The organism is Chelatococcus reniformis, assembly GCF_014640075.1.
Lineage (GTDB): Bacteria > Pseudomonadota > Alphaproteobacteria > Rhizobiales > Beijerinckiaceae > Camelimonas > Camelimonas reniformis.
Genome location: NZ_BMGG01000003.1, coordinates 180,435 through 236,706, shown reverse-complemented (window position 1 = coordinate 236,706; position 56,272 = coordinate 180,435). Strand labels below are relative to the sequence as shown.

At 68.5% G+C, this 56,272-nt stretch carries 51 protein-coding genes (2 of these 51 only partly in view); 23 read left to right on the top strand and 28 right to left on the bottom strand.

The genetic code is table 11. From position 1 onward, the window contains the following. From IEW34_RS09235 to IEW34_RS09225, 3 genes are all read left to right on the top strand, one after another. On the top strand, positions 1-696 hold the 3' portion of the coding sequence (locus IEW34_RS09235; protein WP_188608881.1) for a serine hydrolase domain-containing protein. The gene continues 540 nt to the left of window position 1, outside the view; the window shows 696 of its 1,236 coding nt (coding positions 541-1,236); the start codon falls outside the window, past its left edge; its stop codon occupies positions 694-696. A 248-nt stretch (positions 697-944) separates the two neighbouring features. Further along, complete coding sequence (locus IEW34_RS09230) at positions 945-1,682, top strand: adenylate/guanylate cyclase domain-containing protein (RefSeq protein ID WP_244641887.1); 738 nt, start codon at positions 945-947, stop codon at positions 1,680-1,682. A gap of 246 nt (positions 1,683-1,928) precedes the next feature. Further along, positions 1,929-3,005, top strand: a complete 1,077-nt coding sequence (locus IEW34_RS09225) for an alkene reductase (protein WP_188608880.1) — start codon at positions 1,929-1,931, stop codon at positions 3,003-3,005. Between the two features lie 29 nt (positions 3,006-3,034). Here IEW34_RS09225 and IEW34_RS09220 read toward each other — a convergent pair whose 3' ends face one another. The 7 genes from IEW34_RS09220 to rpsU all read right to left on the bottom strand — a co-directional run bounded on the left by IEW34_RS09220 (position 3,035) and on the right by rpsU (position 8,508). Next, complete coding sequence (locus tag IEW34_RS09220) at positions 3,035-3,487, bottom strand: DUF1801 domain-containing protein (protein WP_188608879.1); 453 nt, start codon at positions 3,485-3,487, stop codon at positions 3,035-3,037. Then, entirely contained in the window at positions 3,484-4,344 is an 861-nt protein-coding gene (locus IEW34_RS09215) for an AraC family transcriptional regulator (RefSeq protein WP_188608878.1), read from the bottom strand. The genes IEW34_RS09220 and IEW34_RS09215 overlap by 4 nt, the downstream gene beginning before the upstream one ends. A gap of 241 nt (positions 4,345-4,585) precedes the next feature. Next, positions 4,586-5,797, bottom strand: coding sequence for an ABC transporter substrate-binding protein (locus IEW34_RS09210; protein WP_188608877.1), 1,212 nt, complete (start codon positions 5,795-5,797; stop codon positions 4,586-4,588). 203 nt (positions 5,798-6,000) lie between these two features. Further along, positions 6,001-6,972 carry a methyltransferase gene (locus IEW34_RS09205; protein WP_444542159.1) on the bottom strand — a complete coding sequence of 324 codons (972 nt, stop codon included), beginning with the start codon at positions 6,970-6,972 and terminating at the stop codon, positions 6,001-6,003. Positions 6,973-7,283: 311 nt separating this feature from the next. Continuing rightward, the gene (locus IEW34_RS09200; RefSeq protein WP_188608876.1) at positions 7,284-7,466 is read right to left on the bottom strand and encodes a hypothetical protein; all 183 of its coding nucleotides are present in this window, start codon (positions 7,464-7,466) and stop codon (positions 7,284-7,286) included. 125 nt (positions 7,467-7,591) lie between these two features. Further along, positions 7,592-7,801, bottom strand: a complete 210-nt coding sequence (locus IEW34_RS09195; protein WP_188608875.1) for a cold-shock protein — start codon at positions 7,799-7,801, stop codon at positions 7,592-7,594. A 413-nt stretch (positions 7,802-8,214) separates the two neighbouring features. Then, entirely contained in the window at positions 8,215-8,508 is a 294-nt protein-coding gene (gene rpsU, locus IEW34_RS09190; protein ID WP_188608874.1) for a 30S ribosomal protein S21, read from the bottom strand. A gap of 878 nt (positions 8,509-9,386) precedes the next feature. Here rpsU and IEW34_RS09185 point away from each other — a divergent pair. From IEW34_RS09185 to IEW34_RS09170, 4 genes are all read left to right on the top strand, one after another. Next, positions 9,387-10,475: an ABC transporter ATP-binding protein gene (locus tag IEW34_RS09185; RefSeq protein WP_188608873.1), complete on the top strand. Its 1,089-nt coding sequence runs from the start codon at positions 9,387-9,389 to the stop codon at positions 10,473-10,475. A gap of 76 nt (positions 10,476-10,551) precedes the next feature. Further along, positions 10,552-11,865, top strand: coding sequence for an ABC transporter substrate-binding protein (locus IEW34_RS09180; RefSeq protein WP_188608872.1), 1,314 nt, complete (start codon positions 10,552-10,554; stop codon positions 11,863-11,865). A gap of 162 nt (positions 11,866-12,027) precedes the next feature. Next, entirely contained in the window at positions 12,028-12,957 is a 930-nt protein-coding gene (locus tag IEW34_RS09175; protein WP_188609229.1) for a carbohydrate ABC transporter permease, read from the top strand. Between the two features lie 43 nt (positions 12,958-13,000). Then, a complete protein-coding gene (locus IEW34_RS09170) occupies positions 13,001-13,888 on the top strand; it encodes a carbohydrate ABC transporter permease (protein WP_188608871.1) in 888 nt (295 codons plus the stop codon). 145 nt (positions 13,889-14,033) lie between these two features. Here the strand turns inward: IEW34_RS09170 and IEW34_RS09165 are convergent, their stop codons facing one another. From IEW34_RS09165 to IEW34_RS09150, 4 genes are all read right to left on the bottom strand, one after another. Then, positions 14,034-14,555 carry a DUF1993 domain-containing protein gene (locus tag IEW34_RS09165; protein ID WP_188608870.1) on the bottom strand — a complete coding sequence of 174 codons (522 nt, stop codon included), beginning with the start codon at positions 14,553-14,555 and terminating at the stop codon, positions 14,034-14,036. Between the two features lie 69 nt (positions 14,556-14,624). Next, the gene (locus IEW34_RS09160) at positions 14,625-15,038 is read right to left on the bottom strand and encodes a hypothetical protein (protein ID WP_188608869.1); all 414 of its coding nucleotides are present in this window, start codon (positions 15,036-15,038) and stop codon (positions 14,625-14,627) included. Positions 15,039-15,042: 4 nt separating this feature from the next. Then, complete coding sequence (locus IEW34_RS09155) at positions 15,043-15,966, bottom strand: alpha/beta fold hydrolase (RefSeq protein WP_188608868.1); 924 nt, start codon at positions 15,964-15,966, stop codon at positions 15,043-15,045. A 2-nt stretch (positions 15,967-15,968) separates the two neighbouring features. Then, positions 15,969-16,592, bottom strand: a complete 624-nt coding sequence (locus IEW34_RS09150) for a TetR/AcrR family transcriptional regulator (RefSeq protein ID WP_188608867.1) — start codon at positions 16,590-16,592, stop codon at positions 15,969-15,971. A gap of 91 nt (positions 16,593-16,683) precedes the next feature. Here IEW34_RS09150 and IEW34_RS09145 point away from each other — a divergent pair, with 91 nt between their 5' ends. Next, positions 16,684-17,652, top strand: a complete 969-nt coding sequence (locus IEW34_RS09145) for a DMT family transporter (RefSeq protein ID WP_188608866.1) — start codon at positions 16,684-16,686, stop codon at positions 17,650-17,652. A 187-nt stretch (positions 17,653-17,839) separates the two neighbouring features. Here IEW34_RS09145 and IEW34_RS09140 read toward each other — a convergent pair whose 3' ends face one another. The 3 genes from IEW34_RS09140 to panE form a co-directional block, all read right to left on the bottom strand. Beyond that, positions 17,840-19,093 carry an aminopeptidase gene (locus IEW34_RS09140; protein ID WP_188608865.1) on the bottom strand — a complete coding sequence of 418 codons (1,254 nt, stop codon included), beginning with the start codon at positions 19,091-19,093 and terminating at the stop codon, positions 17,840-17,842. Between the two features lie 103 nt (positions 19,094-19,196). Beyond that, positions 19,197-19,499 carry a hypothetical protein gene (locus tag IEW34_RS09135; protein WP_188608864.1) on the bottom strand — a complete coding sequence of 101 codons (303 nt, stop codon included), beginning with the start codon at positions 19,497-19,499 and terminating at the stop codon, positions 19,197-19,199. Positions 19,500-19,926: 427 nt separating this feature from the next. Beyond that, a complete protein-coding gene (panE, locus tag IEW34_RS09130) occupies positions 19,927-20,847 on the bottom strand; it encodes a 2-dehydropantoate 2-reductase (protein ID WP_188608863.1) in 921 nt (306 codons plus the stop codon). 197 nt (positions 20,848-21,044) lie between these two features. Between panE and IEW34_RS09125 the strand changes: the two genes are divergently transcribed. Further along, positions 21,045-22,139 (top strand): helix-turn-helix transcriptional regulator, encoded by a 1,095-nt coding sequence (locus tag IEW34_RS09125; RefSeq protein ID WP_188608862.1) that lies wholly within the window; start codon positions 21,045-21,047, stop codon positions 22,137-22,139. A 733-nt stretch (positions 22,140-22,872) separates the two neighbouring features. On the opposite strand, the gene IEW34_RS09120 is transcribed toward IEW34_RS09125, so the two are convergent. Then, positions 22,873-23,466, bottom strand: a complete 594-nt coding sequence (locus tag IEW34_RS09120; RefSeq protein WP_188608861.1) for a TetR/AcrR family transcriptional regulator — start codon at positions 23,464-23,466, stop codon at positions 22,873-22,875. A 71-nt stretch (positions 23,467-23,537) separates the two neighbouring features. Here IEW34_RS09120 and IEW34_RS09115 point away from each other — a divergent pair, with 71 nt between their 5' ends. Next, positions 23,538-23,969, top strand: coding sequence for a VOC family protein (locus IEW34_RS09115; protein WP_188608860.1), 432 nt, complete (start codon positions 23,538-23,540; stop codon positions 23,967-23,969). A 111-nt stretch (positions 23,970-24,080) separates the two neighbouring features. On the opposite strand, the gene IEW34_RS09110 is transcribed toward IEW34_RS09115, so the two are convergent. Beyond that, a complete protein-coding gene (locus tag IEW34_RS09110; protein WP_188608859.1) occupies positions 24,081-24,758 on the bottom strand; it encodes a TetR/AcrR family transcriptional regulator in 678 nt (225 codons plus the stop codon). A 142-nt stretch (positions 24,759-24,900) separates the two neighbouring features. Between IEW34_RS09110 and IEW34_RS09105 the strand changes: the two genes are divergently transcribed. The 4 genes from IEW34_RS09105 (at position 24,901) to IEW34_RS09090 (ending at position 30,950) form a co-directional block, all read left to right on the top strand. Next, positions 24,901-26,130, top strand: a complete 1,230-nt coding sequence (locus IEW34_RS09105) for an efflux RND transporter periplasmic adaptor subunit (protein WP_188608858.1) — start codon at positions 24,901-24,903, stop codon at positions 26,128-26,130. After that, positions 26,130-29,294 carry an efflux RND transporter permease subunit gene (locus tag IEW34_RS09100; RefSeq protein WP_188608857.1) on the top strand — a complete coding sequence of 1,055 codons (3,165 nt, stop codon included), beginning with the start codon at positions 26,130-26,132 and terminating at the stop codon, positions 29,292-29,294. Before IEW34_RS09105 ends, IEW34_RS09100 begins: the two co-directional genes overlap by 1 nt. A gap of 211 nt (positions 29,295-29,505) precedes the next feature. Then, entirely contained in the window at positions 29,506-30,360 is an 855-nt protein-coding gene (locus IEW34_RS09095) for an oxidoreductase (protein WP_188608856.1), read from the top strand. 86 nt (positions 30,361-30,446) lie between these two features. Beyond that, a complete protein-coding gene (locus IEW34_RS09090) occupies positions 30,447-30,950 on the top strand; it encodes a DUF1993 domain-containing protein (protein WP_188608855.1) in 504 nt (167 codons plus the stop codon). A gap of 88 nt (positions 30,951-31,038) precedes the next feature. On the opposite strand, the gene IEW34_RS09085 is transcribed toward IEW34_RS09090, so the two are convergent. Together IEW34_RS09085 and IEW34_RS09080 are read right to left on the bottom strand one after the other, a co-directional pair. Next, entirely contained in the window at positions 31,039-32,151 is a 1,113-nt protein-coding gene (locus IEW34_RS09085; RefSeq protein ID WP_188608854.1) for an MDR family NADP-dependent oxidoreductase, read from the bottom strand. 150 nt (positions 32,152-32,301) lie between these two features. Further along, complete coding sequence (locus tag IEW34_RS09080; RefSeq protein WP_188608853.1) at positions 32,302-33,276, bottom strand: LysR family transcriptional regulator; 975 nt, start codon at positions 33,274-33,276, stop codon at positions 32,302-32,304. A 105-nt stretch (positions 33,277-33,381) separates the two neighbouring features. Between IEW34_RS09080 and IEW34_RS09075 the strand changes: the two genes are divergently transcribed. Genes IEW34_RS09075 through IEW34_RS09055 form a run of 5 tightly spaced genes read left to right on the top strand, consistent with a single transcriptional unit; the run spans position 33,382 to position 39,936 of the window. Then, positions 33,382-34,875 carry an FAD-linked oxidase C-terminal domain-containing protein gene (locus IEW34_RS09075; protein ID WP_188608852.1) on the top strand — a complete coding sequence of 498 codons (1,494 nt, stop codon included), beginning with the start codon at positions 33,382-33,384 and terminating at the stop codon, positions 34,873-34,875. After that, complete coding sequence (gene glcE, locus IEW34_RS09070; RefSeq protein WP_188608851.1) at positions 34,875-36,065, top strand: glycolate oxidase subunit GlcE; 1,191 nt, start codon at positions 34,875-34,877, stop codon at positions 36,063-36,065. Before IEW34_RS09075 ends, glcE begins: the two co-directional genes overlap by 1 nt. Beyond that, the gene (glcF, locus tag IEW34_RS09065) at positions 36,055-37,365 is read left to right on the top strand and encodes a glycolate oxidase subunit GlcF (RefSeq protein ID WP_188608850.1); all 1,311 of its coding nucleotides are present in this window, start codon (positions 36,055-36,057) and stop codon (positions 37,363-37,365) included. The genes glcE and glcF overlap by 11 nt, the downstream gene beginning before the upstream one ends. Before the next feature lie 2 nt (positions 37,366-37,367). Beyond that, a complete protein-coding gene (locus IEW34_RS09060; protein WP_188608849.1) occupies positions 37,368-39,476 on the top strand; it encodes a malate synthase G in 2,109 nt (702 codons plus the stop codon). Between the two features lie 31 nt (positions 39,477-39,507). After that, positions 39,508-39,936: a GlcG/HbpS family heme-binding protein gene (locus IEW34_RS09055; RefSeq protein WP_188608848.1), complete on the top strand. Its 429-nt coding sequence runs from the start codon at positions 39,508-39,510 to the stop codon at positions 39,934-39,936. Between the two features lie 152 nt (positions 39,937-40,088). Here the strand turns inward: IEW34_RS09055 and IEW34_RS09050 are convergent, their stop codons facing one another. From IEW34_RS09050 to IEW34_RS09040, 3 genes are all read right to left on the bottom strand, one after another. Next, positions 40,089-41,990 (bottom strand): alkyl/aryl-sulfatase, encoded by a 1,902-nt coding sequence (locus tag IEW34_RS09050; protein WP_188608847.1) that lies wholly within the window; start codon positions 41,988-41,990, stop codon positions 40,089-40,091. Between the two features lie 8 nt (positions 41,991-41,998). After that, entirely contained in the window at positions 41,999-43,294 is a 1,296-nt protein-coding gene (locus IEW34_RS09045) for an MFS transporter (RefSeq protein ID WP_188608846.1), read from the bottom strand. A 128-nt stretch (positions 43,295-43,422) separates the two neighbouring features. Further along, positions 43,423-45,696 (bottom strand): arylsulfatase, encoded by a 2,274-nt coding sequence (locus IEW34_RS09040; RefSeq protein WP_188608845.1) that lies wholly within the window; start codon positions 45,694-45,696, stop codon positions 43,423-43,425. 88 nt (positions 45,697-45,784) lie between these two features. Here IEW34_RS09040 and IEW34_RS09035 point away from each other — a divergent pair, with 88 nt between their 5' ends. Then, positions 45,785-46,489, top strand: a complete 705-nt coding sequence (locus tag IEW34_RS09035; protein WP_188608844.1) for a TetR/AcrR family transcriptional regulator — start codon at positions 45,785-45,787, stop codon at positions 46,487-46,489. Positions 46,490-46,514: 25 nt separating this feature from the next. On the opposite strand, the gene IEW34_RS09030 is transcribed toward IEW34_RS09035, so the two are convergent. The 4 genes from IEW34_RS09030 to IEW34_RS09015 form a co-directional block, all read right to left on the bottom strand. Next, positions 46,515-47,288 (bottom strand): SGNH/GDSL hydrolase family protein, encoded by a 774-nt coding sequence (locus IEW34_RS09030; RefSeq protein WP_188608843.1) that lies wholly within the window; start codon positions 47,286-47,288, stop codon positions 46,515-46,517. Positions 47,289-47,305: 17 nt separating this feature from the next. Then, the gene (gene lpxD, locus IEW34_RS09025; RefSeq protein ID WP_188608842.1) at positions 47,306-48,346 is read right to left on the bottom strand and encodes a UDP-3-O-(3-hydroxymyristoyl)glucosamine N-acyltransferase; all 1,041 of its coding nucleotides are present in this window, start codon (positions 48,344-48,346) and stop codon (positions 47,306-47,308) included. A gap of 694 nt (positions 48,347-49,040) precedes the next feature. Further along, on the bottom strand, positions 49,041-50,366 hold the full coding sequence (locus tag IEW34_RS09020) for an ATP-binding protein (protein ID WP_188608841.1): 1,326 nt from the start codon (positions 50,364-50,366) through the stop codon (positions 49,041-49,043). Beyond that, positions 50,363-51,070: a response regulator gene (locus IEW34_RS09015; protein ID WP_188608840.1), complete on the bottom strand. Its 708-nt coding sequence runs from the start codon at positions 51,068-51,070 to the stop codon at positions 50,363-50,365. The genes IEW34_RS09020 and IEW34_RS09015 overlap by 4 nt, the downstream gene beginning before the upstream one ends. A 284-nt stretch (positions 51,071-51,354) precedes the next feature. Between IEW34_RS09015 and IEW34_RS09010 the strand changes: the two genes are divergently transcribed. Further along, on the top strand, positions 51,355-52,455 hold the full coding sequence (locus tag IEW34_RS09010; RefSeq protein ID WP_188608839.1) for a calcium:cation antiporter: 1,101 nt from the start codon (positions 51,355-51,357) through the stop codon (positions 52,453-52,455). Positions 52,456-52,486: 31 nt separating this feature from the next. Here IEW34_RS09010 and IEW34_RS09005 read toward each other — a convergent pair whose 3' ends face one another. Both IEW34_RS09005 and IEW34_RS09000 read right to left on the bottom strand, forming a co-directional pair. Beyond that, on the bottom strand, positions 52,487-54,070 hold the full coding sequence (locus tag IEW34_RS09005) for a serine hydrolase (protein ID WP_210324475.1): 1,584 nt from the start codon (positions 54,068-54,070) through the stop codon (positions 52,487-52,489). Positions 54,071-54,168: 98 nt separating this feature from the next. After that, the gene (locus tag IEW34_RS09000; protein WP_188608838.1) at positions 54,169-54,669 is read right to left on the bottom strand and encodes a GNAT family N-acetyltransferase; all 501 of its coding nucleotides are present in this window, start codon (positions 54,667-54,669) and stop codon (positions 54,169-54,171) included. A gap of 124 nt (positions 54,670-54,793) precedes the next feature. Here IEW34_RS09000 and IEW34_RS08995 point away from each other — a divergent pair, with 124 nt between their 5' ends. Further along, on the top strand, positions 54,794-55,063 hold the full coding sequence (locus IEW34_RS08995) for a hypothetical protein (protein WP_308424373.1): 270 nt from the start codon (positions 54,794-54,796) through the stop codon (positions 55,061-55,063). Between the two features lie 12 nt (positions 55,064-55,075). Here the strand turns inward: IEW34_RS08995 and IEW34_RS08990 are convergent, their stop codons facing one another. Beyond that, positions 55,076-55,996 (bottom strand): DUF6662 family protein, encoded by a 921-nt coding sequence (locus tag IEW34_RS08990; protein WP_188608837.1) that lies wholly within the window; start codon positions 55,994-55,996, stop codon positions 55,076-55,078. A gap of 208 nt (positions 55,997-56,204) precedes the next feature. Between IEW34_RS08990 and IEW34_RS08985 the strand changes: the two genes are divergently transcribed. After that, positions 56,205-56,272, top strand: partial view of an ABC transporter substrate-binding protein gene (locus tag IEW34_RS08985; protein WP_188608836.1) — the 5' end (the start) only. It continues 1,141 nt past the right edge of the window; the window shows 68 of its 1,209 coding nt (coding positions 1-68); it begins with the start codon at positions 56,205-56,207; its stop codon lies off the right edge, out of view.

The following is a 56,272-nucleotide window of genomic DNA, read 5'->3' as shown; positions in this document are numbered from 1 at the left end:
TCGACCGGCCGGCGTCTCGGCCGCTTCTTCGCCGAGGAGGTGGCGGGGCCGCTCGGCCTCGACTTCTGGATCGGCCTGCCCGAGGAGGTCGAGGGGCGGGTGGCGCCGATCATCCCTTATCCCGAGGACGACAAGACGCGCAATTCGCGCCTCGCACAGGCGGTGCGTGCCGACCCCATGGGCCCGACCGGTCGGTTCCTGCTCAACGGCGGCGGCTTCAATCCCAACTCGCGCGACGGCCATGCGGCGGAGATCGGCTCCGCCAACGGCATCACCAACGGGCGGGGGCTGGCCGGCCTCTATGCGCCCCTGGCCAACGGCGGCAGCTGGCGTGGCGCGCGGCTCACCGCGGCCGATACGCTGACGCGCATGGCGCGGGTCTCGGTCGCCACCCATGAGGATGCGACGCTCATGATCCCGACGCGGTTCTCGCTCGGCTTCATGAAGTCGATGGACAACCGCGCGCTGGACAACGCCGACGATTGCTCGGTGATCCTGGCCGAGCCCGCCTTCGGCCACGTCGGCGCCGGCGGCTCGCTCGGCTTTGCCGATCCCGAGGCGCGGATGAGCTTCGGCTACACCATGAGCCGCATGGGCTCCGGCATCCTGCTCAACGACCGCGGTCAGAGCCTGGTCGACGCCGCCTACCGCGCCCTAGGCTATGGCTCCAACGCCGGCGGCGCCTGGGCGGCGTAGCGGCGCGGCCGCAGCCGGCGGCGCAGAGCGAGAGCGCCACCATCGGGCGGCATCGCCCGATGGCGGCGTGCGTCGATCCGACCTCGAGGAGGTGCGAGGCTGCGCCCGCAGATCATGGATCTGCGGGCGCAGTACGCTGCACGTCTCCGTGGTAGACTTCCCTGTCCACGGTGGGTGGTCGCGCCGTCCTCCGTTGGGAATTTGGGGCGCGATCACACGAAGCGCTCCACGAGACAGGGAGGCGCTGCATGTCGTATCCCCAAGCCATGATCTGCAAGGGCTGCTGGCAGCAGATGCATCTGCCGATCCCCTTGCGCGGACCGGCCTCGCTGCCCTTCCGCGCCTTCGGCATCCGCCCGAGCCGCATGAACCCCAACACCTGCACGATCTGCGAGCTGATGTTCACGCGTGTGATGAAGGCCCGCAAGATTCCGGTCGACGTGTCCGTCTTGTTCGCCGACCTGCGCGACTACACGGCGCTGTCGCAGTCGCTTCCGACCGACACGGTCTCGGTGTTGCTGGATGTGTTCTACGACGAATGCGCCGACGCCATCTGGGAATTCGACGGGCTCCTCAACAAGACGATCGGCGATGCGGTGATGGCGATCTTCAACTTTCCCATCCAGCATTCCGACCATGCGGAGCGCGCCGTGGCGGCTGCGCGGGAGATCCGGCGGCGGTGCCACGCGCGCCCCGAGTTCCACGTGGCCAAGCGAGCGGGCGTCGGCGAGCAGGAGCTTGGCGTCGGCATCGGCATCGACTCCGGCCAGGCCAGCTTCGGCGAGTTCGGTCGTTCCCATCGCGATCTGACGGCGATCGGAATGGTCGTCAACACGGCGGCGCGGGCGCAGTCCGTCGCCGAGCCGGGCCAGATTCTCGTCAGCCGCAGCGTCTGCGACCGGGCAGGTCTCCAGAAGGGGGAGGGAAGCGGAAGGCCATACCAGTTGAAGGGGTTCGACAAGCCGGTCGAGCTTTTTGCCGTCTGAGACGTTGGCCGGGGCGAGTCTGTGCGCCGAATGCCTCGACGTGCCCCTATGGGATCGTGGCGCCGTTGACGCTGCGGGGAGAGCGCATGTGGCGGCAGCCGGAGAAGCGTCTGCCCGTCGGCCGCTCGGAAGCAACCGATTTCAAAGTGTCAAAAAGGCATGGAGTGGACGCGCGATCGACGGTAATCCTCTAATTTCGGTTCCGCTCTACCGACGCCGGTCGGTATCCCACTTCAGGACGTCTGCATGCCCACCCTGTTCGATCCGATCCAGCTCGGCGCCATTCGCGCCCCCAACCGCATCCTGATGGCGCCGCTGACCCGCGCCCGCAACAGCCGGGGCTTCGTGCCGACGCCGGTCATGGCCGAGTACTACGGCCAGCGCGCCTCCGCCGGGCTGATCATCTCCGAAGCCACCGGCATCAGCCCGCAGGGGCTGGGCTGGCCCTACGGCCCTGGCATCTGGAGCGCCGAGCAGGTTGCCGGCTGGCGGTCCGTCACGGAGGCGGTGCATCACGCCGGTGGCCGCATCGTCTGCCAGCTCTGGCACATGGGCCGGCTGGTCCATCCGAGCTTTCTCGGTGGTGCCCAGCCGGTGTCGGCCTCGGCCACCACGGCGCCGCACAAGGCCCACACCTACGAGGGCCGGCACCCCTATGCCGAGGCGCGGTCGTTGCGCACCGACGAGATCCCCGGCCTTGTGGCCGACTATGCCAAGGCGGCCCGCCATGCGCGGGAGGCCGGGTTCGAAGGCGTGCAGATCCACGCCGCCAACGGCTACCTCATCGACCAGTTTCTGCGCGACAACTCCAACCTGCGTGACGACGCCTACGGCGGTCCGGTGGAGAACCGCATCCGCCTGCTGCGCGAGGTGACCCAGGCGGTGGCGGACGCGATCGGCGCCGACCGCACCAGCGTGCGTCTGTCGCCCAACGGCGACAGCCAGGGCGCCAACGACAGCAACCCCGAGGCGCTGTTCCCGGCCGCCGCGGCAGCGCTGTCGGCCATCGGCATCGCCTTCCTCGAGCTGCGCGAGCCCGGCTTCGACGGCACCTTCGGTAAAGCCGAGCGGCCGCCGGTGGCGCCGGCCATCCGCCAGGCCTTCGCCGGACAGCTGGTGCTCAACTCCGACTATGATGCGGCCAAGGCGCAGGCCGCGCTGGATGAGGGCGAGGCCGACGCCATTTCGTTCGGCCGCCCCTTCATCTCCAACCCCGACCTGCCGAACCGCCTCGCCAAGGGGATCCCGCTCACCCCCGACGTGGCGTCCAACTGGTACACCCAGGGGCCGGAGGGCTACGTCGACTACGCGGTGGCCTCGTAGCCGCAGGCGGGTCGCGGACGGCGCGGAGCCTACGACCCGGGCGCATCCGCGCCCGGGCGAGCACGCCCGGCGCGCCCGTCCCGTCGATGATAGGTCAGCGCCATCCGAAGGCAGAGCGACAGCGCCGAGGTGGGCAGGGGGGCTGAACCGTCGAGCAGGATCGCCCGATTGCCGGCGAAGGCCAGCGCATCGGCAAAGTGCGCGCGAAAGCTGCCGACGAGTGTCGTGCGGCAATTGAACAGCACGGCGCCGCGTGGGTCGTCGCCGACGCGCCCGAGGCGGACGGTGCTGCCGCTGCGGCTCGCCATGGTGAGGTAGGCCGGCTCGCCCCACTTCAGCGTTTCGGCGAGTGGTCCGACACCCGGCGTCACCGCGGCGGTCGCAAAGATCAGCTCCCGCGCCTCCATCAACCGCATCCGCACCGCCGGCGGCCAACGGCCGAAGGCCGCGGCGACCGCAGGCGGGGGCGGGGGCGGGCTCACGCGTCCGTCGCCAGCGGCAGGTGGATGTCCGTCAGCAGCTCGGTCGGCGGCACCTGGGACGGCGCATTGAGATAGGCCTCGAAGACGGGAGCATCGGCTGCCTCCTTGCCCGACTGCGGCAGCCAGACGCCGAACAGCCAGCGATACGCTTCCTTCATGGCGGCGTAGGGGCCCTTGTGGCGCAGCCTTGCATAACGTCCCCCGGCGATGACGAAGCGCTCCAGCGGCGGCGCCAGTGCGATGTCCGCACCGATCGGCGTGCAGGCCTTGGCGCGCAAAGCTTCGGCGGGGACGAGATCGGGGTCGTCGAAGTAGACGGCCAGCATCGGCTGGTCCGGCACCAGCAGGCCGCCGGCGCCGAGCATGCTGAACAGTTGCCCCATGGCGCGGTCGACCTGGGTATAGGGGCCGTCATGCGCCACCGCCGCGCAGGGCTGCGGCGCCAACACCTCCACGGTGACCGGGAAGCCGGCGGCATCGTCCGCCCGGCTGGCCGCGCTGAATAGGGCATGGCTGCCGCGAGCGCGATAGTCCGCGGGGGGCAGCCCGTAGGCCTCCCGGAAGGCGCGGGCGAAGGCGTCGGACGAGCCGTAGCGGGCCCGCTCGGCGATATCGCCGATGGCCATCCGGGAATTGGCCAGGCGGTCGGCGGCGCGCGTCAGCCGCAGGCGGCGCACCGTGGCGGCCACGGTCTCGCCGCGCATGGCCGTGTAGATTCGATGCCAGTGGTAAGCCGACAGGCAGGCGACGTCGGCGAGCCGGTCGACGCGGATTTCGTCTTCGAGGTGCGCGTGAATGAAGTCGACCACCCGGCCGATGCGGACTTCGTAGCTGGCCCGCGTCTGCGCTCGTTCCATGGCTCCCCGTCCCATCGATCGCCAACGGGAGCAATCTTGGCACGGCTCGACCCGACAAATCCTGCGCAATGCGCGGCCTGCGGGATCCGGAGACTCCGTGGCCCGGGTGGCCCAGGCCACGGCGGTTAGAGCATTTCTGTGCTTCTTCGAATCGCCGAAATGCTCTATCTGTTTGATTTATCTAATTTTCTCCACGCGAAGCGGCGTCCACTTCGCTCGGAAACGCTCCAGGGGATGCGTCCTACTGCGACACGGGCTTGGCCGATGCGTCCCAGTCTGAGCCGTTGAAGGTGGCGATGAACAGCTCCGAGAAGGTGTTGTAGTCGGTGGGCGTGATCGCATAGGTCAGGCCGGGCAGCAGGGCCGGCGCCGATACGCCCTTCAGGTTGGTCGCCTGCTTCAGCAGGTTCTCGCGCGTTAGCTCGTCGCCGCACTTCTCCAGGATGCGCGCCATCAGCACGCCCAGCGAGTAGCCCTGAAAGGCGATGTCGTTGTCGGCATCGACGTTGGGCATGGCGGTTTCGCGCAGCGCCTGGAAGGCCTTCACGTCCGGGTCGTTGGCCCAATGCAGGCTGCCGACGTGCTTGATGTAGAGCGTACTGACCACGCCCTTCGCCGTCTCCGGTCCCGCCGCGTTGATGATCGAGCGGCCGGTGGAGGTGCTGACGAGGAGGTGCAGCGGCGCCCAGCCGAGCTCATGCACCTTCTTGAGCGACTGCGACGTCGCTTTGCCGGTGCTGACGTTGTAGAGAACGTCAGCGCCCGACTGTTTCAGCTTGATGATCTGGGAATCGATGGTCGGGTCGGTCAGATCATAGGGCGCCTCGGCGACGATCATGGTGGCGGCCTTGTCGCCCAGCACCTCCCGGAACGCCTTGATGTACTCGCGGCCGAACTCGTCGTTCTGGTACAGGATGGCGATCTTGCCGTCCGGCTTGGTCTCGAGGAGCCAGCGGCCGAGGATGCGACCCTCGGTGTTGTAAAGCGGCAGGCTCGCTGTCGTCCATGGAAACTCTTTCGGATTGTTCCAGCGCGGAGCTCCGGTATTGAGCAGCAGCTGCGGCACCTTCTTGCTGTTCAGATACTTCTGCACCGCCGACTGCGGCGCGGTGCCGAGCGAGCCGAACAGGCCCAGCACTTCGTCCTGCTCGACCAGCCGGCGCGTCGCCTCGACGGCCTTGGGAGCGCTGTAGGCATCGTCGAGCGAAATGAAGTTGATCTTGCGGCCGTTGACGCCGCCCTTGGCGTTCAGCTGCTCGAAATAGGCGGTCTGCGCCCGCCCGATGACGCTGTAGGGCGAGCCGGCGCCGCTATAGGGTATGGTCTGGCCCAGACGGATCTCGGTGTCGCTGGCGCCCGGATCGTAGCGCTTGCCGGCGGCACGGGCGCGCGACACGAACGGGGCCGCCAGTGCCAAGCCGGCCGCGGCCGTGAGGAGGTCACGCCTGTTCATATGTCCTGGTCTCCTTGGAAGTGTTTGATCGTTGCGACGTGTTTGCCTTGAAGCGGCCCGTACGGCAGGGTTGCACCCGCGCGCTGGGGCAAGCAGCGGTTTTTGGCGGCAATCGTGCGGCGCGTCAAACGTCGAGTGGCCCGGCCGGCCAAGCCGAGCCGGGGGTGGGCCCGTCCCGGAACGAGCCCTGCCAATCCCGCCGATCAGGCGCCGCTCGCCTCCAGGAGGGAGATCGGCACCGGCGTCGCGATCAGGCGTTCCAGGCGGAGCCCAGCGGCGGCGAGCAGCGCCGCATATTGCGCCTCCGTCCGCTCGAGGCCGCCGGTCACGGCGAGCATGGTGACGTCGATCATCTTGATCTGGGCCGGCTCGTCGCCGGCGGGCACGATCGTCTCGGCAAGCAGAACCTTGCCGCCCGGTGCCATTGCCCGGCGACAGTTCCGCAGGATCGCTACGGCGCGTTCGTCGTCCCAGTCGTGAATGACCTTCTTCGCGATGTAGACGTCGGCGCCTGGCGGCACGGCATCGAAGAAGTCGCCAGCGATCATTTCAGTGCGTGGCAGGCTGCCGCCGGCGCCGGCCTGCGCGGCGGCGATGCCGGCAGGCTGGTCGAAGAGTACGCCGGACAGATGCGGGTTGCGGGCGAGGATCGCCGCGAGCAGCTGGCCGTGGCCGCCGCCGACGTCGACGACGCGCCCGGCCACCCCGAAATCATAGGCCTCGGCCACGGCTTCATTGGCGCCTTGGCTCAGCGCGACCATGGCCCGCTGAAACAGATGCGCCTCGTCGGGATGGGTGGCCAGCCAGTCGAAGCGGGGCTTGCCGAACACCTTGTCGAACGCGGGCTCCCCGGTTCGAACGGAATGCAGCAACTGCTCGAACGCGAGGTAGGGCTCGGCGTTGATCATCCGGACGAAATCCCTCGGGCCCGAGCCTGTCCCGGCGCTCAGCGCCGCTCCGACGTCGGTCAGCGCGAAGCGCCGCGGCAGGGTCTCCCGAAACACGCCTTCCGCCGCCAGCAGGCGCATCACTCGGTACAAGGCATCAGCGTTTGCGCCGGCGGTGTCGGCCAGCTCCTCGACGGAGCACTCGCCGGACGCGAGCAGGTCGGGGATATTGAGATCGGCGACGACGCGCAACGCCTGGGACACGGCGAAGCCGAACCCGAGCCGCATGATCTGTTGCGATGGGGTCGGCATGCGCCCGTCCTCCACGACCGCATGGAGGTTAACACGAGCGCAGGCGCGGCGCACGCGCCGCGCGCAAGCGGCGTCTGCCGCTCCGGCATGCCGACTGGGCCCGACGGATGCCGGCATCGACGATGCGAGCTGCATCTCGCCCGCCAGGATGAGCGGGACGGAATGGGCGCGTGCCTTCTCGTGAAGCGCGGTCTGCGCCAAGCTGCGCCCGCGCCTATCGCGCCTATGAGGACACTGTCGGCCGGGCTATTGCCACCGCGCCCGTCGTGCGCTGCCGGCTTAGTTGCCTACTTGGGTGCGGCGCCTTTGGCGCCCCACGGCTTCGATCGCTCGGCCCGTATGCGGCCCAACGCTTCCGCGCGCGTGGGGGCGGCAAGTTCGCCCATCTTGGCCGACAGGTTCTTCGTGCGCCTGTTGAATTCCTCGGCTGAAACGGCCTCCGAACGGCCTGTCAGGTGCGCTCTGCTCATCTGAAACTCCATCGCTGCAAAGTTTGCCGTCGGCATGAGGACGAGGCTGCGGCTCGCCCGGTCTCCGCCTTGTCGTCGTGCGACCATCGCCAGCCCACTCTTGGCCGATGATTGCGGTCGCCGCTTCACGATGCCTGAAGGTTCTGCGCCGAACTCTTGCCGGAACGAGCGTCCTCGACAATGTCGAAACTGAACCTCTGACCTTCGCGGATCTCCCGCAGGCCGGCCCGCTCCACTGCCGAAATATGGACGAATATGTCGGAGCCGCCGCTGTCGGGCTGGATGAAGCCGAAGCCTCGGGTGGCGTTAAAGAACTTGACGATGCCGCTGGTCATGGCGATGTCCTTTCAATCGACACGGTGTTCACTGCCCGGCCCTGCGCGGGGCAGCGTCTAATCGATTGAGTCAGGAACGTCCGCTTGGCATCGAAGATGCCAGACAAGGTTCTTCACGCAGTCTCGATTGTACTGAATTGGGAATTTATTTCTGAAAATTCAAGGTTGAACGACAATAGCCTTTTCCAGCACGCCGCGTCCTGTCGAGCAGGGCCCGGGAGGCAGGGCCACAGCGATGAACGCCTCCCGGTTGCGCAACGCTAAGATTGGAGCGCCTGTCTCCGATCGGACGAGCCCGCCAGATCGGAGCGCACGCACGCTGTCCACGACGACCCATGGCCGTCCGGGATGCTCCCTCGTGCGCACAGCGTGCCGCTCGGATCCGTTCGACGTGATCTGCGCTTCGGCCGGAATCAGGCCGGCGCGCCGGGACGGGGAGGGCGTGCTCCGCCTGCCGCACCGGGGCGGCCACGGGCGTCGTTCGCCGGGCGCTTGGGGCCTGCGATCAGTCCTTCGCGGATTGCCTGCTTGCGGGCCAGCTTACGCATGCGGCGAACGGCCTCTGCCTTTTCCCTGACCCTGCGTTCGGACGGCTTCTCGTAGGCCTTGCGCATCTTCATCTCCCGGAAGATGCCCTCGCGCTGCATTTTCTTCTTCAGCACGCGCAGTGCCTGGTCGACGTTGTTCTCTCTTACTAAAACCTGCAATGAGCTTCCGATCGATTGGCGGCCGCAGCCGCAGTGCACGAGCCGCCCAGGATGAGCGGCTGCCACAATCCTATGGGATTTCGGCCCCTAGCACAAATCGGGCCTCCCGGCTGCCGGCTGGCGTCACCGGCCGGGCTCCCGCGCCCGCCCCGCATGCGGGCGGCGATGACGGCGCTCGGCTTTGGCAGGCGCGCCAGGCTCGACGATTCCCGGCGGGTCGCGCTGCCGCGGGCGGCGCGGCGATGATGATCGCGGTCCACGCCGTGGCGCAGGGCCGCGGGTCGCCGCACGCCAGGAGTGCTGCCGGCCGCCGGTGAGATTCGATGTCCGGACGTCGAAGCCCCGGCCATTGAAGTAAGATATCGCGCAGGCGCGATCGCTCGAATTGGAATTCGTCCGAGGACAGGATCGCAATGTTCGGAAGAATAAGAACAAAACTTCGTTGCCGCGCCAAGCAGTGTGAATCGGCGATCGACGTACAAGGGGCGCCGGGTCCCATGACGACCGCCTTCATCCCGGGTCTTCGCCGGGCCTCGCCCCGGACCGCTGACGGCCGCCTCCTGATGCTAAGTACCCGCTTGACAAGGACGGCATCATCTTCAAGCTCGCCTGCGATGAGGAACGCGGGACCACCGGCGCACGAGTAAGCCAACAGACGGGCCCAGTCTGCATGCGCGCGTGCCGAATGTTGAGCGGCGCGGTCGCGGGGTTGCGCCTGAATGGGCCGGCGACGACGACGAGTTGAGGGCGATGGTGGACGCGGGCGGTGCCGTGGCCCATCCCAGATGGACTTGACTAGGAAAGCGGAGCTCGCTCGACGCATCCGCAACAAGACGGCCGACGCGGCGGGCCGAATAAAAGCATCGGGAGGTGCCGAAATGGCGTCGGTCAAGATCGTCAATGTCCGAAAATCCTTCGGCGCGCATCCCGTTATCAAGGGCGTGAGTGTCGACATCGAGGACGGCGAGTTCGTGGTGCTGGTGGGGCCTTCGGGATGTGGGAAGTCGACGCTCCTGCGAATGATCGCGGGTCTTGAAAACATCACCGGCGGGCAGATCCTGATCGGCAATCGCGTCATCAACGAGATGCCGCCGAAGGAACGGGACATCGCCATGGTGTTCCAGAACTATGCGCTCTATCCCCACATGACGGTCGCTGCGAACATGGGCTTCTCGCTCAAACTGCGGCATGCGCCGAAGGAGGAGATCGCGGCCCGGGTCGAGCGCGCGGCGGAGATCCTCAGCCTGTCCCACCTCCTCGGCCGGTATCCGCGCCAGCTCTCGGGCGGCCAGCGCCAACGCGTCGCCATGGGCCGCGCCATCGTGCGCGACCCGCAGGTGTTTCTGTTCGACGAGCCCCTGTCCAACCTCGACGCCAAGCTTCGCGTGCAGATGCGGACGGAAATCAAGGAGCTGCATCAGCGGCTAGAGACCACCACGGTCTATGTCACCCACGATCAGATCGAGGCCATGACCATGGCCGACAAGATCGTCGTCATGCACGACGGCCTCGTCGAGCAGATTGGCGCGCCGCTCGACCTCTACGACAAGCCGGCCAATCAGTTCGTTGCCGGCTTCATCGGCTCGCCTGCCATGAATTTCATCAAGGGCCGGGTGCGGTTCGGCGATCGCCCGCGGGTAGAGACCGACAGCGGCGTGTCGATGCCGCTCGCCGGGACGGCCGGGGTCGAGGACGGCCAGCCGGTGGTCTATGGGCTGCGGCCCGAGCATGTCCGGCTCGATCGTGCGGGCGTGCCGGCACAGGTGGTGGTCACCGAACCGACCGGCTCGGAGATTCACGTCGTAGCGCGGCTCGGCGAGGCGGGAGGAGGCCGAAACGGAACCGGGCAGGAGATCAACTGCCTCTTCCGCGAGCGGCTCTCCTTCACTCCCGGCGAGACGATCCGCATCGCGCCGCAGCCGGCCTTGGCGCATCTGTTCGAGGAGGACACGGGGCGGCGCATCTGAATCAAACGAAGGCGAGCGCGATGGAGGCGGCGGCAATCGTCGGGCGCACCACGGCATCGTCGCATGGGAGGACACGATGACCATCTCGAAACGTGAGTTGTTGCTGGGCGGTGCGAGCCTCGCGGTCGGAAGCCTGGCGCTACCCTTCGCGGGCGGCACGCCCGCCCTTGCCCAAGCCATTCCGAAATTCGAACCGGAGGCCGGAGCTAGCCTGCGCCTGTTGCGCTGGGCGCCCTTCGTCAAGGGCGAGGAGGATGCCTGGCTCGCCAACACCAAGAAGTTCAGCGAAGCCACCGGCGTCGAGGTGCGAATTGACAAGGAGAGCTGGGAGGATATCCGGCCGAAGGCGGCGGTGGCCTCGAGCGTCGGCTCCGGCCCGGACATCGTCTGGGTCTGGTTCGACGACGCCCAGCAGTATCCCGACAAGCTGCTCGACGTCACCGACCTCGCCAAGGCGCTGAGCGCCGCCTACGGCGGCTACTACCCCGGCAACGAAGTCTACGCCAAGGTGAAGGACCGCTTCGTCGGGCTGCCGCTCGCCACCATCGGCAATGCCGTGGTCTACCGCGAGAGTTGGGTGAAGCAGGCCGGCTTCAGCGAGTTCCCCAAAGACACCAAGGGCCTGCTCGAGCTTGGCAAGGCCTTGAAGGGGATCAACCATCCGATGGGCTTCACGCTCGGCCACGGCGTCGGGGATGGCAACAATTTCTGCCACTGGGTGCTGTGGAGCCATGGCGGCAGAATGGTGGACGAGAACGGGAAGGCCGTCATCAACTCGCCGGAGACGGTCGAGGCCCTGCGCTATGTGGCAGAGCTGTATAAGACCTTCATCCCAGGGACGGAGAGCTGGCTCGACGTGAACAACAACCGTGCCTTCATCGCCGGAGATCTGGCTGTGACGGCGAACGGTGTCTCAATCTATTATGCGGCCGCGAACGATCCCAAGCTCGCGGAGATGGCAGCGGACATGAGATCGACCAATTTTCCCATCGGCCCGGCCGGCAAACCGGTGGAACTGCATCAGACCACCACGGCCTGCATCTTCAAGTACACGAAGTTTCCAAAGGCGGCGCAGGCCTATCTCTCCTTCATGTTCGACGCGCCGCAGTACAACGCCTGGCTCACGGGCGCGAGCGCCTATTGCTGTCAGACGCTCAAGGCCTTCGCCAGCAATCCGGTGTGGACATCCAAGCCCATCCACGCCGCCTACGCCAAGGCCTCCGACACGCTGCGGCCGAACGGCTATGCCGGGCCGCTGGGCCCTCAGTCGGCGGCGGCGATGGCGGACTGGATCGTGGTGGACATGGTGGCGGAAGCCGCCACCGGCCAGCGCGCACCGCAGGAGGCGGCCAAGCGCGCCCAGACGCGGGCGGAGCGCGTGTACCGCTGAGCCGAGCCTGGCGCCGGTGCTCCCCGCGACGGAGGGGGGTGACCGGCCAAGGCCGGTACCGTGTCGTCGCGCCCCTCCGAGATGGCCCCCCCGAGGCCTTCCATCCCCGGCGCGGGCATGAACGAGCAAGCTTCGGAGACCCATTTCATGGCCAACGCCGCAATGGCTGAGCCGACGGTGCGGCCCCGGTCCTTCTGGGCCGGCATCGGCCAGGGGCGCCACGTGCTCGGCATCGTCTTCATGCTGCCGGCCGCGATCTTTCTTCTGTTCTTTCTCACCTATCCGCTCGGGCTGGGGGTCTGGCTCGGCTTTACGGACGCGCGGATCGGGCGGCCGGGCATCTTCATCGGCCTTGAGAATTACGAGCTCCTGTGGGGCGACAGCCTGTTCTGGCTGGTGGTGTTCAACACGGTCCTCTACACCACCGTGGCGTCGGTGCTGAAGTTCGGCCTCGGCCTGTGGCTCGCGCTGCTGCTGAACCAGAGCCTGCCGTTCAAGTCATTCTTCCGCGCCGTGGTGCTGTTGCCGTGGGTCGTGCCCACGGTGCTGTCGGCCATCGCCTTCTGGTGGATCTTCGACAGCCAGTATTCAATCATCTCCTGGGCGCTCATCAAACTCGGGCTGATCTCCGCGCCGATCAACTTCCTCGGCGACGTGGCCAACGCGCGGGCCTCGGTGATCGCCGCCAACGTGTGGCGCGGCATCCCCTTCGTTGCCATCTCGTTGCTGGCCGGCTTGCAGACCATCTCGCCGTCGCTGCACGAGGCCGCCACCTTGGACGGGGCCACGTCCTGGCAGCGCTTCCGCTTCATCACCCTGCCGCTGCTGACGCCGATCATCGCCGTGGTGATGACCTTCTCGGTGCTGTTCACCTTCACCGATTTCCAGCTCATCTACGTGCTCACCCGCGGTGGCCCGCTCAACTCCACGCACCTCATGGCGACCCTGTCGTTCCAGCGGGCCATTCCCGGTGGCCAACTGGGGGAGGGCGCGGCCATCGCCGTGGCGATGATCCCGTTCCTGCTCTCAGCGATCCTGTTCAGCTATTTCGGCCTGCAGCGCCGCAAGTGGCAGCAGGGGGGCGCGGACTGATGGGCGCGCACCGCGCCGACCCCGTAGTGGCGAGGATTTGCCGATGACCCGGGCCTCCGACGAGATGACCGACCATTCCTCGGGCATGAGCTATCTCAACAGCCTGCCGCGGCGGCTCGTCACCACCATCCTGCCGCTGCTGGTGTTCGTCTTCGTGCTGCTGTTCCCGTTCTACTGGATGGCGATCACTGCCATCAAACCCAACTTCCAGCTCACCGATTACAACAACTACTCGCCGTTGTGGGTGGTTCAGCCGACTCTCGATCACATCAATTATCTTTTGTTCCAGACGTCCTATCCTAGCTGGCTTTGGAACACGATCTATATCTCGGTGGCCGCCACCTTCATCTCGCTTGTCACCTCGGTGTTCGCCGCTTATGCCATCGAGCGCTTGCGCTTCACCGGCTCGCGCTGGGTGGGCCTCGCCATTTTCCTCGCCTATCTGGTACCCCCGTCGATCCTGTTCATTCCGCTCGCGATCTTAGTGTTCGGGATCGGCATCTACGACACCAAGCTCGCCCTCATTCTCATCTATCCCACCTTCCTAGTGCCATTCGCCACCTGGCTGCTGATGGGCTATTTTCGCTCCATCCCCTTCGAGCTCGAGGAATGCGCGCTCGTGGACGGCGCCTCCCGCTGGCAGATCCTCGTCAAGGTGTTGCTGCCGCTCTCGGTGCCGGGACTGATCTCGGCCGGGATCTTCTGCTTCACCCTGTCCTGGAACGAGTTCATCTATGCGCTGACGTTCATCCAGTCGTCGGAGAACAAGACGGTGCCGGTCGGCGTCCTCACCGAGCTCGTGCGTTCCGACGTCTACGAGTGGGGGGCCCTGATGGCGGGCGCCCTGATCGGCTCGCTGCCGGTGGTGATCCTCTATTCGTTCTTCGTGGACTACTACGTCTCGTCCATGACCGGGGCGGTGAAGGAGTGACCGATGGTCGGGCTTGACCCGACCATCGATCGACTTGAAAGCCCGTACCCGCCGCCGGGGCCCAAACGACGGATCCCTGTGCCGCGCTACGAGCGCGGGATGGATGCCTTAACCGAAGATCATCCCGCGCCGAGGGGCCTGCCGCTCACGCCTTGATGGCGAGCCGCCCCATGTAGTCGCGCTTGCCCAGCGGCACGCCGCGGTGGCGCAGGATGTCGTAGGCCGTGGTCGCGTGGAAATAGAAGTTGGGCAACGAGAACGACAGGATGAAGTCCCGCGCCACGAACGGGATCTGGCGGCCGCCGACGGTGAAGACGAGGTCGCCACCTTCCAGCTTGTCGATCTCGTCCGGGCTCACCTCGCCCAGCACTTTGTGGGTCTCGGCGACCAGCTGCTGGAGGCCGGCATAGTCGTGCGGCGCAGTGTCGGGCGGCGGCGTGAACACACCCTTACGCAGGCCCTCGACGGCGCCGAGCGAATGGTGCACCACGGAGATGAGCTGGAAGCGGAGCGGGTACATGTCATCATAGAGACGCGTGGTGACGAGATCCTGCGGGTCGATGCCCTTCTCGGCGCAGAAAGCGGCTCCTTTCGCCAGACAATCGCGAACAGCCGCGGTCGTCTGCAGGTAGCGCCCGATGCTGACGTCGTAGAATGAAATGCTCATGTCCGATCCTCCCAAGGTGTCTGTTGCTGTCCTGATGGAGCTTAGCGGCGGCCGGCGCCATCAGCAAAGTTAGCCCCCTGCGGCCTTGGCGGCAGCGGGGATGCGGTAGAGCCGCCCCGTCGCCTCCAGGTCGTCCCGCGTCCAGGGAGCGCCGACGCCGTCGATCATCCAACCCAGAACGGCCCAGAGATCGGCATCGAGTGTGGTTTCCTCCACCGGCTCCAGGGCATCGACGACGGCGTAGATCTCGACTCCCGCCGGAAACGGCTCGCCGCTGCGGCCGATGAACACGAAGGCATAGGCGAGCCCCGACGGCGCGGTGACGAAGCCCGGTTCGGCAAGGCCGATGCGGTCGAGGTCGAAGCTCTTGGCGAAGAAGGCGCGGAATTCCGGGTAATGGCCGACACGATCCTCGGCGAGAGCGAAGGCCAGCCGCTTGCCGGCGAGATCGGGCTTGGCGGCGATGGTGACGGAGGCGGTCATCGGCTCACGCTCCCTTGCGATCGAGGCCGTCGACGAAGTCGACGATGAGGCTGGCGATCTCAGGGCCGGAATCCTCCTGGAGGAAGTGGCGGCCGGTCACCAGGTGCGGCCCTTCCGCCTGGGGCAGCAGCCGTTTGAACCGGTCCGCGAAGGTCGCGTGATCGAAGACGTCGTCCTCGCGCCCCCAGATGATCGTCGCCGGCCATTGCGCCTTGGCGAGCTCCCGCTCCAGCCAGACGAAGCGGTCGTGGGCCCGAGCTTCGGCGTCGAGCGGGATCCACCGCGGCCAGGCCCAGGTGAGCAGCCGCGTGGCGGGGTCGGGCAACGTCGCCTCGTACACGGCCTGCGCGCGTTCGCGGTAGCGCTCGCGGTCGACCACCGAGAGATACATGCCGCGGCCGGTCAGGCCATTGTACTTGCCGAAGATGTAGGGCCCGACGAGCGGTGCGTGCGACATGCGCCAGGGAAAGATGCGCGTGTGGAACTCGGCCGGCGTCGGCCAGGCCCAGGTGCTCATGATGACCAGCGCGCGCACGCGCTCGGGATTGGCGAGCGCGAAAGACAGGCCCGTGGGGCCGCCCCAGTCGTGCACGACGAGGGTGATGCGCCGAAGGTCGAGCCGGCGCACGAGCGCGGTCAGATTGGCCGCGTGGCCGTCGAGACTGTGAGCCTGCTCGCGCGTCGGCTTCTCGGACAGACCGAAGCCGATCATATCGGGGACGATGACGCGGCGGCCGGAGGCCACGATGGGGCCGACGAACTCGCGATAGATGTAGCCCCAGGTCGGATTGCCGTGCAGCAGCAGAACGGGGTCGCCGGCACCCTCGTCGATGTAATGCATGCGCCAGCCGTTCACGCGCGCGAAGCGCGGCGCATAGGGCCACGCCGCGCGGGCGGCCTCCGGCAATACGGACTGCGCCTGGTTCATCATCATTCCCCCCGGTGCGATGCATCTCGTGTGAACTGGCCCGCCGGCTCGAGCATGGCCAGTGCCGGTCGCAGCATGCCCTCGAGCAGATCGCGTTCCGGCCGTGCCCGCGCCAGCACCCGGATGCCGAGATGGACACCGAGCAGCAGGCGCGCCAGATCGTCGGCCGGTTGCGCCGTCGAGATGCTGCCGTCCTTCTGGCCGGCCGTGACGCAGCGGCGGAAGAAGGCCTCGATCTCGGCCAGAACGCCGGCGATCAGACGTTGGAATTCATCATCGTGCGGCGCGACTTCGAGCGCCGAGTTGATCAGCAGGCAACCCTTGCGATCGCTGTCGGCGAGCGAGACGGCGATGATCTCGGCGAAGAAGGCCTCTATGGCCGCCCGCCCCGGCAGGCGATGCTCAAACCGCCTTGCGCGGGCGCCGAAGCTGCTGGTGACGTAGCTCGCGAGCGCACGCCCGAACAACGCGCGCTTGTCGCCGAAAGCGTTGTAGAGGCTGGCGCCGGTCATGCCCATGCGGGCCGACAGGTCGCGCACCGACGTCGCCTCGTAGCCCCGCGACCAGAAGCACTGGATGGCGGCATCGAGCGCTACTGTTTCGTCGAATGCTCTCGGCCTCGCCATCGTCCGCCGCGTCGGTGCTGCCCCTTGCGGGTTTTATATCGATCGATCTAAAACGCAAGCGTCAGGGCGCCTCGGCGCGGGAGTGAACAACATGACCGATCGAGCTGTCGCCGCATCTGCGCCAGCATCGCCTCCTGCGCGCGCCGATGCATCCTCGCGTCCCCGCGGGCTCGCCTGGGCGGCCATCGCCCTGGCGATCTTTTCCGGCTGGTTCGTGGTCACTCGCCTGGGCCTCGCCCGGCAGGTGGATGTCATGGACGTCATTGCGCTCCGCTTCGCGGGCGGTGCTCTGCTGCTGGGCCCGCTGCTGCTCGGCCGCTCCTACCGGCTGCCGCCGCGCGCCTGGCGACAGGGGCTCGTCCTGTCGCTGTTCTGGGGCGTGCCGTTCGCGCTCCTGGTCAGCGTCGGGCTAAAGCTCACGTCGGCGGCAACGGCCGCGTCGATCACGCCGACGATGACCGCCTTGTTCACCGGCCTCGTCGCGTGGCTCACGCTGGGCGAAGTGCCAAGCCGGTGGCGCCTGTTCGGCTACGCTTGCATCGTCGCCGGTGTCGTGGGCCTCGTCGTCAGCGAGGTGCCGGCGAATGGGCGCATCGATCCGCTCGGCGTGGCGGCGCTGGTCGGCGCATCGGCCCTTTGGGCGATGTACACGGCGCGATTCCGGGCCGGCACCCTCAGCGGTGTGCAGGCCGTGGCCCTGGTCTCGATCATTTCGTGCGCCGCCTTCCTGCCCTTCTATGTCGGCTTGGGCCTCAGCGGCCTCGGCGCTCTGTCGTTTTCCGAACTCGCCCTGCACGCCCTCTACCAGGGCGTCCTGATGAGCGTGGTGGCGATGGTGGCCTACAATCGCGCCGTGGCGCTGCTGGGTGCGGGCGGCGCCGCGGCTGTCATGGCGCTTGTGCCGGTCATGGCGACCGCGGCGGCCGTGCCGGTCCTGGGCGAGGTGCCGACGCTCGGGACCGCGCTGGCCATCTGCGTCATTGCTCCCGGCGTCGTGCTGGCGCTGGCGGCGCCGGCCCGCCGAGCCGTGCGGGCGCCGACGGGTCCGCATCGGCCTTGAGCTCCTCGCAGCGCGGACGTTCGCGGCCGTGCCATACACGCGATGCGATCCACGGATCGCTTGCCAGGGATCGCTTGCGACGCGGGGATGACCGTGTCGGCGCGATCTGCCGTTCTATGATCTTTTGCGCCTCGCCCGCATCCACGCCAAGCGCTGGTCGGTCCGTCCTTCTGGACCGGCAGCCGCCTCAGGCCCACTCGCCTTTGCGGAACACGGGCACCCGCCGGCCGTCGGCATGGACGCCGTCGATGTCGACCTCGCCCGAGCCGATCATCCAGTCGATGTGGATCAGGCTCTTGTTGCCGCCCTGGGCCGCGATCTGATCCGGCGTCAGCTCGGCGCCCCCGAGGAAGCATTTGGAGTAGCATTGGCCGAGGGCGATGTGGCAGGCGGCGTTCTCGTCGAACAGGGTGTTGAAGAACAGCAGGCCGCTCTTGGAGATCGGCGAGGAGTGGGGCACCAGCGCCACCTCGCCCAGCCGCCGGGCGCCCTCGTCGGTGTCGAGCACCTTGTTCAGCACCTCCTCGCCACGCGCCGCCTTGGCCTCGACGATGCGGCCGCCCTCGAAGCGCACGGCGATCTTGTCGATCAGCGTGCCCTGGTACGACAGCGGCTTGGTGCTGCTGACGTGGCCCTCGACCCGCCGCGCGTGCGGTGTGGTGAAGACCTCCTCGGTCGGGATGTTGGGGTTGCAGGTGATGCCGTTCTTGGCGATCGAGGCTCCGCCCTGCCATTCGTGGCCGTCGGCGAGGCCGACGGTGAGCTCCGTGCCCGGGCCGGAGAAGTGCAGGGCGCCGAAGCGCTGGCCGTTGAGCCAGGCGGTGCGCCGGGCGAGCACCGCGTTGTGCTCCGCCCAGGCGGCCACGGGATCGCTGGCGTCGACGCGCGATGCGGCGAAGATCGCGTCGGCGAGCTTGGTCACCGCGACATCTTCGGCATCCTCCGGGAACACCTGCCGCGCCCAGGATGCGCCCGGGAAGGCGACGATGTTCCAGTTGATGTCGAAGCCGGCGATTTTTTCCAGCGCCGGCTGGTAGGCGACCGAGTTGGCCTTGTTGGCGCGCGCCACCTTCGCCGCATCCTCGCCGGCGAGCAGCATGGGATTGTCGCCGACGATGGCAAGGCGCGCGGTGTTGGCCGAGAAGGCCTTGGCAATCCCGTCGTAGAGCCAGCCTGCGGCGCGGTCGAAGCCGAGGTCCGGGCCGAAGCGGTAGCGCGCCAGCGTGATCTCCTCGTCCGAGAGCAACGGCGTCACCAGCCCGGCGCCGGCTTTGTAGGCGTGCTCCGCGATGCGCCTCACCAGGGGCAGGGCCGCGACCGGCGCCGTCAGGAACAGGTCCTGTCCCGGCTGGAGCCGAAGGCCGACGCGCACGGCGACTTCGGCCAAGCGGTCGAGTTTCACCGGATCGATCGCTGCGGGGAGGGGGCGCTGAATGGTCATGGGCCTGCCTGAACGCGTTGGAAAGCCCGATTCATAGCGCGACGAGGCCGCCCTCACCACCGCTCGTGGGTGCATCTTGTCCGGGCCGCTGTGGAGGAAGTCCTCAGCTCCCGGCCGGGATATAGAGGCAGATTGTGCCGGCAGTGGGTATGCCGCCCAGCGAGCAGCGGTGGAAGCGGCCGTCACCGGATGGCTTGACGCGGCGGTCGCTGGCCGGAATGGTCTCGCCCGATGCCTTGATGCGCCATCCGCCGGGCACGACTTCGATGTCATCGGAGCTGATCTGATAGCAATCGGTGCCCGAGCAGCACTCGTATCCGTAGGTCCAGCCTGACGGAGCCTCATGAGCTCGGGCTGGCAACACGGCGCACAGCGCCAAGACCGCCATGATCAGGCGTTGCACCATGATAGTAAACTAGGAGCCAAGACAGTCCGGGCATAGAGCGGCCGCGGGTAAAATCTGTGCACCTGCTGTGCGCTTCGGCATCTCATCGACAGACGCCGACGATCCGGCAGAGCTTCAGATGTGATCGCCCGGTGCGGAATCTGCACCGCATCGGCTGAAATCGATGACGCGGCAGCCGGCGGCTGCGCGCAATGCGAGCATCGCCGTTTCGACGTATTGCCCAATAAATAGGCAGATGCGCCGTCACGTCTTCGTGCGACCTTGCCCCGACACCTGTCGCCCCTACCGTCCCTCGAGCGTTTTCGAGCGAAGTGGACGCCGGTTCGCGTTAAGAAAACGCGACAAATCAAGCAGATAGAGCATTTCGGCGATTCGAAGAAACGCGGAAATGCTCTAACGTGCGCCGGGCGGCGGCCGCCCGCCGGGCTCAGGGGGCAAGGCGCGCCTGGTGGATCGCCAGATGCGCATAAGCGGCGGCGAGCAGCGGTGTGGCCACGCCGGCGCGCGTGCCGCGCGCCAGGAGGTCGCCGACGATCTGGTCCGCCTCGATAGGGCTGCCGTTGACGAGATCGCGGTACATGGACGAGGTGAGGGGCGAGCCCTTGGCGGTGAGCTGGCCGCGCACCTGCGCCAAAAACGCTTCGCTCGGGCCTATGCCCGCGGTACCGATCACGGCTGCCACCTCATCGATCAGTTGCTCGGCGCAGGCGCGCCCGCCGGGCGCGGCCTCGACCTCGCCGACGGTCCCGCGCATAAGGCAGGTGATGGCGCCGAGGGAGGAGAGGAACGCCCATTTCTCCCACATTTCACGCTCGATCGCCATGGACAGGCGAGCATCGAAGCCGGCGCCCTGCATGAAGGCGTCGAGTGCACTGATGCGCGGCGAGATGCTGCCGTCCAGCTCGCCGTAGCTGATGTCATGAAAAGGCGCGAGGTGCATGATGCGTCCATGTGGATCGAGCGTGGAGGCGATGCGGGCGACGCCGCCGACGAGCCGGCCGGCGCCGAAGCGTTCGGCCAGCACATCCATGTGGCGCATGCCGTTGAGCACCGGCACGATCATCGTCTGCGGCCCGACCGCGGGCGCAAGGTCGTTGAGCGCAGTCTCGAGCGCATAGGCCTTGACCGCCAGCAGCACCACGTCGAACGGCACATCGAGCGTGTCGGCCGTGATCAGCTTGGGCTGGAGCGAGAGGTTTCCGCGCGGGCTGATCACTTCGAGCCCCTGTGCGGCGAGCTTGGCCGCCCGTTGCGGCCGGACCAGGAAGGTAACCTCGCGTCCGGCCGCCGCGAGGCGGCCGCCGAAATAGCCACCGGTTGATCCGGCACCCACAACCAGCATGCGCATGGCTCTCTCCTCGGCGTGTTTCGTGTAGCCACACTGTCTCATGCGCGGCCGACCGGTGAAAGCGCGCCGGCGCGGTGGGCGCATTCCGAGATCGCGCTTCCGCGGCAACGCTGCCGCTTCAGGCGGGGTTTTCCAATACCTCGGTTCGTGCAACTCTAGGTAATGTAACCGTCGGCGGTGCGCCGGAGCGCGAGACGATGGCGTTGGGGCCTCTCGACACTGTTGAAACGGCCTTCATCAGGGCGGCGATCGACCCATCCTACTGGAACGAGGCGATGGACGTCGGGGCGCGCGCCGTCAGCGCCTTCGGGTCGGCGCTCTTCGCCATCGGTGGGCGGCTGCCGAACTCGCCGCACAGCGCGTCCCTGATCCCCTCGTTCGAGAGCTACGTCCGCGATGGATGGATCTCCCGCGATGAGCGCGACCGGGCGTGGCCCGCCTTCTCGCGGCGCGGCGTGGGCACCGATCTCGATTTCTGCTCGCCGGAGCAGATGGCCCGTCACCCCTACTATCAGGAGTTCCTGGCGCCGCATGGCCTGCGCTGGTGGGCGGGCGTGCGGATGGCGTCCGGCGATACCGAGTTGTGCTGGGCTCTGCAACGAACGGTCGGCCAGGGGCCGTTCGTCGACGATGAGGTGCGGGCGCTTGCCGGCCTGTCGCGCCGGTTGTCGGGTCCCTTCGCGCTCGCGCAGGCTCTCGGCTTCGGTCGGGCGGACGCGGCGCTCGCGTCGTTCCAGGCGAGCGGCACCGCGGTGGCGCTGCTCGACCGTTTTGCCGAGGTGCTGGGGATCAACGAGGCGGCGCGGGCGCTGCTCGGCCGCGACCTGCAGATCAGCCACAAGCGGCTGACCTCGGCCGACCGGGACGCCACCGTGGCCTTGGATCGCGCCCTGCAGGCGCTGCTCTGGGCGCCGGGCGCCACGGTATCGATGCCGCCCGTTGTCCTGCCACGTATGGATCGGCGGCCGCTGCTGGCGCATCCGATGCGGCTGCCTGGCCTCTGCGTGGACATGCTGGCGCCATGCCAGGCCGTGGTCGTCATCATCGATCTCGAGGCCCACCCGCGTCCCTCGCAAGCCGCCTTGCGCCGATCATTCGGCTTGACCCCGGCCGAAGCCCGCCTCGCGGCGCAGGTCGCGTCCGGCCAGGCGCCTGCCGTCGCCGCGGACGCCCTGGGCGTCTCCTACGAGACCGTCCGCAATCAGCTGAAGGCGATCTTCGCCAAGACGGATACGCACCGCCAGGCGGAGCTCGTCGCGCTGCTGGCCCAGTTCCTGAACGAAACGCCCTAGGCCGGGCGCCGGCTGTCGTTGTCGGGGGCTTCCATGGGCCTTGCCCGCGCGGCGGCGAGACGGGCGCCAACTGGCATGCGCGGGCCACTGCGTCGTCAGTTGCCCATCGCGCACGCCCTTGGGGTCGGGCATCGGCCCGACCAGAAGGCGCGAGGCTTGCCTTGGCAAGACTCACATCGGGCTTCTTCGCCAGCGAACGGCCGGATACGCTCAGGATGTGGCGGTCTCACTCGGGCGAGCGCTGTCCCGCCCCCGCCCGTTCATCCACCGTCATGATTGCGATGTGCCTTGCCGACGCTCCACCTCCCAAATGGGGGATGCGCCGCATGATCCCGACCCTTTAGGTTAGTTCGGCCCGCGGCACCGCCGCGGGTGAGCGATCAGATCCGCCATTGCGGGTGAGGGCGGGGGCGTTCACCGGTCGCTGGCTCGGCTCGGCCTTACGGGCTCGGCCGGCGGCCGGTGAGCTTCGCGCGCGCCGGACGCCGGCCTTCACCATGCCCGCCATGACCTGGGCCATGACCTCGGCGACGACAGCTGCGCCGCGTGGGTTCATGGTCCGGTGCGAGACGATCGACCTCAGCCTTCGAGCGCCCGCAGCCGGCCGGCTAAAATGTGCGGGCGTTTGCGGCCTGGAGCAGGTTGATCAATATTCTAATTACCTTGCTCTAAGGCATTGTTCTTAGCTCTATTTTTTGTCCAAGGAACCCGTGTTCGCCTTTTTGATCATGCTCTACGCTATCGTCGCCGCGCGGATCAGCTGTTGCATGGCCGCTTTGAACTCGGCCGGATTGCCCCCCGCCTCGATGGCGATGGCGGCGCGATCGAACGCCGCCGACAGCAGTACGACAAGGGCCTGGATCGGCAGATCGCTCGCGCCGGACTCGGCCGCGGCGGCCTCCAAGCCCTCGCGCAGGGTCCGGGCGGCGTTGGCGTCGTCCAGATCGCTAACCTCGGCGGCGCCGAGCACCGCCGGGCCGTCGGTGAGCAGCAGGCGCGTTCGGCCGGGCACAGTCATGGCCTCGAGGTAGGCGACGCTGCCCGCCAGCATGGCGTCGCCCGCCGGCGAGTCGGCCGCCGCTGCGGTCTCGATGGCGTCGGCGACGGCGATCGCCTCCTGGTTGGCCACCGCGCGGAAGAGCGCGCGCTTGTCCTCGAAGTGATGGTACAGCGCGCCGCGCGTCACGCCCGCCGCGGCCACGATCTCCGGCGTCGACGTTCCCGCATAGCCTTTCTCCACGAAGAGCGCCCGCGCCGCGGCGACGAGGGCGGCGCGCGTGGCATCGCTCCGCTCGCGGTTGGGGCGTGGCCGTAGTCTTTCTTGCATGCATGCCGCCTGTATGTTTATATGAACAGATACATACAGACAGTGTGTACGCCAAAATATGGAGAAGTGCCATGAAGATCACCAGCTACTACCCCGTGGTCATGACGCGTGACGTCGTCGGCACCGCGGCCTTCTACAGCGCGCACTTCGCATTCGTGCCCCTGTTTTCCAGCGATTGGTACGTCCACCTCCAGGCGCGCGACGACGCGAGCGTCAACCTCGCGGTGCTCGACGGCGCTCATCAGACGGTTCCGGAGGCCGCCCGCGGCCAGGTGGCTGGGCTTATCCTCAACTTCGAGGTGGAGGATCCGGACGCGGCCTACGACGATCTGCGGGCGGCGGGGCTGCCCATGCTCGTGCCCTTGCGTGACGAGCCCTTCGGCCAGCGCCACTTCATCACCGCCGATCCCAATGGCGTGCTCATCGACGTGATCAAGCCGATCCCGCCGAGCGCCGAGTTTGCGGCGCAGTACGAAGCCTTGTCTTTGCCGGTGGATCAGTGATCCGGGTGTGCGGCTGCGCGCGCGTTGCCCCGGGTTGACCGGGATCCAATCTGCACCGCTCGCACGATCCCGCCTCGGAAATTTTATCATTTCGGGCGCGCCGACCCTGTATCAGCGCCGCGGTAGCACCCCGTTCAGGAACAGCCCGACAGCCTTGACCAGGCGCTCGTCCACACCCGCGTCGAGCGGGTCGGCGCAATAGCCGTTGTGGCGTGACACGGGGCCGAGGATCAGGCTGAGGAAGAGGTCGGCGGCCAGTGCGGGGTCGTCGATACGGATCAGGCCGCGCGAGGCGACGCTGCTCAGCATGCGCGCCATCGCGCCCACGGCCTTCAACCATCCTTCCTCGAAGGCAAGTTGTGTCAGCTCCGGAAAATGTGGGGCCTGGGCCGACAGGATGCGGCTGAGGGCGATCGATCCCGGCGTCGAGGACAGCGCGACCATCTGCCGGGCCACATCCACCAACATGGCCTCCAGCGCCACCGGGTCGCGCACGTCGACCTGCGTCTGCGCGGAGGCGGACAGGGGCACCAGCCAGCGCTCGATCTGCCGCCTGAGCACGGCCGCGAACAACTCGCGCTTGTCGCGGTAGCGCGCATAGACCGTGGGCTTGCTGACCCGGGCCGCCTCCGCCAGGGCGTCGATCGAGGTGGCCTCGAAGCCGCGTTCCATGAACAGGCTTGTGGCGATCTCGATCAGCCGCGCGTCCCGTTCGGCAGCTTCCGCACGCGTGGGCCGTCCGCCCCTCCGATAGGAGGACTCAACGGCCGTCGCTTCGCGCACCGACATTCCCGGCTCCTTGCCAAATCGCGTCGACGTCATTATTAAACCAAACCGTATCGTTTAATAAACCCGGGATATCGCCGCAGCGTGTGCCGCGGCGGCGGGGTCCGGGAGTCGCCCGTATCATTTCGCGCTTCGGGAGCCTTGCTTGTCCAGCCGTCTGATCGCCGTCCTGTTGATCGCTGCTGCGGCGGTGGGCGCGGGCTACTATTGGCTTCGCAGCAGCGCGCATCCGCCGCCCGCGCAGGCGTCTGTCGCCTTGCCGCCGCCGGAGGTGAACGTGCTGACGGCACAGGCCGAGGTCGTTCCGCTGACGACCGTGTATGCCGGCCGCGTCGCCGGCTTCCGCGACGTGGAGATCAGGGCCCAGGTCGGCGGCTTCCTGCTGAAGCGCGAGTTCGTCGAGGGTGCGCCGGTCAAACAGGGGCAGGTGCTCTTCCAGATCGATCCCAAGCCGTACCAGGCCGCGCTCGACCGGGCGAATGCGCAGGTGGCACAGGCTCAGGCCGCGCTTCGCCAGACAGCGGACACGCTGCGTCGGAACGAGGAGTTGCTGCGCCGGCAGGTCGCCTCCGACAAGCAGCGCGACGATGCGCTCGCGGCCCGCGACCAGGCGCAGGCCAGCGTCCAACTCGCCCAGGCCGAGGCCGACACCGCCAAGCTGAACCTGGGCTACACGACGATCCGCTCGCCCGTATCGGGCAACACGCGGCTCGTGTCGCCGCCGGAAGGCACGCTCGTGCAGGCGCAGCAGACGCTGCTCACCACCGTCACCGTGCTCGATCCGGCCTATGTGAACTTCTCGTTCACGGACGCCGAGTTCCAGGCCTTTCAAACCCTGAATGCGCGTCTGGCCAAGCCGATCACGTCGAACGACGTATCCGTCGAGCTCCGCTTCGGCGATGGCACTGTGTATCCTCGGGCGGGACGGCTGGACGTGTCCGCGAGCCTGGTCAGCGAGGAGACCGGCACGATCCGCGCGCGAGCCATCTTTGCCAATCCCGACGGGCGTCTGCTCCCCGGCCAGTTCGTTCGCGTCGCCGTCAAGGGCGTGGCGCTTCCCGGCGCCATCGCCATTCCCAAGCAGGCGGTGTCCCAAGGCCCGCAGGGCCCGTTCGTCTATGTCGTGGACGACGGCGGCAATGCGGTCCCCCAGCCCGTCAAGCTCGCCAATGATCTCGGCGAGCGCTGGGTGGTCGAGGACGGGCTGAAGCCGGGCGACCGGGTCATCGTCGACGGCATCATGCGCGTTCGCCCCGGCAACCCGGTCAAAGCAGTCGCATTGGACGCGCCGCGCCAGGCCGCCGCCGGCCCGGCAGCGGAGCGGGCCGCCGATCGCGGCACCGCCAAGGCTCCTTCGGCCACGGACGCGCGCTGATGTTCTCGAAATTCTTCATCGACCGCCCGATCTTCGCATCGGTCCTGTCGATCGTCATCGTGCTGGCGGGCCTGGTCGCCATGCGCGCACTGCCCATCGCACAATATCCGGAGATCGTGCCGCCCGAGGTCACCATCTCGGCGACCTATCCGGGAGCCACCGCCCAGACGATCTCCGAGACCGTCGCCGCCCCCATCGAGCAGCAGGTCAACGGCGTCGAGGACATGATCTACATGCGCTCGACGGCGACGGGCACCGGCGCCATGAACATGTCGGTGTATTTCCAGATCGGGACCAATCCGGACCAGGCGACGATCAACGTCAACAACCGCGTGCAGCGCGCCGTGGCGCTGCTGCCCCAGGAGGTGCAGCGCCAGGGCGTGACCGTCACCAAGCGGTCGAGCTCGATCCTCGAGGTGCTGGCGCTCTCGTCCAAGAGCGGGCGCTACGACGCGATCTTCATGTCCAACTACGCCCTCATCAACATCATCGACGAGCTGCGTCGCACACCCGGCGTAGGCGATGCGACGCTGTTCGGGCAGTCGGACTATTCCATGCGAATCTGGCTGCGTCCGGACAAGGTAGCGCAGTACAACCTCTCGCCCGGCGACATCGCTGCGGCGATCCGCGAGCAGAACTCCCAGTTCGCCGCCGGCCGTTTCGGCGAGGAGCCGATGGGCACGGCGCAGCCCTTCACCTACTCGGTGACGACGCCCGGCCGCCTCGCCGATCCGCGCGAGTTCGAGAACATCATCATCCGCTCCGACGAGACCGGTGGGGCGCTGCGTCTGAAGGACGTCGCTCGCATCGAGCTCGGCGCGCTCACCTACGGCCTGAAGGCGACGCTGAACGGCGCCCCCACCGTTCCCATCGCCATCTACCTTCAGCCCGGGGCCAACGCCCTCCAGGTCTCGGCGGCCGTCGAAGCGACCATGGAGCGCCTGGCCAAGCGCTTTCCCGAAGGCCTCGAGTATTCGGTGCCGTTCAACCCGACGCGCTTCATCGAGGTCTCCATCGAGGAGGTGGTGCACACCTTCATCGAGGCTATCGTGCTGGTCGTCGTGGTGGTGTTCCTGTTCCTGCAAAACTGGCGGGCCACCCTGATCCCGGTGGTGGCGGTGCCGGTGTCGCTGATCGGCACCTTCGCCGGCATGTATCTGCTCGGCTTCTCGATCAACCTGCTGACGCTGTTCGGCATGGTGCTGGCCATCGGCATCGTCGTCGACGACGCCATCGTGGTGCTCGAAAATGTCGAGCGCATCATGTCGAACGAGCACAAGAGCCCGCGCGAGGCCGCGATCCAGGCCATGGGCGAGGTCAGCGGCCCGGTCGTCGCCATCGTGCTGGTACTGTGCGCGGTGTTCATCCCGGTGTCGTTCCTGGGCGGCCTGGCCGGCCAGCTCTACCGGCAGTTCGCGGTGACGATCGCCGTGTCGGTGGTGATCTCGGGCGTGGTCGCGCTGACCCTGACACCCGCCCTGTGCGCGCTGCTCCTCAAGCCGGGCCACAGCGAGCCATGGCTGCCGTTTCGCTGGTTCAACCGCGGTTTCGATGCCCTGACGCGCGGCTATACGCACGGCGTGCGCTTCTTCCTCAAGAACGCGGCGCTGGCGCTGGTCCTCATCGCGGCGATGCTCGGCGTCACCTGGATGCTGTTCCAGCGCGTGCCCGGCAGCCTCGTGCCGAACGAGGACCAGGGCTACGTCTTCCTGGTCACCATGCTGCCACCGGCGGCCTCGCTCGACCGCACGGTGGCGACCAACACGGTGATCAGCGACAACGTCGGCGCCAACCCGGCGGTCAAGGACCTGCTCATGCTGTCGGGCTTCGACTTTCTGTCGGGCGCCCTGAAGACCAACGGCGGCGTCGCCTTCCTGAACTTGAAGGATTGGTCGGAGCGCACGGCGCCCGACCAGGATGCCCGCGTCCTCGCAGGCGCGCTCGGCGCCGTGAACGGCAAGTTCAAGGACGGGGTCATGCTGGGCTTCAACCCGCCGCCGATCCAGGGCATCAGCACCACGGGCGGCTTCGAGTTCTACTTGCAGGACCGCACCGGCGGCACGCTCGATCAGCTGGCGGCGGCCGCCCAGAAGGTGGTCGCCGCCGCCGGCCAGCGCCCCGAGCTGAGCGGCGTCAGCACGACCTTCAGCACCGCCGTTCCGCAGTACAGGATCGACGTCGACAAGGAGAAGGCCAAGGCGATCGGCGTTCCGATCTCGTCGATATTCGAGACCATGCAGAGCACCTTCGGCAGCCTCTACGTCAACGACTTCACGCTGTTCGGCCGGACCTATCGCGTCAGCTTGTCGTCGGAGGACAATTTCCGCGAGAAGCCGGACGATCTGCAATATGTGTTCGTGCGTGCGGCGAGCGGCGCCATGGTGCCGCTGAGCGCGCTGGTCTCGGTGGTGCGCACCCTCGGCCCGGACGTCGTCGACCGCTTCAATGTCTTCCCGGCCGCCAAGGTCCTTGGCAATCCCGCTCCCGGCTATTCGTCCGGGCAGGCCATCGCCGCCATTCAGGACGTCGTCGCCAAGACGCTCGGCAACGACTACACCATCGGCTGGACCGGCTCCGCCTATCAGGAGCTGGCGACCGCGGGCAGCGGCAACCTGGGCTTCGTCTTCGGCCTGATCATGGTCTTCCTGATCCTGGCCGCCCAGTACGAGCGCTGGACGCTGCCCCTGGCGGTCGTGCTGGCGGTGCCCTTCGCCCTGTTCGGGGCCATCGTCGCCATCGCGCTGCGCGGCATCGAGAATGACGTCTACTTCCAGATCGGTCTCGTCACGCTGATCGGGCTGGCTGCCAAGAACGCCATCCTGATCGTCGAGTTCGCCGCCGAGCAGCGCCGGGCGGGGCTGTCGGCCTTCGATGCAGCGCTCAAGGCGGCGCGCCTGCGCTTCCGGCCCATCATCATGACGTCGCTCGCCTTCATCCTCGGCGTGGTGCCGCTGGCCATCAGCACCGGCGCCGGCTCGGCGAGCCGCCATTCGATCGGCACCGGGGTCATCGGCGGCATGCTGGCCGCGACGTTCATCGCCATCTTCTTCATCCCGTTGTTCTTCCGTCTCCTCTCGGGGCGGCGCGACGGACAGGCGGCCGCAGCGGCCGAGCCGCCTCCGACGGGCGCGGAGGGACACGCGGCGACGCCGAGCCGACCGTAGAAGGGCGGCCATATCCCTCGAGTTCGCCAGCCTTCGGGCTGGCGATGCGGCCGGTCCGAGGGTTAAACGCCCCCCAACCCTCGGACCGGCCGTCCATAGTGGGGCTTTTCGGCTGACACGGGCCAGACATGCGCGAGGTGAGGGTCTCGGGGCGACATGGGGCGGCTGCCGCCGCTATATTGACCCCCAGCGATCGCCGAAGGAGCCCGCCATGGCCGACCCCAGCACACCCACCTGGTTCATCACCGGCTGCTCCACCGGCTTCGGCCGCGAGCTCGCCAAGCTGGTGCTGGCGCGCGGCTGGAACGCCGTGGTGAGCGCGCGCAGCCTCGACCGTGTCGCCGACATTGGCGCGGGCGCCGGCGATCGGGCGCTGCCGCTCGCCCTCGATGTGACTGTGCCGGACCAGATCACCAGCGCGGTCGCGGCGGCCGAGGGGCGCTTCGGCGCCATCGACGTGCTCGTCAACAATGCCGGCTATGGCTACCAGGCAGCCGCCGAGGAGGGCGTGGATGCCGAGATCCGCGCGTTGTTCGAGGCCAACGTCTTCGGCCTGTTCGCCCTGACGCGCGCGGTGCTGCCGGGCATGCGGGCCCGCCGCAAGGGCCATATCCTCAACATCAGCTCCATCGGCGGCCTCATCGGCTTCCCGGCCTCGTCCTATTATTCGGCGACGAAGCACGCGGTCGAGGGCTTCTCGGAGGCGCTCGCGGCGGAGGTCGGCCCGCTGGGCATCAAGGTCATCGCCGTCGAGCCCGGCCCGTTCCGCACCGATTGGGCGGGTCGCTCGCTCAGGCAGACCCCGGTCACGAGCCCCGATTACGCCGGGACGGCGGGCGCGCGCATGCAGCAGGTGAGCGGCCTCAGCGGCACCCAGGTGGGCGATCCGGTCCGCGCCGGCGAGGCGATGATCAAGGCGGTGGAGGCGGAGGTGGCGCCGCGCCATCTGGTGCTCGGCGCCTTCGGCTATGACGTGGTGACCAAGAAGCTGGCCGAGCGCCTGGGGCAGATCCAGGCCTGGCGTGACGTAGCGCTGTCGGCGGATTTCCCGCCGGGCGAAGGGTAGGCCGCGACGCCCCCGCCGGCGCTTGATCCGCCGGCGGCCCCGCACCATCTGCGCCGGGCGCCATTGCGATGCGCGGAGGCCAGCAGATGTCGAGCATGTACGAACTGTCCGTCCCCGTGCTGATCCGCGGGCTCGGCGTCCTCTCGCACTACATGGTCCGGGCGGCCGCCTTCGCCGAGACGCGCGGCATCGACCCGGCGGAGCTGGCCGACGCGCGCCTGGCGGCCGACATGCTGCCGCTCACCGGGCAGATCCAACGCGCCAGCGATACCGCCAAGAACGGCGTCGCCCGGTTGACGGGCACCCAGGCGCCGAGCTTTGCCGACACCGAGACGACGCTCGCCGAGCTGAAGGAACGGCTCGACAAGACCATCGCCTATCTGGAGACGCTGACGCCCGAGCAGTTCGCCGGCGCCGACGAGCGCAGCATCGCCCTGCCGTTTCGCAACGTCAGCGCCGCCATGCCGGGGCGCGCCTACCTCACCCAGTTCATGCTGCCCAACTTCTTCTTCCACGTGGCGACGGCGCACGGCATCCTGCGCCAGCGCGGTCTCGACATCGGCAAGACGGACTACCTGGGCGGCTTCTAGAGTGTTTCTTCGAATCGCCCCGAAAGGGGACCGCGCCGGCCTCCGCAAGCAACTGATTCCGGAAGACGGTGCGGACCCGGCCTGAGGCTCATGCTTCGAACCGCACCTGCAGCTTGCCGGCGTGGGGCGTGCGATAAAGGTCGACGATGGCGGTGGGCAGGTTGTCGAAGCCGTCGACGACGTGGCTGATCGGCTTCAGCTGGCCGCTGCGCATGAGCGAGGCGAGGTCGTCCTCGGCCGTGAGCCGCTCGGCGTAGAAGGCGTCGACGATCCAGGCCTCGGCGCGCAGTTCTCTGGCGGCGATGGTCGCCTCCACGGTCTCGGAGATGCCGAACATCCGGCGCAGCGAGGGCCGCTGCTGCGGCCGGTCGAGCCGATCGGCGTAGTAGCCACCGGCGCCGCCGTAGGCGAGCAGGCGGCCGCCTCGGTTCATCCGGCCGGTCACGGTCGCGGTGAGCTCGCCGCCGATGCCGTCGGAGAAGACGTCGATGCCCCCGGGGAACGCGGCCTGCAGCCGCTCGGCAAAATCCTCGCCCCGGTAGTCGATGCAGCCGTCGATACCGAGGGTGTCGACCACCCAGCGGCAGCGGTCGGCGCCGCCGGCGAAGCCGATCACCCGGCAGCCGGCGATGCGGGCCAACTGGGCGACGATGGAGCCGACCGACCCGGAGGCGCCGGCCACCGCCACCTGCTCGCCGGGCTTCAGCGGTCCGCACTGGCGCATGCCGAAATAGGCGGTCATGCCCGACGTGCCGAACATGTCCATCAGCACCTCGGCCGGCCACGCCCGCACCATTTCGGGCCTAAGGGCGTAGCACCATTGCGAGTTGGTGCGGTTCAACGCCTTCACGCCGTCGTTCGGCGTGCCGTAGCCGACCGAGGCGTCCAGGCTGCTGATCACCTGGTGGTCCTGCCAGCCGGCCTGGCAGGCGATGGTGTCGCCCTCGCGGAAGGCGGGATCGCGCGAGCGGATCACCTGCGCGCAGGCGTAGTTGCTGAGGTCGGTGTCGCCGAGCCGGGTCATGCCGGTGGCCATGCGCGAGCGGGTCGCAGAGTGGATGTTGATCAGCCTGACGCGCACCAGGGCCTGGTTTGGCGCAAGGTCGGGAATCGGACGTTCGCGCAGCTCGAACTGCTCGGGGCCGAGCACGTCGTCGACCATCGGCTTGGCGAAGATCCACTGGCGATAGGTCTCGGACATGGTGAGCTCCACGGGCCGCGAGGGCATCGACGGGTTGCACAGTGTTTGTGGCCATTGCGTCTTCGGCCACCGGAAGGGGTTTCGAGACGATGGAGGGTCGGGTCAAGCCCGACCATGACGAGGTGGGGCGGAAAGCCTTTATTCTCAACGTCATGGTCGGACTTGACCCGACCATCCCTCCGTTCTGAGAGTCAAGATCTCCGTGCAGCGCCGCTGGAAGCTAGCCGACACAAGCCCCTCGTCCCAGGGCGCGGCGGGGCTGTAGAGCGCCCGCAGATGCCCGACGAAGGCGCTGACCGACGCCGGCACCAGGGGCCCACGCGGGTGGACCGCGTAGATGCCCACGTCGACGGAGCCTTCGTAGGCGGGCAGGATCCGATCCAGCCGACCGGCGGCGATGTCGCGGCTGACGTCCCAGAGCGAGCGCAGGGCAATTCCCGCACCGGCCAGCGCCAGTTCGCGCACCACCTCGCTGGAGTTGGTGCGCACCCGGCTTTCGCCGGCGAGCAGGGCCGGGCCGTCGGGCCCGTCGAGCCGCCACGGCAATTGCCCCGTGGCGGCCAGCAGATGGTGACGGGCGAGATCGGCGAGGCGCGTGGGCGCGCCCCTCTCGGCCAGATAGCTGGGCGCGGCGCACAGCACCCGGCGGCTGGTGCCCAGCCGGTGGGCCACGAGGCTCGCCTCGATCGTCGGCGCGATACGGATTGCCACGTCGATCTTCTCGGTCAGCAGGTCGACGAAGCCGTCGGAGAGGTCGAGCTCGAGATCCACCTTGGGATGCTGCTCGAGAAAGGTCAGCAGGTACGGCGCGATGTGCAGCCGTCCGAACGAGGTGGGCGCCGTCACCCGCAGGCCTCCGGCCAGCGCGCCTTCCTGGCCGGCGATGCGGGCTTCCGCCGCGCGGATAGCGGCCAGGATCGCCAGCACGTCGGCGTGGAACACCTGGCCGGCGTCGGTCAGCACCAGCCGGCGCGTGGTGCGATGCACGAGCTGGGTGGCGAGGCGGCGTTCCAGCCGGGCGAGCCGCTTGGACACCATGGCCGGCGAGATCCGCAGCCTCCGGCCCGCGGCGGACAGGCTGCCCGACACGACCACCTCGGCGAACAGCTCATAGTCCGGATCCATGGCCTATCCTGACGATCTGTTCTCTGGAAGAACAGCTGCCTTCGCTATCGATCGTCTACCGGGGGGAAAGCGGATCGTCTACAATGCCTCCGAGAGGATCGCCCCATGTCGCTCAGGATGCCGGAACCGGATGCTGCGGTGATCGCCCGCCGTGGCGAGATCGCCGCTGCGCTGCGCGCCATCGTGCCGGGGGAGGGGGTGATCGACGATCCGGCGATGCTGCGCCCCTACGAGTCGGACGGGCTCACCGCCTACCGGCAGCCGCCGATGCTGGTGGTGCTGCCCGAGACGAAGGATCAGGTCTCGGCAGTGCTGCGGTGGTGCCACGGCCAGGGCGTCAAGGTGGTGCCGCGCGGCTCGGGCACGTCGCTGTCGGGCGGGGCGCTGCCGCTCGCCGACGCCGTGCTGCTCGGCATGGCCAAGTTCAACCAGGTGCTGGCCGTCGACTACGAGGACCGGGTCGCGGTGGTGCAGCCCGGCGTCACCAACCTTGCCGTCACGCGCGCGGTGGAGGACGCCGGCTTCTACTATGCGCCCGATCCGTCGAGCCAGATCGCCTGCTCGATCGGCGGAAACGTGGCCGAGAACTCCGGCGGCGTGCACTGCCTCAAGTACGGGTTGACGACCAACAATGTGCTCGGCGTCGAGCTGGTCATGATGGACGGAGAGATCGTGCGCCTGGGCGGCCGCGCGCTCGATCCGGCCGGCCTCGATCTGCTCGGCATCGTGGTGGGCTCGGAGGGGCTGCTCGGGGTGGTGACCGAGGTCACCGTGCGCATCCTGGTGAAACCCGAGACCGCCCGCGCCCTGCTGATCGGCTTCGCCAGCGTCGAGAGCGCCGGCCAATGCGTCGCCGACGTCATCGCCGCCGGCATCATCCCGGCGGGCATGGAGATGATGGACCGGCCGGCGATCCACGCCGCCGAGGCCTTCGTCAACGTCGGCTATCCTCTGGACGTGGAGGCGTTGCTGATCGTCGAGCTCGATGGTCCGGCCGCCGAATGCGATCACCTGATCGACGAGGTGGAGCGCATCGCCCGGGCCGACGGCGCCGTCTCCTGCCGCATCTCGCGGGACGAGGCAGAGCGGCTGGCCTTCTGGGCCGGGCGCAAGGCCGCCTTCCCGGCGGTGGGCCGCATCTCGCCCGACTATTACTGCATGGACGGGACCATCCCGCGGCGGCGGCTGCCGGAGGTGCTCCAGCGCATGGAGCAGCTCTCGGCCCAGCATGGCCTCGGTGTCGCCAATGTCTTCCACGCCGGCGACGGCAATCTCCATCCGCTGATCCTCTACGACGCCAACGTGCCGGGCGATCTGGAGCGGGCCGAGGCGTTCGGAGCAGACATCCTGCGCCTGTGCGTCGAGGTGGGCGGCGTGCTCACCGGCGAGCACGGCGTCGGCGTCGAGAAGCGCGACCTGATGCCGGCGATGTTCTCCGAGGTCGATCTCGCCCACCAGCAGCGGCTCAAATGCGCCTTCGATCCGGGACTGCTGCTCAACCCGGGCAAGGTGTTCCCGACGTTGCACCGCTGCGCCGAGCTCGGCCGCATGCACGTGCATGCCGGCCAGGTCGCATTCCCGGAGCTACCGCGCTTTTGATGCCCATGCTCGCGCCCACGACGTCGGCGGAGCTCGCCGATGCGATCGCCGGCGCCGCCGCCGACGGCACCAGGCTGGAGATCCGCGGCGGCGGCAGCAAGGCCGGCGTCGGCACCGGCGGCCGCCAGACGGCGGTCCTCGATATGCGCGGCTTCGCCGGGATCATCGACTATGACCCGGCCGAGCTGGTGCTGACCGTGGGTGCCGGCACGCCGCTGGCCGAGGTGGAGACGCTGGTCGCCGCCCACGGCCAGATGCTGGCCTTCGAGCCGTTCGACCACGGCCCGCTGTTCGGCCGGCCGGTCGGGGCCGCCACCATCGGCGGCATCGTCGCCGCCGGCGTCGCCGGCTCGCGGCGGCCGGTCATGGGCGGCGTGCGCGACCATCTGTTGCGGTTCGAAGGGGTGTCGGGCCGTGGAGAACCGTTCATGGCCGGCGCCAAGGTGGTGAAAAACGTCACGGGCTACGACCTGCCGAAGCTGATGTGCGGAAGCTGGGGGCGCCTCGCGGCGCTGACCCAGGTGACGCTCAAGGTGCTGCCGGCGCCGCGCGAGACCACCTCGTGCCTCGTCCGAGGCCTCGATCCACGGCAGGCCTGTGCGGTCATGGCGCGGGCCATGGGCTCCCAGGCCGAGCCGTCTGCGGCCATCCACATCCCGGGACGGGCGCGTGGCGCGTCGCTCACCGTGCTGCGGCTGCAAGGTTTCGGCCCCTCGGTTGCGGCCCGCGCCGCCCTGCTCGAGCGCCTGCTGGGCGAGCATGTCGTGGAAACGCCCGATGCCGCGCTCGCTGAGGCGATCTGGGGCGACGTCCGCACGCTCGCACCGATGAACGACGGCCGGCCGTTGTGGCGCCTCAGTATCGCTGCCGGGGCCGCGCCCGCCGTGATCGCGGCGCTCGAGCCCCTCGGCGCCCAATGGCAGATGGACTGGGCCGGCAGCCTGATCTGGCTGTGCTTCGATGGCGGTGGCGAACTGGTGAGGCGCACTGCGGCGGGGGCGGGCGGTCACGCCATGCTCGTGCGCGACGACCGCGGCGTCTACGCGGGCATGCCGACCTTCCAGCCGCAGGCGGCGGTCCTGGCCGCGCTGGAGACGCGGGTGCGGCGAGCCTTCGACCCGGCCGGGGTGTTCGAGACCGGGCGCTTCAGCGATCTGGCGCCCCATTTGGATCTGGCCCATGCAGACTAGCTTCACGGCCGCGCAGCTCGCCGACCCGGCGATGGCTGCGTCGGAGGCGGTGATCCGCAAATGCGTCCACTGCGGCTTCTGCACGGCCACCTGCCCGACTTATGTGCTTTTGGGCGACGAGCTCGATTCCCCCCGCGGCCGCATCTACCTGATGAAGGAGATGCTGGAGACCGAGGCCCAGCCGACGGCCGAGGTGGTCAAGCACATCGATCGCTGTCTCTCCTGCCTGTCGTGCATGACGACATGCCCGTCGGGCGTGAACTACATGCATCTGGTCGATCACGCCCGGGCCTATATCGAGCAGCGCTACCGCCGGCCCTGGCACGAGCGGGTACTGCGCGCAGTGCTGGCCGCGGTCCTGCCTCATCCCGCCCGTTTTCGGCTGGCGCTGGCGCTGGCGCGCCTCGCCCGGCCGGTCGAGCCCTTCGTGGGCAAGCTGCCGGCGCTGAAGCCGGTCGCGGCCATGCTGGCGCTCGCGCCCCCTCGGCCCGCGGCGCGCGCTTCGGCGACGGCGGCGCCGGTGGCCGACGCCCGGGGGCGCGTCGCATTGCTTCAGGGATGCGCGGAGCCGGTGCTGCGTCCCGAGATCCGGGCGGCGGCGGTGCGCCTGCTCAACCGCGCGGGCTTCGACGTCGTCTTCGCCCCCGACGAGGGATGCTGCGGAGCGCTCGTCCACCACATGGGCCGCGAGGGGGCCAGCCTGGAGGCGGCGCGGCGCAACGTCGATGCCTGGACGCGCGAGCTCGAGGGCAGGGGGCTCGATGCCATCCTCGTCACCGCCTCGGGCTGCGGCACGACCATCAAGGACTACGGGTTCATGCTGCGCGACGACCCTGCCTACGCGGCGAAGGCCGCGCGCGTCTCGGAGCTGACGAAGGACATCAGCGAGTTCCTGGCGGGCATCGCGCTGCCGGCCGGAACCGGCGCCGCCCCCGGCCTCACCGTCGCCTATCATGGGGCCTGCTCGCTCCAGCATGGGCAGAAGGTGACGGAGGCGCCCAGGCGCCTGCTGACCGCTGCCGGTTTCACGGTCCGCTCCCCGGCCGAGGCGCACCTGTGCTGCGGCTCCGCCGGCACCTACAACATCCTCCAGCCCGACATCGCGGGTCGCCTGGGGGCGCGCAAGGTGACCAACCTGGAGCGGCTCGGCGCCGACGTCATCGCCACCGGCAACATCGGCTGCGCCATGCAGATCGGCCGGCGCACCGTGCTTCCCGTCGTCCACACGGTCGAGCTCATCGACTGGGTGACCGGCGGTCCCCCACCGGTAGCGCTGGGCAACCAACCAATGAGGGCGTAGCCATGAGCAACTTGATCGACAAAGCCGGGTTGCAGGTGGCGGCGTCCCTGGTCGACCTGATCGACGATCACGTTTTGCCGGGCACGGGCATCGCGCCGGAGGCGTTCTGGCGCGGGACGGCGGATATCTTCGCCCGCTTCGCGCCTGAAAACCGTGCGCTGCTGGCCAAGCGCGACGACCTGCAGGCGCGCATCGACGCCTGGCATGTCGCCCGGCGCGGGCAGCCGCACGACGCGGCGGCTTATCAGGCCTTGCTGCGCGACATCGGCTATCTCGTGCCGGAGCCCGCACCCTTCACCATCGCGACGCAGAACGTCGACGCGGAGGTGGCGCGCCTGGCGGGGCCGCAACTCGTCGTGCCCGTGCTCAACACCCGCTTCCTGCTCAATGCCGCCAACGCCCGCTGGGGCAGTCTCTACGATGCTCTCTACGGCACCGATGCGCTGCCGGGCGAGCCGGCCCCGGGCGGCTACGATCCCGTGCGCGGCGCCCAGGTGATCGCGCGGGCCAAGGCGTTCCTCGACGAAGCGGCGCCACTGGCCGAGGGGCGGTGGGATGCGTTCACCGGCGGCACGCCACGGCTCGCCGACCCGGCTCAACTCGCCGGCAGTCGCGGCGCCTCTCTCTTGCTGCGCAACCACGGCCTCCACATCGAGGTGGTGATCGATCCCGCCCATCCGATCGGGCGCGACGATCCGGCCGGTATCGCCGACGTGATCCTGGAATCGGCGCTGACCACCATCGTCGACTTCGAGGATTCGATCGCGGCGGTGGATGCCGAGGACAAGGTCGCGGCCTATGCCAACTGGCTCGGGCTCACCACCGGCGATCTCTCGGCGAGCTTCGACAAGGGCGGCCGCACCACCACCCGTACCCTGGCGGCCGACCGCGACTACGTCGCTCCGGACGGCGCGCCGTTGACGCTGCCCGGCCGCACCCTGCTGTTCGTCCGCAACGTCGGGCACCTCATGACGACACCTGCGGTGCGCCTGCGCGACGGCAGCGAGGCGCCGGAGGGTATCCTGGACGGCATCGTCACCAGCCTGATCGGCCTGCATGACCTCGAGGGCCGCGGGCGCTTCCGCAACAGCCGGGCCGGCTCGATCTACATCGTCAAACCCAAGATGCACGGGCCCGACGAGGCGAGCTTCACCAACCGCCTGTTCGATGCCATCGAGGACGTTCTGGGGATCCCTCGTCATACGGTGAAGGTCGGTGTCATGGACGAGGAGCGGCGCACCTCCGCCAACCTTGCCGCCTGCATCGCGGCGGTGAAGGACCGCATCGTCTTCATCAACACCGGCTTCCTCGACCGCACCGGCGACGAGATCCACACCTCCATGCAGGCCGGTGCCATGGTGCCCAAGGGCGAGATGAAGGCGAGCGCCTGGATTGCCGCCTATGAGAGCCGCAACGTGCAGATCGGGTTGGCCTGCGGGCTCGCGGGCCGGGCCCAGATCGGCAAGGGGATGTGGGCGGCCCCCGACCGCATGGCCGACATGGTCGCCCAGAAGATCGGCCACCCCCGAGCCGGTGCCAGCACCGCCTGGGTGCCGAGCCCGACTGCGGCGACCCTGCACGCGCTGCACTACCACCAGGTCGACGTGTTCGCCCGTCAGCGGCAGCTTGCGGATGAGCCGACGCCCGGGCTCGACGCACTGCTTGCCATCCCACTCGCCGCCGGCACCAACTGGGCGCCCGACGCCATCACCCGCGAGCTCGACAACAACGCTCAGGGCATCCTCGGCTATGTGGTGCGCTGGATCGACCAGGGCATCGGCTGCTCCAAGGTCCCGGACATCAACGACATCGGGTTGATGGAAGACCGGGCGACGCTGCGTATCTCCTCCCAGCACATGGCCAACTGGCTGCTGCACGGCGTCTGCACGGCGGCGGAGGTGGATGCCGCGCTCCGGCGCATGGCCGCGAAGGTCGATGCGCAGAATGCGGGCGACCCGCTCTATCGGCCCATGGCCGGCCGCGAGAATGAAAGCCTCGCCTACCAGGCCGCTCGGGCGCTGGTGTTCGAAGGGGTGGAACAGCCCAACGGCTATACCGAGCCGCTGCTGCATGCCCTCCGCCTCAAGGCCAAGGTCCAGTCCAAGGGCTAGCCTGTCCCTCAACCGATCAACGGAGACTGCAGTGAGCCGGATCACGCTCGAACAGGCCAACACCATCGTCACGGCCGCCCTGGCCAAAGGTCGTGAGCTCGGTCTCAAGCCGCTCAGCGTCGCCGTGCTGGATGCCGGAAGTCACCTGATCGCCTTCCAGCGCCAGGACGGCTCCTCGACGCTGCGGCCGCAGATCGCCGTCGGCAAGGCGGCGAGCGCGCTGGCGCTCGGCGTGTCATCCCGCAAGATCGCGGACATGGCGGCTGAGCGACCGAGCTTCATCGCCTCGCTCGGGCCCATCGCTGCCCACGGGATCATCCCGGCCGCCGGCGGCGTGATCGTCGTCGGTGCGGACGGCACGTCGGTCGGCGCGGTCGGCATCACCGGCGACACCTCGGACAACGACGAAGCCTGCGCGCTGGCGGGGATCGCTGCGGCCGGGCTTTTGGCGCAGCGGTAAGAGGCGCATGCCGAAGGCGAGGTCTTGTTTAGTCGATGGATGGTCGGGTCAAGCCCGACCATGACGTTGGAAGTTGGGCAGCTTTCGTTTCCAAGTCGTCATGGTCGGGCTTGACCCGACCATCCATCGCACTTGCATCACTGCCGCAACGCTCACGGCTCCACGATGGCGAAGTCGGGGGTGAAATCGTCGAACAGGCTGGCGAGTTCGGCCAGCTTGGCGAGGTTGCCGTCCGCCTTGAGGCGGCCCGCCTGGGCTTCCGCGAGGAACGTCGTCCGGCGCGAGATCACCGCGTCGAGGGTGGCGCGCGTCAGGGACAGCGTGGCGTCCGCATCGGGCCGTGTCCTACCGCTGAGATAGCTGAGCGCACTGTTCTCCAGCGTGAGCGTGTAAGCGGCCGCCGGGTCGGTGAACACCCAGTTGATGGTGAACGCCTTGCCCTGGGCCTTCTGGCCATTGAGGCGCACGCCGAGGAAGTCGAACACCATGTCGATGGTCAGCGCCTTCAGCGGGTCGCCGCCGACCGCTCGCTTCGCCGCGGTCGGGCCTCGTCTCAGCTCCTGGGCCGCGAACAGATAGGCGTTGCGCCAGGTCGCCGCCTCCGCCAGGTAGCCCAGCTGTTCGAAGGCATCGGCGTTGAGCGCCCGGGCCTCCTGGTTGCCGGGTTCAGCGAAGACCACCTGGTTCGTTACCTGCGCCACCCAGCGATAGCGGCCTGCGGCGAAATCTTCGCGCGCGCGGCGAAGCACTGCGTCGGCTCCGCCCATGTAATCGATGGTGCTGCGCGCCGTCTCGACCGGCGGCAGCGGGTCGAGATTGGCTGGGTTGCCGTCGAACCAGCCCAAATACTTCTGGTAGATGGCCTTGGCGTTGTGCCGGACCGTGCCGTAATAGCCGCGGTTGTGCCAGGGCCTGGCGAGCGTGTCGGGCAAGGTCAGCGTCTCGGCGATCTCGGCCGCGGTCAGGCCGTGATTCATCAGCCTGAGCGTCTGGTCATGCACATATTTGTAGAGGTCGCGGGCCTGGCGCAGGAAAGTCTGCAGCCGCGCCTGGCCCCACACCGGCCAATGATGCTGGCCCATCAGAACGTCGGACCGACTGGCGAACAGCTCGATCGCCTCGTTGATGTATTTCGACCAGGCGAGCGGATCGCGCACCTCCGCGCCGCGGAACGGCAGCAGATTGTGGAACAGGTGCGTGGCGTTCTCCGCCAGATTGAGGGCGCGGAAGGCCGGGAAGTAGATGTGGAACTCCGCCGGCGCCTCGCTGTTGGGCGCCATCTGGAACACCATCTCGACGCCGTCGACGGTGCGCGTCTCGCCGGTTTCGCGCACCAGGTCGGTCGGCGCGATCAGGGTGACGGTGCCGCGCGAGATCGATTTGCCCAGGGCCGCGTCGACCTGGCCCTCGACGCCCACGTCGAGGAACATGCCGAACTGGTAGTGGGCCCGCCGCAGCATGGCGTTGCCGGCGATGACGTTCTCGGAAACGGCGTGCTCCATGAAGCCGTCCGGCGCGATGACGGCGACGGCACCGCTCGCCACCGCCGCTTCGTCGACGACGCCCTTCACCCCTCCCCAATGGTCGGAGTGGGTGTGGGTGTAGATCACCGCCTTCACCGGGCGCGGCCCGCGGTGGGCGCGGTAGAGCTCGAGGGCCGCCCGGGCCGTCTCCGCCGTGGTCAGCGTATCGATGACGATAAGGCCGGTGTCGCCTTCGACGATGGTCATGTTGGCGATGTCGAAGCCGCGCACCTGGTAGATGCGCGGCGCCACCTCGAACAGGCCGTGGCGGCAGTTGAGCTGGGCCAGGCGCCACAGGCTCGGGTGCACGGTGTCGGGCGCCTCGTCCGCTTCGAGGAAGCGGTAGGGCGCCAGCGACCAGATCACCCGGCCGTCGGCGGCCGTGACGGCCGCGTCCGGGATCGTGCCGACGAAGCCGCGTGCGGCGTCCTCGAAATCCTGGCGATCACCGAACGGCAGCTCGGCGAGCGCAGCCCGGTGGGCGGCGACGACCGGCGGCTCGGCGCCCTTGCGGGCATAGGCTTGGGGCATGAGGTACCTCACTCACCGGGGGCGGGCGCCGGCGCGGCTGTGGTCGTGGGCCTTGCGGCCAGGCGCGCCCGGTCCCGCTCCGGGCGTATGAACACCATGCCGATGAGACCACAGATCATCATGATGATGCCGCAGGTGACGAAGCCGCGATTGAAGCCGTCGAGCGGAGTGGCTGCGTCCTGGATCATGAAGCCCATGACCGCCGGCGCGAGCACCCCCGCCATCGTACCGGCGGCGTTGCCGATGGCGAGCATGGCGCCGCGCTGGCTGGTCGGCGTGAGCTCGCTGACGACCGCATGGGACAGGACGTAGATCACGGCGGGCAGGGCGCCGCCGACGACTGTGGCAGCGATCTTGAGCCCGACAGTGGGCAGGGCCGGCATTATCGTCAGCACCACGCCGCCGGTGGCGACGCAAACGCCACCGAGCAGCCCCCGGGCGACACGGCTCGACACGCCCTTGAGCATCAGCCGCTGCGACAGCCAGCCGAGGAAGATGACGGTGACCACGCTGAGGCCCCAGGGCAGGGCGGCGATCCAGCCGACCTGATGCTGGCTGAAACCGAGACCGCTGATCAGATACGGCGTCTGCCAGGCGATGCCGATGGAGAGCGCCCAGTAGGCGCCGAAGTAAGCGCACCAACAGGCCAGCACGCTGGGCGTGGTGAGGAGCCGGGCATAGGGAATGGTGGCGCCGCTCGATTGGCTGCCGGCGGCCGGCTCGTCGACCAGGGTGCCCTCGCGGCCCCACATGAACCAGGCGAGCGTCCAGGCGAGGCCGAGAACGCCCAGGAGGCCGAAGGCCCAGCGCCAGGAATGGTTGACGATGACCCAGTTGAGCAGCGGCAGCGCCACCATGACGCCGATGCTGGCGCCCTGGGCGATGACCGCGGTGGGCAGCACGCGCCGCTCGTTCGGGAACCACTTGTAGGCGGCGTGCAATGCCACCGGGTAGGCCGGGCCTTCGCCCGCGCCGAGCACGATGCGGCAGGCAATGAGGCCGGCAAAGCCGATCTGGCCCAGCATCGGAAACTGCGTCAGCGCCCACACCAGACCCATGACCAGGAGGGCCCAGCGCGCCTGAATGCGGTTCACCAGAAAGCCCGTGACGATGGCCGAGATCGAGAACAGGAAGAAGAAGCTCGAGCCGACCAGGCCGAACTGGCTCGGCGTGAGCTCCAGGTCGCGCATGATCGGCACGCCGGCGAGCCCGATGATCGCCTTGTCGACGAAGTTGATCAACATGAACAGGAACAGCAGGGCCACGATGCCCCAGGCGCCGGGCTGCGCTGCGCGCGTCGTCATGGTCTTGGGCCTCTTTACCTTGCTTGATGGATGGCCGGGTCAAGCCCGGCCATGACGACTTTGCATCGATGCCCGAATAGCTTTGAATGTTATGGCCGGGCTTGACCTGGCCATCTCTCGACCGGCTTTTACTGCCGCGCCATTTCCGCCTTGCCGATGCCGTCGCCGTCGAGCTGCTGGCCGTCGTGCATTTCGACGACGACGCGGATCAACTTGCCGGTGAAGGTGAATGGCGCAGCATAGTTGGCGACCGGGCTGCCGCGGTCGCGCCCGATGTCGAGGCCGGACCACGAGATGAAGTTGATGAAGTTCAGGTTGCTCTCGGCGCTGCCGGCGGGCTCGCCGTCGATGGTGAGCGTGCAGATCCTGAGCTGCGGCTGGCGCGGGTTGACCGGCACCGGCTTGGCCACGCGCACGCCGAGCCGGCGAGAACCGGACGGCACCGCGCGGTCCGACACCACGGTGCGGTGCTCGCCGCCCACGTTCATGTCGTAGACGAGCCGGCCGTCGCGCACGAACAGGCTGTAGCCGGAGGTGGCATCGCCGTGGGCGATGAGCACGCCCTCAGTCGCACCGGTGATCTCGACCTTCGCCTCGATGGTGTAGTCGCGGCTGCGCACGTCAGGGGCCACGTCGGTCGGCACGTGCCCCATGCCGGCATGGAAGACGAAGCGGCGGCGTGGCCCGTGGAAGCGGGCGGCGTTCTCGGCGAAGCGAGGTGCGAAGCGGTCGTCGAGCGGCAGCACCTTGTGGCGCTCGGCCTCGCGCCACCACAGCTCGATCAGGGCCGCCAGGCGCTCGGGCTCGGTAGCCGCGAGATCCTCCGCTTCCGAGAAGTCCCGGTCGAGGTGGAACAGCTCCCACTTGTCCTTGTCGAAGGGGAAGCCGGACGGGTGGTAGGCCACCGCCTTCCAGCCGGCCTCCCAGATGCCGCGGTGGCCGAACATTTCGAAATACTGGGGCTTGGGCCGTTGCGGAGCGTCGGGATCGGTCAGGCTCGCGGCGAAACTCACCCCTTCCAGCGGCTGCTGCGCGACGCCGCCGATCTCGCTCGGCGCCTCGACCCCGACGAGCTCGAGCAGGGTCGGCACCAGATCGCACGCGTGCACGAACGGATGGCGCAGTTCCCCCCGGGCCTTGATACGTGCCGGCCAGGAGATGACGAATGGGTCGCGGATGCCGCCGCCATGGGTGTTCTGCTTGTAGCGGCGCAGCGGCGTGTTGGCCGCCATGGCCCAGCCGTGCGGGAAATTGGAGTGAGTGTCCGGGCCGCCGATGTCGTCGATGCGGGCGAGCTTCTCGGCCATCGGCTCCGGGCGGAAGTTGTAGGGGCCCATCGCGTTGACGAAGCCGAGCGGGCCGCCCTCCTGGCTCGCGCCGTTGTCGGAGAGCACGACGACCAGGGTGTCATCGCGCAGCCCCGCCTGGTCGAGAAAGGCGAAGAGCCGGGCCAGATGCTGATCGGCGTGGTCGAGCATGGCGGCGTAGGCGCTCTGGAGGCGCGTGAACAGGCGCCGCTCGTCCTCGCCATGCTCCGCCCAGGGGCCGACGCCGTCGTTGCGCGGCGGCAGGCGCGTGCCCTCCGGCGTAACGCCCATGGCGATCTGCCGGGCCAGCCGCTGCTCGCGCTCCACGTCCCAGCCGTCGGCGAAGACGGCGTCATAGCCCTTGATCAGCTCGAACGGCGCCTGGTGCGGCGCGTGGCAGGCGCCGAAGGCGAGCCACGTCAGCCAGGGCAGGTCCGGCTTGTCGGCCTCGTGGTCGGCGATGAAGCGGATCGTGCGGTCCACCAGGTCGGCGGTGAGGTGATAGCCGTCGGCGAAGCTGCCGGGCGGGTCCACGTGCGAGTTGTCGAGGATGAGCTCCGGCGCATACTGGTCGGTCTCGGCGTCGAGGAAGCCGTAGAATCGGTCGAAGCCGCGACCGAGCGGCCAGCCGTCGAAGGGGCCGGTGGCGCCGCTCTCGGTCAGCGGCGTGACGTGCCACTTGCCCACCATGTAGCTGCGGTAGCCGTGCGGCTTCAGCATCTCGGCGATGGTGCCGGCCTCACGCGCGATCTTGCCGCGGTAGCCGGGATAGCCGCTGTCGAAATTGGCCAGGCAGCCGACGCCGACGGAGTGATGGTTGCGGCCGGTCAGCAGGGCCGCCCGCGTGGTCGAGCACATGGCGGTGGTGTGGAAGCTCGTATAGCGCAGGCCTGCCGCCGCAAGCGCGTCGATGGTCGGCGTTCGGATCGGCGAGCCGTAGCAGCCGAAGTCGGAGAAGCCGACATCGTCGAACAGCACGATCAGGATATTGGGCGCACCCGCCGGTGCGCGCTCGCCCTTCGGCCACCATGGCGTCGATTCGCCGATGGTGCGGCCGATCCGGCCGCCGAACGGGGGCTGGTCATCCTGTGCCACGCGTCCTCCCTTCTGGGCGCCGATGTGCCCTATATAGAATTCGAATTATGATTATCATACAGCACAACCCGCGGACAAGAGCGTAGCCATGACCGACGACCTGTTCAGTCTCGACCTGCCCGGCGTGACCCCGTCACGCCAGAGCCGTAGCCGGGAGACCATGGAAGCGCTGCTCAAGGCCGGTGAGCAGCTGCTGCGGACCCGCCATCTGGAGGATCTCTCGATCGTCGACCTGACGGCTGAGGTCGGCGTGACGGTCGGCTCGTTCTACGGTCGCTTCGAGAGCAAGGACGCCTATTTCAATGCCTTGCAGGTCATCGCCATCCGGCGCGGCCAGGCGCGCTACGTGGCGCTGCGCGCATCGGGCGCGCTAGCGCAAACGGATCTCGCCGAGCTCTGCCGGCTGCTGGCGGAGCACGCGGCGGGGTGGTTCCGGGAGCACGAGGGGGTGGCACGGGCCGCGCTGCGGCACAGCTCTCGTCCGGAGCGCTGGAGCGCCTTCAAGGAGCTCGGCCGCGTCTTCGTGGTCGTCAGCACGCCCGACATGCTGGCGCGCCTTGGGCCGGGGCGGCGGGCGGCCAAGACCCGCACCGTCGGCTTCGCCTTTCAGGCGATGTTCGGCATCCTCGTCAACATCGTGCTGAACGATCCCGGCCCGTGTGGGCTCGACGATGCCGATCTGGTGCCGCGCCTTGCAGCCCTGGTCGAAGCGATCGTCCGCGTCGAGGCGGACGGTGCCGCTCCCGACGGGCGGGGGCGCTCGCCGCGCGCGCGACGCGCCGCCAAGGCGTGACGTGGGGGCGACGCCAGCCCCGCAGCTACAGTCCGCGGCGCCGGTTCCGCAGCTCGCTCCGCGGCGGGCAGAGGTCGGCCTGCGCGCCCGCATAGACCTGGCGATAATTGGTGAGGTGCACGCCGTCGGGCTCGAGCGCGACGGCCGCGGCAGAGCGGTCGCCGGCGGCCTCGAACAGACGGACGAAGCGGCAGCCGGCCGCCGCGCAAACCGCCTCCAGGGCCCGGTCGTAGTCATGGATCGTTTCGGCGGAGACGAGCGAGTACATCGGCTTCATCGGCGGTAGATCGGTGACCAGCACGTCCGTCGAGAGTGCGCTCAGCTTCTGGACCAGGTCCACGGCCTGCCCGGCAAAGTGGGTGCTGGCCGCCGGCCTTCCCTCGGCTGCCAGCAAATTGTTGGTGCCGAAGCTGGCGACGATGGCCGAGGGGTGCCGCACCTCCGCCAGGGTGGCGGCCAAATTCGTCAGATCAGCGGCGCCGGCGCCGCTGAGGCCGGCGTTCACGACCGGAACCCCGCAGAGCGACGGCAGGAACAGCCGTTCCACGTGGGAGTCACCAATGACGAGGATGTAGCCGCCGAAGATCTGGCCGATCTGGGCCTTGATCGCCGCCGAGCGGATCTTCACCAGGCGGCTGAAAGTGGGGTCTGGCGCCGGGCGCGCCAGCATCGTCCAGACGGCCAGGCCCGCGCCTGCCGCCGTCAAGATCGCCAGTGCCAAAGCCAGGCGCGCCAAGGTCCGTCGCACCGGCAGCGAGCGCCATCGGAGGCACGCCGGCTTGCGGGTCGTTTCGGCCACTTGCGGAGCTCACCTGTTCATTGGACGCGTTCGCGGCGCGCCGCGAACTGGCGAAGCCATGTGTGCTCGCGAAAGAACTCGCGGATCGGACGGGCGGGAAGCCCGCCCCAGCGGGCGCCGTCCGGCACGTCATGCATGACGCCGCTGGCGGCCGCGATCTGAGCGCCTGCGCCCAGATTGAGATGTCCGGCGATGGCGCTCTGGCCGCCGATGGCGGCGAAGTCGCCGACCGTCGTCGACCCGGCAATGCCGACCTGGGCCACTACCATGCAGTGTCTGCCGATCACGACATTGTGGGCGATATGGACGAGGTTATCGATCTTGGTTCCGTCGCCGACCATCGTGTCGCGGCCGCTGCCTCGGTCGATGCAGGAGTTTGCGCCGATCTCCACGTCGTCGCCCAGGATGACCAGACCGACCTGAGCGACTTTGGCGTGGCCCCGGCGGGAGCTGGCGTAGCCGAAGCCATCCTGGCCGAGACGGGCGCCCGAGTGGATGATCACCCGTGCTCCGAGAACGGCGTGAACGATCGAGGCGCCGGCCGCGATGGCGCAGTCGTCACCCACGATCACCCCGGGACCGATGATGGCTCCGGCGCCGACGGTGACGCCCGATCCGAGCGACGCGTTGGCGCCGATGATCGCTCCGGTTTCCACCGTGCAGTGCTGGCCGATCTTAGCTGTCGGATGGATGGTGGCGCCGGCCGACAGGCCGCGCTCGCCCAGGATCAGCGTCGGCCGCGATGCTTCCGGATAGATGCGCGCCAACACGTCGGCGAATGAGCCGTAGGGGTCGTCACAGACCAGAGCGATCGTTGCGGCGGGCACGAGATTGGCGAACCGCGCCGCCACCAGGCAGGCGGAGGCGCGCGTGACCGCGAGTGCCGGGGCGTACAAATGACTGCTGACATAGGCGATGTCGTTGATCCCTGCGCGCTCCACGGCAGCCGCCCCGCTGATCTCGAGCGCCGTGTCGGCGCCCATCGGAACCGGCGCCCGGGCGATATGGGCGACCTCCTGCAGCGACAGGGGAATGCCGTGGAATTGGGAGGTTCGCATGAAGGACCTTTGTCCGTTGGCTGGTGACCGGATCACGTCCGGCAGACGGTTGAATGCAGACGTCGAAGGCAGAGACGTTGGAGCTAGCCGACGGCTAGCATCCGGAGGCGCTTCGCCGGGGCACCGCTCCGGCCCGATCCAGCTGGAGCCTTTCGGAAGCGGGCACGCCGACCCCGCCGGCAGCAGGCACGCAATGACGGTCGTGCCGATCGTGCGCAGTCCCGAACCGACGTGGGCGGCTGCTTTCCGCCGCCCACGTGAAGGGCTTCGCGGCAGGGTCTTGCCCGGCGCATCGAGCCGCTCGAAGCGACGGGCTTCGACGAGCGCGTCGTGAGGCTGTGGGCCACGTGACCGTGAAGCTCCGGCGTCCATCTGCGACCTCTTCTGTCGAGGTCGCGGTTGTCGCTCGTGCTCCGAGCCGCAAGATGGCCGAACGTTGTCCCAATGTTGCTGGAGTGCAAGTTGTCCCTTCCGGTCCCGCATAGGGCAAGTTTTGGCTCTCGCAAGTCGGTGGACGGTCGGGTCAGGCGCGGCCATGACGTGTCGAAGAAGCTCCTCGCTTCCGCGTCGCCATGGCCGGATTTGGTCCTATCGGCCATAAATTCAAGAATAGATCTTTCCGAAGCTGCTTTGATTAGCAGAAATACGTGCCCGGACGGCGGCCACGATGGTGCGAGCCGTGCCGTGGGCGCGTTCAGCATTGCGGAAAGGTGAGGCGCGCCTCCAGGCCCCGCGGCCGGCGGCCGAGCAACGTCAGCGTGCCCCCGTGGCTTTCCGCGACGGTCTTGGCGATGGGCAGGCCGAGGCCGAAGCCGGTCGGCTCGTTCCGCGATCTCGCTTCGTCGCCGCGGGCGAAGGGCTCCAGCAATCGCTCCATGTCCTCGGCGGGGATGCCCGGGCCGTCGTCCACGACCGCGATGGTGACGCGGGTACCGTCCGCCTCGAGGTCGACTCGGGTGAGGTCGGCAAATCGGACCGCGTTCTGGACCAGGTTGGTCACCGCCCGGTGCAGCGCGTCGGGGTCGGCGAGCGCCACGACTTGGCCGGGGCCGGCGAAGCCGACCGTGTAGCCCATGTCGGCAAACTGGTCAGTGACGGTCTCGATCAGATTGGAGATGTCGACCCGGGTGCGCGCCGGCGAGCGGCCTTCGCGCAGATAGGACAGCGCGGCATGAACCATGGCGTCCATCTGGGCCAGGTCCCGCTCCATTGCTTCGCGCACGTCCTGCTCGGCGATGAATTCGAGCCGCAGGCGCAGCCGCGTAATGGGCGTGCGCAGATCGTGGCCAACGGCCGCCAGCATGCGCGTGCGCTCCGTCACCATGGTGCGGATGCGTTCGTGCATGCTGTTGAGCGCACGGGCCGCGCTGCGGATCTCCAGCGGCCCACGTTCCGGCAGGGGCGGCTGGTCGCCATTGATCGAGAAGCTCTCCGCCGCGTCCGCGAAGCGGCGCAGCGGCTGCGCCAGCAGGCGCCAGGCCCAGACCGACAGGAACGCGAGGTTGATCGCCAGGAAGAGCACCGTGGCGACGACGGCGCCGGACCATGGCCGCATGGGCGGCCGGTCGACGCGGATGCCGGCGCTGACCGTGATGACGCTTTCATCCCGCAGCGTGATGGCGAACTGCGGCCCGCGGTACGGCAGGCCGGGACGCGGCTCGAGCGCGACGACCTGGAATCCGGGCCCGAGCATTTCCCGCAGAGCGCGCTGCTGCGGCGGCGGAGCCCTGTTCACCTCGCGCGCCGGGACCGCCTCGCGGCCGCCAAGGGCGATGGCGTAAAGGCCGCTCTTGGCATTGACGGCCGCGACCATGGATTGGCGAGCCGCCGGCGGGGCCGCATCGATGAGCTCCGCTGCCGTCGCGACCGCGGCGAGCTCCGGCGGGACATGCAGGCGCGTGCGCGGTGCCGTGGCCCACAGCAGCATCAGCAGCGACACGTGGAACACGACGATGGCGGCCACCAGCAGCAGAGCGATCTGGCTGCCGATGCGCTTGGGCCATCCGAACGGGAGCCTCATTGCCGCTCGACGGTCGGCGTGAACAGGTAGCCCCCGGAGCGAATGGTCTTGATGAAGTCCGGGTCGCGCGGATTGACCTCGATCTTACGACGCAGGCGGCTGATGAGCACGTCGATGCTGCGCTCGTAGGCTTCGATGGCGCGCCCCTGGGTGATCTCCAGCAGCCGCTCGCGCGACAGCACGCGGCCCGGCTGCTCGCACAGCGCCTGCAGCAGGTCGAACTCGGCCCCGGTCACCGGGGTGCGCACCCCCTCGGGGCTGGTGAGATGGCGGGCCGCCAGGTCGAGCCGCCAGCCGGCGAAGATGCGCACCTTAGCGTCGGGCGACGCTGGTTGGTCGAGACGCCGCCGCAGCACCGCCCGAATGCGCGCCAGCAGCTCGCGCGGGTTGAACGGCTTGGTCACGTAATCGTCAGCGCCCATTTCCAGCCCGAGGATGCGGTCGATGTCCTCGCCCTTCGCCGTCAGCATGATGATCGGCACATCGGAGTGCGAGCGCAGGCTCCGGCAGATGCCGAGGCCGTCCTCGCCCGGCAGATTGATGTCCAGGATGATCAGATCGGGCGCGTCGTCGGCCATCTGCCGGTCGAGGTCCTTGCCGTCGGGCGCGGTCGTCACGTGGTAGTCGTTGTCGCCGAGATAGCGCGCGACGAGCGTGCGGATCTCGCGGTCATCCTCCACCACCAGGACATGCGGGGACGTCAAAGGTGAGCCCTCCGGCCCGGGCGAGGCGCTGGGGGGCAACGGCCGCCCGACGCGGATGCGACACGACCACGGCAGCGCGTTAGGGGCAGAGCGGTGCGGGCCGCGAGCAGCGACAAGGAGCAACTCCTGACGAGGTCGCCCGGTATGTCGTCCGCTTTGAGGCGGAAATCCGGCTCAAGTCGGGTGTTTTCGGCCTCGTGTGTGAGCGTTTGTGAACGCTCGCCGGTTGCCTGTGTCGGGCTCCGCACGGCATAAGGCCAGCGACACGCAGCGCGAGGAGACCGATGCCGCATCAAACGCACGCCTCCAACCCTGCCTGGTCCTGGCTCGCGCCGGCTGCGGCGAGTGCCCTGCTCGCCGCCAAGTTCGCGGGCGTCCTCGACGTGACATCGGGACTGGCGCTGACCTTCGCCGCCGTCCTGCTCGGGGGCGCGGTGTTCGCAGCGGTCCACCATGCCGAGGTCTTGGCGCTGAAGCTCGGCGAGCCGTTCGGCTCGATCCTGCTGGCGGTCGCGGTCACCGTCATCGAAGTGGCGCTGATCGTCTCGATCATGGTGTCGGGCGCCGCCGGGTCCGATCAGGTGGCGCGCGATACCGTGTTCTCGGCCGTCATGATCGTGCTGAACGGCGTCGTCGGAATGTGTCTGATCCTTGGTGGACAGCGCCATCACGAGCAGTCCTTTCAACTGCACGGCGCCGCGGCGGCGCTCGGCGTGCTCGGCGTGCTCGCCACGATGGTGCTGGTGATGCCGAACTACACGCTGGCAACGCCCGGGCCCGAATTCTCCGTCCCTCAGCTGCTGTTCGTTGCCGCCGTCTCGCTCGCCCTCTACATCGTCTTCGTCTTCGTCCAGACGATCCGGCACCGCGACTATTTCCTCGATGCGGAGTCCGATACGGCCGACGCATCCGACGTCATCAAACCGACGGCGCCCGTCACGGCGGCGAGCGCTTTGCTGCTGCTCGTGTCGCTCACCGCCGTGGTGCTGCTGGCCAAGCTTCTGTCCTATCCGCTCGATACGGCCATCACGTCGGCGGGCCTGCCTCAGGCCTTCGTCGGCGTGGTGATCGCCGCGGTCGTGCTGCTGCCCGAGGGCATTGCGGCGGTCCGCGCCGCGCTGGGCAACCGCTTGCAGAACAGCATCAACCTGGCGCTGGGGTCGGCCATCGCCAGCATCGGACTGACCATCCCGACGGTCGCCGTCGTCTCATGGTTGATGGAGTCGAAGCTGACGCTCGGCCTCATCACCGAGAACGTCGCCCTGCTGTCGCTGACCTTGTTCGTCAGCACGCTGACGCTCGGCACGGGCCGCACCACGGTCTTGCAGGGCGCCGTTCACCTCGTGATCTTCGCGGTGTTCCTTCTGCTGTCGGCCATCCCGTGAAGGGCCCGGACTGTATGTGCCGCGGGGGCTCTCATTTGCGGGCGAAGGTGCCGAGCCCCTCCTCGTCGAGGTAGTCGATCGTCAGCGTGCGGAAGCCGGTGCGTCCGTCACCCTTGAAGGTGGCCAGCGCGACCGAGCCGTCGGGCTGGTTCTCGCTGGACGGGACGAAGGTGAAAGCGTTGCCGTCCCAGTGGCTCAGCGGGTACGTGGCGCCAGCCGGCCCGAGCTTCAACACCAGGCGGTCATCGCGCGCCATCACCTGCGCAGGGCCATAATAGCCGCTGGCATAGTCGCCGGCATATCTGGCCAGAGCCGCGGCGGTGGCCGGCCTGGCGGGCCGCGGCTTGCCCGCCACGCTGCCCACGGGCGCATAGAGCGGCCGCATCAGCGGCTGATAGGCGGTGAACCAGTCGCGCTCGATGCGGCCGACCTGTACGAGATCGGTGAACTGCGAGGCCAGCGTCTCGGCCGCCCCGATCGGCTGGGCGTTGGTGAGCACGACGATGCCGACCCCGAGCGACGGGATGATGGCGACATGCGTGCCGGCGCCCAGGGCAAAGCCCCCGGAGTGACTCACCACAACACGCCCGGCCGCCGATGAGCCGACGTTGAAACCGAAGCCGTAGAGTCCCGGGCGGGCGTCGGCGGCAAAGGAGTGCGACGAGATTATCTGCCCCGTGATCGCCGGCAGCAGCGCCTTGGCCGGCATGATCTGGCGGCCCTCGTAGGTGCCGCTGGCGAGCAGCATCGCCATCCATCGCGCCAAATCGTTGACGGAGGAGCTGACGCCGCCGGCGGGCGACTGCGCGTCGGGCTGGCGCTGATACCGGGCCTGCCAGCCGCCGCCGACGCGCACGTGCCCGACCGCCCGGTTCGGTCGCTTTTCGAAGTCGGCGAAGCGCGAGCTGGTCGCGTTCATGCCAAGCGGCTTGTAGAGAGCGGCTTCGGCCAGCGCCGGCCATTCGGTCTTGGCGGCGGCGGCCACCGCCTCGGCGGCCGCGGTGAAGCCGAAGTTGGTGTAGGCGTAGCTGATGCGGAAGGGCGCCAGCGGCAGCAGCCGGAGCCGCTCCAGCACCTGCCGCTGGTTGAAGCCCAGGTCCTCCAGCGCATCGCCGGCGTGGTCGGGCAGACCCGAGCGGTGGCTCAGCAGATCTGCGATGGTGACGTGGGTGGTGACCCACGGATCCTTTAGCTTGAACCAGGGCAGGTGCAGCGTCACCGGCGTGTCCCAGGCCACCCGCCCGGCGGCGACCTCGTGGGCGACGATGGTGCCGGTGACGGGCTTCGACAGCGAAGCGATCTGGAACACCGTATCTGCATCGACTTTCGCCGGCTCGCCGGCTTTGCGCACGCCGAAGCCCTTGGCGTAGGCCGTGCGCCCGTCGCGGACGACGGCGACGGCCAGGCCCGGGATGCCGGTCTCGGCCATCAGCTGCGCGGCGAGGCCGTCGAGCTGGGCGATGGCCTTGTCGATCTGCCCGTCCGGGACCGGCAATGCGGACGCCTGCGGTGGCGTGGTCTCGGCGCCCTGCGCCGGGGCGGCGGCGAGCGCCAGGGCGGCGATGACGGCGAGGCCCGCGCCGCGGCGGCGGGGGCTGCGCACAGGCTGACACATGGCGGAGGCTCCGATGGCGACAGCGAGAAGGCGCTGTCCGCCTCCGCACGTCAAGCCCGCGCTTGCCGGTCCACCCCCGCGGCAAGGCCGCCGCGGCCCTATCGGTCCCGGTCGGGCCTGGTCACGAACACGGCAAAGCGATCCTGCCCCAGCACGAAGTCCGCAACCCGGCTCATGCCGAGCCGGGCGTGGGCGCGCAGCGAGGGCTCGTTGGCCTCATTGATGAACAGGATGCCCTGGCGCCCCTGCATGCGGACGGCGAGCTCGGCGTTGAGCGCCTCGAAGACGCCGTGGCCGCGCGCGGCCGCGTCGATGCAGATGGGCCCATAGGCGTAGCCATCCGTGTCGCCCGGCCAGGCCCGCAGCATGGCCGCCACAGGCGGGGCCGATGCCTTCGCCTTCGCCGCGGTGAACAGCACGCCCACCAGCTGTGGGCCGTTCCTGGCCACGAGGACCAGGTCGCCGCTGGCAATCCAGCCGCTTACCGTGCCGAGCGACCAGTCGCCGAAGAGGGCGCCGCCACGGCTCGCGGAATTGGCATCGAGCAGGGCCGTGATCGCCGGGGCATCGCGCGGCGCGGCAGGGCGGATGGCGCTCATGCTGTTTTTGCGAAACCTCCCCCGGATGGTTCCCGCCGTCATCATAGCGCATCGCGGCAAGCTTGCGCCCACGGTTGAAAGCGGACATGCACGGGGCTGACGCTGCGCCCGACAGGAGGGATCGATGAAGCCGATGATGCCCCGCCAAGCCCGATCGATGGCGCTTGCGGCCGTTCTCGGCGGCGCCATCGCCGCGGCTGCGCCTGCGTCCGCCGAGGTGCGCTTCGGCCGCAACGTCTATGTCGGCGGCCACGACTTTTCACACCAGACCTTCAACAAGAAGCGCCGTGGGGTGATTCACCTCTACGACCGCACGCCTCGCAACCAGGGCTGCACGTGGCGCGTGGACGGCCGCGGCGGAAAGGTGAAGGTGTGCCATCTGCGGCGGCGGTGAGGGTGTTCACCCTCAGAAATGCCCGCCGATGCGCAGCCGCACCTGGTGGCGATCGAAGCTGGTGAGATCGAGCCGTTCGCCCGTGCCGGCCGCGCCGCCGGCGACCTGTGCGCTCCACGCCACGGAGACCCAGACCCCCGCGGGGAGGGAGGCGTAGAAGGTCGGCCCGACATAGACGGCCTGGCCCACAAACCGGTCGAGCCCCAGGCCTTCATAGGCGCGCAGGTAGCGCGTCTCCGCCCCGATGAAGATGCCGGGTAGCGCCCGGTAGGCCAGCGCTGCCGAGACGTCGGTCCCCGAGCCGCGCACCGTCGGCCCGATGGCGCGCAGGCGCGTGCTCCCCATGTCATAGGAAAGGTTGAGCGCCGCCACCAGCTTGCCGGGGACGATCTCGCGATCGAGGAAGACGCCGAAATCCGCCCCGTAGCTCCTCGCCCTGCGCCCGGAGGCACCGTCGACGCCGCCAAAGCCCGGCGCGACGTTGAGGGTGAGCCCGAACGGCGCGCTCGCACGGTCGAGCAAGCGCAGCCGCGCCTCCAATGACGCGCCGTCGACATGGCCGGTATTCACGTCCCTGAGCTCCGGGACATTCCTGAGGGCGTAGCGGGAGAAGGACACCGCCGGGGCCAGGCGGAACTGACTGCTGACCGGCACCTTGAGGGTGAGAGCGCTATCGATGGCCTGGAAGCGGCCGCCGCGCCTGCCGAAGCGGCCGGTCGTCTCCGACTCGAATTCGGTCTCGCCCGGCGCACCGATATCAGTGCCTTCCGTGAAGCCGAAAATGTGCTCGGTATCAATCGCCTGCGGCGGAGCTTCGCCGCCGGCGATCGCCACATTGCGGAATGGCGTGGCGCCAGGCCACTCCGATGCCTCGGCACCCTCCAGCAGGGCGCCGGACATCAGCGCCGCCCTCAACAGACCTCGTCCCCGCATCCCGCCTCCTGCAAGTCGTTCGCAACAATGCAGAAGGGCTGCAGGAGATGCAAGTGATTATCATTTGCATTGCGTAGCGGCCGGGATGGCGCCACGATCATGACGGTACCGCAACGTTAGCGGTTGGCTTCGCTGCTTGGATCGCCGACACTGCGCTCCACGGGAGCCCGCCCCAGTCACGAAGGCGGGGACCGACGGGAGGACTGACGTGTCGATACGAATCGGATTGCTGGCCGGGCTGTTGCTGGCGGCCCCGGGCCCCATTGTTCCTGCGCG

Excerpts from the sequence above, each read along its gene's own strand:
- IEW34_RS09080 (WP_188608853.1), bottom strand. The coding sequence starts at position 33,276 with ATGGATCCGGACTATGAGCTGTTCGCCGAGGTGGTCGTGTCGGGCAGC.
- IEW34_RS09165 (WP_188608870.1), bottom strand. The coding sequence starts at position 14,555 with ATGAGCATTTCATTCTACGACGTCAGCATCGGGCGCTACCTGCAGACG.
- IEW34_RS09035 (WP_188608844.1), top strand. The coding sequence starts at position 45,785 with ATGACCGACGACCTGTTCAGTCTCGACCTGCCCGGCGTGACCCCGTCA.
- IEW34_RS09125 (WP_188608862.1), top strand. The coding sequence starts at position 21,045 with ATGGCGTTGGGGCCTCTCGACACTGTTGAAACGGCCTTCATCAGGGCG.
- IEW34_RS08990 (WP_188608837.1), bottom strand. The coding sequence starts at position 55,996 with ATGCGGGGACGAGGTCTGTTGAGGGCGGCGCTGATGTCCGGCGCCCTG.
- glcE (WP_188608851.1), top strand. The coding sequence starts at position 34,875 with ATGCCCATGCTCGCGCCCACGACGTCGGCGGAGCTCGCCGATGCGATC.
- IEW34_RS09110 (WP_188608859.1), bottom strand. The coding sequence starts at position 24,758 with ATGTCGGTGCGCGAAGCGACGGCCGTTGAGTCCTCCTATCGGAGGGGC.
- IEW34_RS09020 (WP_188608841.1), bottom strand. The coding sequence starts at position 50,366 with ATGAGGCTCCCGTTCGGATGGCCCAAGCGCATCGGCAGCCAGATCGCT.
- IEW34_RS09120 (WP_188608861.1), bottom strand. The coding sequence starts at position 23,466 with ATGCAAGAAAGACTACGGCCACGCCCCAACCGCGAGCGGAGCGATGCC.
- IEW34_RS09155 (WP_188608868.1), bottom strand. The coding sequence starts at position 15,966 with ATGAACCAGGCGCAGTCCGTATTGCCGGAGGCCGCCCGCGCGGCGTGG.
- IEW34_RS09215 (WP_188608878.1), bottom strand. The coding sequence starts at position 4,344 with ATGGAACGAGCGCAGACGCGGGCCAGCTACGAAGTCCGCATCGGCCGG.
- IEW34_RS09075 (WP_188608852.1), top strand. The coding sequence starts at position 33,382 with ATGTCGCTCAGGATGCCGGAACCGGATGCTGCGGTGATCGCCCGCCGT.
- IEW34_RS09160 (WP_188608869.1), bottom strand. The coding sequence starts at position 15,038 with ATGACCGCCTCCGTCACCATCGCCGCCAAGCCCGATCTCGCCGGCAAG.
- IEW34_RS08995 (WP_308424373.1), top strand. The coding sequence starts at position 54,794 with ATGAAGCCGATGATGCCCCGCCAAGCCCGATCGATGGCGCTTGCGGCC.
- IEW34_RS09010 (WP_188608839.1), top strand. The coding sequence starts at position 51,355 with ATGCCGCATCAAACGCACGCCTCCAACCCTGCCTGGTCCTGGCTCGCG.
- IEW34_RS09175 (WP_188609229.1), top strand. The coding sequence starts at position 12,028 with ATGGCTGAGCCGACGGTGCGGCCCCGGTCCTTCTGGGCCGGCATCGGC.
- glcF (WP_188608850.1), top strand. The coding sequence starts at position 36,055 with ATGCAGACTAGCTTCACGGCCGCGCAGCTCGCCGACCCGGCGATGGCT.
- IEW34_RS09170 (WP_188608871.1), top strand. The coding sequence starts at position 13,001 with ATGACCCGGGCCTCCGACGAGATGACCGACCATTCCTCGGGCATGAGC.
- IEW34_RS09185 (WP_188608873.1), top strand. The coding sequence starts at position 9,387 with ATGGCGTCGGTCAAGATCGTCAATGTCCGAAAATCCTTCGGCGCGCAT.
- IEW34_RS09195 (WP_188608875.1), bottom strand. The coding sequence starts at position 7,801 with ATGACCAGCGGCATCGTCAAGTTCTTTAACGCCACCCGAGGCTTCGGC.
- IEW34_RS09095 (WP_188608856.1), top strand. The coding sequence starts at position 29,506 with ATGGCCGACCCCAGCACACCCACCTGGTTCATCACCGGCTGCTCCACC.
- IEW34_RS09180 (WP_188608872.1), top strand. The coding sequence starts at position 10,552 with ATGACCATCTCGAAACGTGAGTTGTTGCTGGGCGGTGCGAGCCTCGCG.
- IEW34_RS09200 (WP_188608876.1), bottom strand. The coding sequence starts at position 7,466 with ATGAGCAGAGCGCACCTGACAGGCCGTTCGGAGGCCGTTTCAGCCGAG.
- IEW34_RS09145 (WP_188608866.1), top strand. The coding sequence starts at position 16,684 with ATGACCGATCGAGCTGTCGCCGCATCTGCGCCAGCATCGCCTCCTGCG.
- IEW34_RS09210 (WP_188608877.1), bottom strand. The coding sequence starts at position 5,797 with ATGAACAGGCGTGACCTCCTCACGGCCGCGGCCGGCTTGGCACTGGCG.
- IEW34_RS09045 (WP_188608846.1), bottom strand. The coding sequence starts at position 43,294 with ATGACGACGCGCGCAGCGCAGCCCGGCGCCTGGGGCATCGTGGCCCTG.
- lpxD (WP_188608842.1), bottom strand. The coding sequence starts at position 48,346 with ATGCGAACCTCCCAATTCCACGGCATTCCCCTGTCGCTGCAGGAGGTC.
- IEW34_RS09005 (WP_210324475.1), bottom strand. The coding sequence starts at position 54,070 with ATGTGTCAGCCTGTGCGCAGCCCCCGCCGCCGCGGCGCGGGCCTCGCC.
- IEW34_RS09230 (WP_244641887.1), top strand. The coding sequence starts at position 945 with ATGTCGTATCCCCAAGCCATGATCTGCAAGGGCTGCTGGCAGCAGATG.
- IEW34_RS09000 (WP_188608838.1), bottom strand. The coding sequence starts at position 54,669 with ATGAGCGCCATCCGCCCTGCCGCGCCGCGCGATGCCCCGGCGATCACG.
- IEW34_RS09085 (WP_188608854.1), bottom strand. The coding sequence starts at position 32,151 with ATGTCCGAGACCTATCGCCAGTGGATCTTCGCCAAGCCGATGGTCGAC.
- IEW34_RS09225 (WP_188608880.1), top strand. The coding sequence starts at position 1,929 with ATGCCCACCCTGTTCGATCCGATCCAGCTCGGCGCCATTCGCGCCCCC.
- IEW34_RS09205 (WP_444542159.1), bottom strand. The coding sequence starts at position 6,972 with ATGCGGCTCGGGTTCGGCTTCGCCGTGTCCCAGGCGTTGCGCGTCGTC.
- IEW34_RS09115 (WP_188608860.1), top strand. The coding sequence starts at position 23,538 with ATGAAGATCACCAGCTACTACCCCGTGGTCATGACGCGTGACGTCGTC.
- IEW34_RS09140 (WP_188608865.1), bottom strand. The coding sequence starts at position 19,093 with ATGACCATTCAGCGCCCCCTCCCCGCAGCGATCGATCCGGTGAAACTC.
- IEW34_RS09135 (WP_188608864.1), bottom strand. The coding sequence starts at position 19,499 with ATGGTGCAACGCCTGATCATGGCGGTCTTGGCGCTGTGCGCCGTGTTG.
- panE (WP_188608863.1), bottom strand. The coding sequence starts at position 20,847 with ATGCGCATGCTGGTTGTGGGTGCCGGATCAACCGGTGGCTATTTCGGC.
- IEW34_RS09090 (WP_188608855.1), top strand. The coding sequence starts at position 30,447 with ATGTCGAGCATGTACGAACTGTCCGTCCCCGTGCTGATCCGCGGGCTC.
- IEW34_RS09050 (WP_188608847.1), bottom strand. The coding sequence starts at position 41,990 with ATGCCCCAAGCCTATGCCCGCAAGGGCGCCGAGCCGCCGGTCGTCGCC.
- IEW34_RS09060 (WP_188608849.1), top strand. The coding sequence starts at position 37,368 with ATGAGCAACTTGATCGACAAAGCCGGGTTGCAGGTGGCGGCGTCCCTG.
- IEW34_RS09100 (WP_188608857.1), top strand. The coding sequence starts at position 26,130 with ATGTTCTCGAAATTCTTCATCGACCGCCCGATCTTCGCATCGGTCCTG.
- IEW34_RS09150 (WP_188608867.1), bottom strand. The coding sequence starts at position 16,592 with ATGGCGAGGCCGAGAGCATTCGACGAAACAGTAGCGCTCGATGCCGCC.